The organism is Nisaea sp., from assembly GCF_040217065.1.
In the GTDB taxonomy this organism is placed as follows: Bacteria; Pseudomonadota; Alphaproteobacteria; order Thalassobaculales; family Thalassobaculaceae; genus Nisaea.
The window spans coordinates 55,988-111,285 of the sequence record NZ_JAVJNX010000001.1 but is presented as its reverse complement, the minus strand read 5'-3'; the positions used below and the strand labels follow the sequence as shown (position 1 = coordinate 111,285).

59 protein-coding genes and 1 tRNA gene (2 of these 60 running past the window's edge) are annotated in these 55,298 nt (G+C 62.8%); 28 read left to right on the top strand and 32 right to left on the bottom strand.

The genetic code is table 11. The features are described from left to right. Window positions 1–730: the 3' portion of an SDR family oxidoreductase gene (locus RH950_RS00590; RefSeq protein WP_350052633.1), read on the top strand. Its footprint begins 323 nt before the window's first position; 730 of the gene's 1,053 nt are visible here — the last part of the coding sequence; its start codon lies off the left edge, out of view; the stop codon is at window positions 728–730. Here the strand turns inward: RH950_RS00590 and RH950_RS00585 are convergent. Continuing rightward, window positions 727–1,638, bottom strand: a complete 912-nt coding sequence (locus tag RH950_RS00585) for an NAD(P)-dependent oxidoreductase (RefSeq protein WP_350052631.1) — start codon at window positions 1,636–1,638, stop codon at window positions 727–729. The genes RH950_RS00590 and RH950_RS00585 overlap by 4 nt on opposite strands. A gap of 25 nt (window positions 1,639–1,663) precedes the next feature. Further along, window positions 1,664–2,581, bottom strand: coding sequence for a 2-dehydro-3-deoxygalactonokinase (locus RH950_RS00580; RefSeq protein ID WP_350052629.1), 918 nt, complete (start codon window positions 2,579–2,581; stop codon window positions 1,664–1,666). 117 nt (window positions 2,582–2,698) lie between these two features. On the opposite strand from RH950_RS00580, the gene RH950_RS00575 reads away from it, so the two are divergent. The 5 genes from RH950_RS00575 (at window position 2,699) to RH950_RS00555 (ending at window position 6,539) form a co-directional block, all read left to right on the top strand. After that, the gene (locus RH950_RS00575; protein WP_350052627.1) at window positions 2,699–3,547 is read left to right on the top strand and encodes a fumarylacetoacetate hydrolase family protein; all 849 of its coding nucleotides are present in this window, start codon (window positions 2,699–2,701) and stop codon (window positions 3,545–3,547) included. Between the two features lie 25 nt (window positions 3,548–3,572). Then, a complete protein-coding gene (locus RH950_RS00570) occupies window positions 3,573–4,319 on the top strand; it encodes an SDR family NAD(P)-dependent oxidoreductase (RefSeq protein WP_350052625.1) in 747 nt (248 codons plus the stop codon). A 40-nt stretch (window positions 4,320–4,359) separates the two neighbouring features. Continuing rightward, window positions 4,360–4,773 carry a nuclear transport factor 2 family protein gene (locus RH950_RS00565; protein WP_350052623.1) on the top strand — a complete coding sequence of 138 codons (414 nt, stop codon included), beginning with the start codon at window positions 4,360–4,362 and terminating at the stop codon, window positions 4,771–4,773. Between the two features lie 88 nt (window positions 4,774–4,861). After that, window positions 4,862–5,344 (top strand): DUF302 domain-containing protein, encoded by a 483-nt coding sequence (locus tag RH950_RS00560; RefSeq protein WP_350052621.1) that lies wholly within the window; start codon window positions 4,862–4,864, stop codon window positions 5,342–5,344. 19 nt (window positions 5,345–5,363) lie between these two features. Beyond that, window positions 5,364–6,539 carry a YeeE/YedE family protein gene (locus RH950_RS00555; RefSeq protein ID WP_350052620.1) on the top strand — a complete coding sequence of 392 codons (1,176 nt, stop codon included), beginning with the start codon at window positions 5,364–5,366 and terminating at the stop codon, window positions 6,537–6,539. Here RH950_RS00555 and RH950_RS00550 read toward each other — a convergent pair. Beyond that, window positions 6,536–6,946 (bottom strand): RidA family protein, encoded by a 411-nt coding sequence (locus RH950_RS00550; RefSeq protein ID WP_350052618.1) that lies wholly within the window; start codon window positions 6,944–6,946, stop codon window positions 6,536–6,538. The genes RH950_RS00555 and RH950_RS00550 overlap by 4 nt on opposite strands. Before the next feature lie 259 nt (window positions 6,947–7,205). Here RH950_RS00550 and RH950_RS00545 point away from each other — a divergent pair, with 259 nt between their 5' ends. Then, a complete protein-coding gene (locus RH950_RS00545) occupies window positions 7,206–8,123 on the top strand; it encodes a DMT family transporter (RefSeq protein WP_350052616.1) in 918 nt (305 codons plus the stop codon). 9 nt (window positions 8,124–8,132) lie between these two features. On the opposite strand, the gene RH950_RS00540 is transcribed toward RH950_RS00545, so the two are convergent. The 10 genes from RH950_RS00540 to RH950_RS00495 are packed head-to-tail and all read right to left on the bottom strand — an operon-like array spanning window position 8,133 to window position 18,037. Then, entirely contained in the window at window positions 8,133–8,741 is a 609-nt protein-coding gene (locus RH950_RS00540; protein ID WP_350052614.1) for a uracil-DNA glycosylase family protein, read from the bottom strand. After that, window positions 8,713–9,231, bottom strand: a complete 519-nt coding sequence (locus tag RH950_RS00535; protein WP_350052612.1) for a DUF2937 family protein — start codon at window positions 9,229–9,231, stop codon at window positions 8,713–8,715. The genes RH950_RS00540 and RH950_RS00535 overlap by 29 nt, the downstream gene beginning before the upstream one ends. Beyond that, the gene (locus RH950_RS00530) at window positions 9,228–10,466 is read right to left on the bottom strand and encodes a phosphopentomutase (RefSeq protein WP_350052610.1); all 1,239 of its coding nucleotides are present in this window, start codon (window positions 10,464–10,466) and stop codon (window positions 9,228–9,230) included. Before RH950_RS00530 ends, RH950_RS00535 begins: the two co-directional genes overlap by 4 nt. Beyond that, window positions 10,466–11,779, bottom strand: a complete 1,314-nt coding sequence (gene deoA / locus RH950_RS00525; RefSeq protein WP_350052608.1) for a thymidine phosphorylase — start codon at window positions 11,777–11,779, stop codon at window positions 10,466–10,468. Before deoA ends, RH950_RS00530 begins: the two co-directional genes overlap by 1 nt. Window positions 11,780–11,791: 12 nt before the next feature. Beyond that, a complete protein-coding gene (deoC, locus tag RH950_RS00520) occupies window positions 11,792–12,520 on the bottom strand; it encodes a deoxyribose-phosphate aldolase (protein WP_350052606.1) in 729 nt (242 codons plus the stop codon). Continuing rightward, window positions 12,513–13,337, bottom strand: a complete 825-nt coding sequence (locus RH950_RS00515; protein WP_350052604.1) for a purine-nucleoside phosphorylase — start codon at window positions 13,335–13,337, stop codon at window positions 12,513–12,515. Before RH950_RS00515 ends, deoC begins: the two co-directional genes overlap by 8 nt. Then, window positions 13,334–14,311 carry an ABC transporter permease gene (locus tag RH950_RS00510; protein WP_350052602.1) on the bottom strand — a complete coding sequence of 326 codons (978 nt, stop codon included), beginning with the start codon at window positions 14,309–14,311 and terminating at the stop codon, window positions 13,334–13,336. The genes RH950_RS00515 and RH950_RS00510 overlap by 4 nt, the downstream gene beginning before the upstream one ends. A 9-nt stretch (window positions 14,312–14,320) precedes the next feature. Next, on the bottom strand, window positions 14,321–15,427 hold the full coding sequence (locus RH950_RS00505) for an ABC transporter permease (protein WP_350052600.1): 1,107 nt from the start codon (window positions 15,425–15,427) through the stop codon (window positions 14,321–14,323). Further along, window positions 15,424–17,025: an ABC transporter ATP-binding protein gene (locus tag RH950_RS00500; RefSeq protein ID WP_350052598.1), complete on the bottom strand. Its 1,602-nt coding sequence runs from the start codon at window positions 17,023–17,025 to the stop codon at window positions 15,424–15,426. Before RH950_RS00500 ends, RH950_RS00505 begins: the two co-directional genes overlap by 4 nt. Window positions 17,026–17,044: 19 nt before the next feature. Continuing rightward, window positions 17,045–18,037, bottom strand: coding sequence for a BMP family lipoprotein (locus RH950_RS00495; RefSeq protein ID WP_350052596.1), 993 nt, complete (start codon window positions 18,035–18,037; stop codon window positions 17,045–17,047). A gap of 160 nt (window positions 18,038–18,197) precedes the next feature. On the opposite strand from RH950_RS00495, the gene RH950_RS00490 reads away from it, so the two are divergent. Both RH950_RS00490 and RH950_RS00485 read left to right on the top strand, forming a co-directional pair. Continuing rightward, a complete protein-coding gene (locus RH950_RS00490) occupies window positions 18,198–18,539 on the top strand; it encodes a DUF1491 family protein (RefSeq protein ID WP_350052594.1) in 342 nt (113 codons plus the stop codon). A gap of 122 nt (window positions 18,540–18,661) precedes the next feature. Next, on the top strand, window positions 18,662–19,327 hold the full coding sequence (locus tag RH950_RS00485; RefSeq protein ID WP_350052592.1) for a cupin domain-containing protein: 666 nt from the start codon (window positions 18,662–18,664) through the stop codon (window positions 19,325–19,327). Window positions 19,328–19,348: 21 nt separating this feature from the next. Here the strand turns inward: RH950_RS00485 and RH950_RS00480 are convergent, their stop codons facing one another. Genes RH950_RS00480 through RH950_RS00470 form a run of 3 tightly spaced genes read right to left on the bottom strand, consistent with a single transcriptional unit; the run spans window position 19,349 to window position 21,922 of the window. After that, window positions 19,349–19,813 carry a peptidylprolyl isomerase gene (locus RH950_RS00480; protein ID WP_350052590.1) on the bottom strand — a complete coding sequence of 155 codons (465 nt, stop codon included), beginning with the start codon at window positions 19,811–19,813 and terminating at the stop codon, window positions 19,349–19,351. Between the two features lie 59 nt (window positions 19,814–19,872). Continuing rightward, a complete protein-coding gene (locus tag RH950_RS00475; protein WP_350052588.1) occupies window positions 19,873–20,403 on the bottom strand; it encodes a peptidylprolyl isomerase in 531 nt (176 codons plus the stop codon). Between the two features lie 49 nt (window positions 20,404–20,452). Continuing rightward, window positions 20,453–21,922 carry a cobyric acid synthase gene (locus RH950_RS00470; RefSeq protein WP_350052586.1) on the bottom strand — a complete coding sequence of 490 codons (1,470 nt, stop codon included), beginning with the start codon at window positions 21,920–21,922 and terminating at the stop codon, window positions 20,453–20,455. Between the two features lie 372 nt (window positions 21,923–22,294). Between RH950_RS00470 and RH950_RS00465 the strand changes: the two genes are divergently transcribed. Together RH950_RS00465 and bfr are read left to right on the top strand one after the other, a co-directional pair. Next, complete coding sequence (locus RH950_RS00465) at window positions 22,295–22,489, top strand: (2Fe-2S)-binding protein (RefSeq protein ID WP_350052584.1); 195 nt, start codon at window positions 22,295–22,297, stop codon at window positions 22,487–22,489. A gap of 129 nt (window positions 22,490–22,618) precedes the next feature. Next, window positions 22,619–23,101: a bacterioferritin gene (gene bfr / locus RH950_RS00460; protein ID WP_350052582.1), complete on the top strand. Its 483-nt coding sequence runs from the start codon at window positions 22,619–22,621 to the stop codon at window positions 23,099–23,101. Window positions 23,102–23,179: 78 nt separating this feature from the next. On the opposite strand, the gene RH950_RS00455 is transcribed toward bfr, so the two are convergent. Both RH950_RS00455 and RH950_RS00450 read right to left on the bottom strand, forming a co-directional pair. Next, window positions 23,180–23,656: a hypothetical protein gene (locus RH950_RS00455; RefSeq protein ID WP_350052580.1), complete on the bottom strand. Its 477-nt coding sequence runs from the start codon at window positions 23,654–23,656 to the stop codon at window positions 23,180–23,182. Between the two features lie 85 nt (window positions 23,657–23,741). Continuing rightward, entirely contained in the window at window positions 23,742–24,974 is a 1,233-nt protein-coding gene (locus tag RH950_RS00450) for a glycosyltransferase (protein WP_350052578.1), read from the bottom strand. 80 nt (window positions 24,975–25,054) lie between these two features. On the opposite strand from RH950_RS00450, the gene RH950_RS00445 reads away from it, so the two are divergent. The 3 genes from RH950_RS00445 to RH950_RS00435 are packed head-to-tail and all read left to right on the top strand — an operon-like array spanning window position 25,055 to window position 27,064. After that, window positions 25,055–25,984, top strand: a complete 930-nt coding sequence (locus tag RH950_RS00445) for a VOC family protein (RefSeq protein WP_350052576.1) — start codon at window positions 25,055–25,057, stop codon at window positions 25,982–25,984. A 58-nt stretch (window positions 25,985–26,042) separates the two neighbouring features. Beyond that, on the top strand, window positions 26,043–26,336 hold the full coding sequence (locus RH950_RS00440) for a hypothetical protein (RefSeq protein ID WP_350052575.1): 294 nt from the start codon (window positions 26,043–26,045) through the stop codon (window positions 26,334–26,336). Between the two features lie 38 nt (window positions 26,337–26,374). Beyond that, a complete protein-coding gene (locus tag RH950_RS00435; RefSeq protein ID WP_350052573.1) occupies window positions 26,375–27,064 on the top strand; it encodes a fused DSP-PTPase phosphatase/NAD kinase-like protein in 690 nt (229 codons plus the stop codon). A gap of 6 nt (window positions 27,065–27,070) precedes the next feature. On the opposite strand, the gene denD is transcribed toward RH950_RS00435, so the two are convergent. Together denD and otnI are read right to left on the bottom strand one after the other, a co-directional pair. Then, window positions 27,071–28,063 (bottom strand): D-erythronate dehydrogenase, encoded by a 993-nt coding sequence (gene denD, locus RH950_RS00430; RefSeq protein WP_350052571.1) that lies wholly within the window; start codon window positions 28,061–28,063, stop codon window positions 27,071–27,073. Then, entirely contained in the window at window positions 28,060–28,839 is a 780-nt protein-coding gene (otnI, locus tag RH950_RS00425) for a 2-oxo-tetronate isomerase (RefSeq protein ID WP_350052569.1), read from the bottom strand. Before otnI ends, denD begins: the two co-directional genes overlap by 4 nt. A 131-nt stretch (window positions 28,840–28,970) precedes the next feature. Between otnI and otnK the strand changes: the two genes are divergently transcribed. Beyond that, entirely contained in the window at window positions 28,971–30,239 is a 1,269-nt protein-coding gene (gene otnK, locus RH950_RS00420) for a 3-oxo-tetronate kinase (protein WP_350052567.1), read from the top strand. Window positions 30,240–30,258: 19 nt separating this feature from the next. On the opposite strand, the gene RH950_RS00415 is transcribed toward otnK, so the two are convergent. From RH950_RS00415 to RH950_RS00385, 7 genes are all read right to left on the bottom strand, one after another. Beyond that, window positions 30,259–30,987, bottom strand: a complete 729-nt coding sequence (locus RH950_RS00415; RefSeq protein WP_350052565.1) for a sensor histidine kinase — start codon at window positions 30,985–30,987, stop codon at window positions 30,259–30,261. A 194-nt stretch (window positions 30,988–31,181) separates the two neighbouring features. Continuing rightward, window positions 31,182–32,930, bottom strand: a complete 1,749-nt coding sequence (locus RH950_RS00410; protein ID WP_350052563.1) for an IlvD/Edd family dehydratase — start codon at window positions 32,928–32,930, stop codon at window positions 31,182–31,184. A gap of 122 nt (window positions 32,931–33,052) precedes the next feature. After that, window positions 33,053–34,222 (bottom strand): acetylornithine deacetylase, encoded by a 1,170-nt coding sequence (gene argE / locus RH950_RS00405; RefSeq protein ID WP_350052561.1) that lies wholly within the window; start codon window positions 34,220–34,222, stop codon window positions 33,053–33,055. A gap of 25 nt (window positions 34,223–34,247) precedes the next feature. Next, window positions 34,248–35,699 carry a TrkH family potassium uptake protein gene (locus RH950_RS00400; protein WP_350052559.1) on the bottom strand — a complete coding sequence of 484 codons (1,452 nt, stop codon included), beginning with the start codon at window positions 35,697–35,699 and terminating at the stop codon, window positions 34,248–34,250. Between the two features lie 134 nt (window positions 35,700–35,833). Then, a complete protein-coding gene (gene folE / locus RH950_RS00395) occupies window positions 35,834–36,478 on the bottom strand; it encodes a GTP cyclohydrolase I FolE (protein WP_350052557.1) in 645 nt (214 codons plus the stop codon). Window positions 36,479–36,566: 88 nt separating this feature from the next. Then, entirely contained in the window at window positions 36,567–36,959 is a 393-nt protein-coding gene (gene apaG / locus RH950_RS00390) for a Co2+/Mg2+ efflux facilitator ApaG/CorD (protein ID WP_350052555.1), read from the bottom strand. A gap of 209 nt (window positions 36,960–37,168) precedes the next feature. After that, the gene (locus tag RH950_RS00385; RefSeq protein WP_350052553.1) at window positions 37,169–38,548 is read right to left on the bottom strand and encodes a calcium-binding protein; all 1,380 of its coding nucleotides are present in this window, start codon (window positions 38,546–38,548) and stop codon (window positions 37,169–37,171) included. A 166-nt stretch (window positions 38,549–38,714) separates the two neighbouring features. Here RH950_RS00385 and RH950_RS00380 point away from each other — a divergent pair. The 8 genes from RH950_RS00380 (at window position 38,715) to RH950_RS00345 (ending at window position 44,344) form a co-directional block, all read left to right on the top strand. Then, a tRNA-Gly gene (locus tag RH950_RS00380) sits at window positions 38,715–38,788 on the top strand. Window positions 38,789–39,148: 360 nt separating this feature from the next. Beyond that, window positions 39,149–39,718, top strand: coding sequence for a DJ-1/PfpI family protein (locus RH950_RS00375; protein ID WP_350052551.1), 570 nt, complete (start codon window positions 39,149–39,151; stop codon window positions 39,716–39,718). 111 nt (window positions 39,719–39,829) lie between these two features. Beyond that, window positions 39,830–40,057 (top strand): DUF1289 domain-containing protein, encoded by a 228-nt coding sequence (locus RH950_RS00370; RefSeq protein WP_350052549.1) that lies wholly within the window; start codon window positions 39,830–39,832, stop codon window positions 40,055–40,057. A gap of 12 nt (window positions 40,058–40,069) precedes the next feature. After that, window positions 40,070–40,468 carry a RidA family protein gene (locus RH950_RS00365; protein ID WP_350052547.1) on the top strand — a complete coding sequence of 133 codons (399 nt, stop codon included), beginning with the start codon at window positions 40,070–40,072 and terminating at the stop codon, window positions 40,466–40,468. 284 nt (window positions 40,469–40,752) lie between these two features. Then, window positions 40,753–41,262, top strand: a complete 510-nt coding sequence (speD, locus tag RH950_RS00360) for an adenosylmethionine decarboxylase (RefSeq protein WP_350052545.1) — start codon at window positions 40,753–40,755, stop codon at window positions 41,260–41,262. Further along, a complete protein-coding gene (speE, locus tag RH950_RS00355) occupies window positions 41,259–42,113 on the top strand; it encodes a polyamine aminopropyltransferase (RefSeq protein WP_350052543.1) in 855 nt (284 codons plus the stop codon). The genes speD and speE overlap by 4 nt, the downstream gene beginning before the upstream one ends. A 271-nt stretch (window positions 42,114–42,384) precedes the next feature. Continuing rightward, a complete protein-coding gene (locus RH950_RS00350; RefSeq protein WP_350052541.1) occupies window positions 42,385–43,434 on the top strand; it encodes a glycosyltransferase family 2 protein in 1,050 nt (349 codons plus the stop codon). Continuing rightward, complete coding sequence (locus RH950_RS00345; RefSeq protein WP_350052539.1) at window positions 43,421–44,344, top strand: glycosyltransferase family 2 protein; 924 nt, start codon at window positions 43,421–43,423, stop codon at window positions 44,342–44,344. The genes RH950_RS00350 and RH950_RS00345 overlap by 14 nt, the downstream gene beginning before the upstream one ends. A 15-nt stretch (window positions 44,345–44,359) precedes the next feature. Here the strand turns inward: RH950_RS00345 and RH950_RS00340 are convergent, their stop codons facing one another. From RH950_RS00340 to RH950_RS00325, 4 genes are all read right to left on the bottom strand, one after another. Next, a complete protein-coding gene (locus tag RH950_RS00340; protein ID WP_350052537.1) occupies window positions 44,360–46,219 on the bottom strand; it encodes a calcium-binding protein in 1,860 nt (619 codons plus the stop codon). A gap of 74 nt (window positions 46,220–46,293) precedes the next feature. Continuing rightward, window positions 46,294–46,842 (bottom strand): DUF4347 domain-containing protein, encoded by a 549-nt coding sequence (locus RH950_RS00335; protein ID WP_350052536.1) that lies wholly within the window; start codon window positions 46,840–46,842, stop codon window positions 46,294–46,296. A 140-nt stretch (window positions 46,843–46,982) separates the two neighbouring features. Continuing rightward, window positions 46,983–47,411, bottom strand: coding sequence for a YqaA family protein (locus RH950_RS00330; RefSeq protein ID WP_350052535.1), 429 nt, complete (start codon window positions 47,409–47,411; stop codon window positions 46,983–46,985). Beyond that, a complete protein-coding gene (locus RH950_RS00325) occupies window positions 47,411–48,286 on the bottom strand; it encodes a glycosyltransferase family 2 protein (protein WP_350052534.1) in 876 nt (291 codons plus the stop codon). The genes RH950_RS00330 and RH950_RS00325 overlap by 1 nt, the downstream gene beginning before the upstream one ends. Before the next feature lie 143 nt (window positions 48,287–48,429). On the opposite strand from RH950_RS00325, the gene rfbC reads away from it, so the two are divergent. Genes rfbC through RH950_RS00300 form a run of 5 tightly spaced genes read left to right on the top strand, consistent with a single transcriptional unit; the run spans window position 48,430 to window position 52,996 of the window. Then, entirely contained in the window at window positions 48,430–48,990 is a 561-nt protein-coding gene (rfbC, locus tag RH950_RS00320) for a dTDP-4-dehydrorhamnose 3,5-epimerase (RefSeq protein ID WP_350052533.1), read from the top strand. A gap of 22 nt (window positions 48,991–49,012) precedes the next feature. Next, on the top strand, window positions 49,013–50,077 hold the full coding sequence (gene rfbB / locus RH950_RS00315) for a dTDP-glucose 4,6-dehydratase (protein ID WP_350052732.1): 1,065 nt from the start codon (window positions 49,013–49,015) through the stop codon (window positions 50,075–50,077). A gap of 5 nt (window positions 50,078–50,082) precedes the next feature. Next, the gene (gene rfbD / locus RH950_RS00310) at window positions 50,083–50,964 is read left to right on the top strand and encodes a dTDP-4-dehydrorhamnose reductase (RefSeq protein ID WP_350052532.1); all 882 of its coding nucleotides are present in this window, start codon (window positions 50,083–50,085) and stop codon (window positions 50,962–50,964) included. 19 nt (window positions 50,965–50,983) lie between these two features. Continuing rightward, window positions 50,984–51,850, top strand: coding sequence for a glucose-1-phosphate thymidylyltransferase RfbA (gene rfbA / locus RH950_RS00305; protein ID WP_350052530.1), 867 nt, complete (start codon window positions 50,984–50,986; stop codon window positions 51,848–51,850). A gap of 24 nt (window positions 51,851–51,874) precedes the next feature. Continuing rightward, entirely contained in the window at window positions 51,875–52,996 is a 1,122-nt protein-coding gene (locus RH950_RS00300; RefSeq protein ID WP_350052528.1) for a M23 family metallopeptidase, read from the top strand. Here RH950_RS00300 and RH950_RS00295 read toward each other — a convergent pair. Next, a protein-coding gene (locus RH950_RS00295) for a glycosyltransferase (protein ID WP_350052526.1) crosses the window boundary here: on the bottom strand, window positions 52,993–55,298 show its 3' portion. 364 nt of this gene lie beyond the right edge of the window; only the last 2,306 of its 2,670 coding nucleotides appear in the window; its start codon lies off the right edge, out of view; its stop codon occupies window positions 52,993–52,995. The two genes, RH950_RS00300 and RH950_RS00295, sit on opposite strands and share 4 nt — an antisense overlap.

The following is a 55,298-nucleotide window of genomic DNA, read 5'->3' as shown; positions in this document are numbered from 1 at the left end:
ACATGTCCAGCTCATGGAAGGCAACAAGATCTATGGCAGCCATCTTGGGCCGTTCAAGACGCCGGCGCGGGAAGATGATCCGCCGCACATGCTGCCGAATTTCTATCACACGCAGGAAAGCTGGTTGCGTCAGGCCCAGGACGGGCAGCGCTGGACCTGGTCCGCGCTTCGTCCGCAGACTGTCTGCGGGTTTGCCGTCGGTAATCCGATGAACATCACCACCTGCATCGCGGTCTACGCGACGATCTCGAAGGAGCTCGGCCTGCCGCTCCGCTTCCCCGGCAAGCCCGGTGCGTACGAGGCTGTCTATCAGGTGACGGACTCGGCCCTGCTGGCGCGCTCGATGGTCTGGGCAGCGACGGCCGGCAGCGCCCAGAACGAGGTGTTCAACATCACCAACGGGGATTTTTTCCGCTGGAAGAATGTCTGGCCGCGTTTCGCCGAATATTTCGAGATGGCGTTGGGGGATGTGCAGACCATTCCGCTCACCGAATTCATGGCGGACAAGGCGCCGCTCTGGGGGCGGATCGTGGAGCGCGAGGGCCTGATGCATACGCCCTATGCCGACATCGCCGCCTGGCCTTTTGCGGATTATGTCTTCGGCACGGACTGGGACGTGATGACCGACACGCTGAAGATCCGCATGGCGGGGTTCCACGATTATGTGCGTTCCGAGGAGATGTTCGTCGAGCTTTTCGACGAGTTTCGGGCGCGCAAGGCTATTCCCTAGTTCTCCGGTCCGGAATCCGGGTTGTCGCCAACCCGGTGCGGCTCGTTGCGGTGCTCCATTTCAAGCAGCAAAGATGCCTGGTCATAGCCACCAAGCCCGCGTCCTGTGAGAGAGCTGTAAAGGTCGCGGGCAATCGTCAGGAAGGGCAGGTCGAGGCCGCATTCCCTGGCCGTGCGCAGGACCGTGTCGAGATCCTTCAGCATGTTCTGGACCTGTGCGCCCGGCCCCCAGTTGCGCTGGATCATCCGGCTGCCGTGTTCCTGCAGCACGCGGCTTTCGGCGAAACCGCCGCGCAGGGCATCGCGCACCGCTGCGGGATCGGCGCCGCCGGCTTCGGCCAGCAGCATGGCTTCGGAAAGCCCGGCAATCGAAATTGCCACGATCACCTGGTTACAGAGTTTGGTGAGCTGTCCGGAACCGCAGGGACCCACCCGGAACGGGCGTCCCATGGCGGCAAGCACCGGGGTCGCCTCGACGAACGTGTCTTTCTCGCCACCGACCATGATCGCCAGGCTGCCAAGTTCGGCGCCCTGGGTGCCGCCGGAGACCGGCGCATCGAGATGGCGAATACCGCGCTTGGTGAGCTCGGTGTCGAACTCCTGCTCGGCCTGGGGAGCGATGGAGCTCATGTCGCAGAAAATTGTGCCCGGCCGCATCGCGTCGGCGACGCCGCGCTCGAACAGGATCTCCCGGACCGCATTCGCGTCAGTGACACTGGTGCAGACGATATCGGCGGTGGCGACCGCTTCCGGCGCACTCTCGGCAATGCTGGCATGGAGGCTGGCGAGCGGCTCTGTCTTGCCCGGCGTGCGGTTCCAGACAGTCAGCGGAAATCCGGCGCGGGCGATGTTGGTGGCCATGCCAAGGCCCATCCGTCCGATGCCGAGAAAGGTGACATTCGGAGTCATTCCCATCCCTTCATGCTGCGCACCGCTAACGTCTCGTCCGCAGCCCTTCGGCAAGTCGGAAAAGGCCGTGCGCGCCTGTGTACTCTCCCAGTTGGCGACAGCGTATACCATGCTGCGTCACCGCCCGGGTGCAGAGATCGGTGAGGTCAGGGTTGCCGATTATGCAAACCTCTGATCCGGGCGCGAGATCGCGGACCGCTGATGCCACCTCGCTGCCGATCAGCAGGCCGGAGAGAAAACTGCCGGTTTCGTCGACGGGCAGAGTTTCCAGCAATGCGCCGGCACGCACGGTAAAGAGGTGGGCCAGCAGCCCGGCATCCGACCGGACGGCGGCCAGCCCCTTTTCGAATCCGGCGTCGGACCAGACGGCATGTTCGATGGTGGCGCCGAGGATCGAGTGCCGTCGCAACACATCGAATAGCTCGCCCGTCATGTAGGTACGGAAATCCTTGATGATCCCGTCTTCGAGCCAGGCCCACTTGCTGTGGGTTCCGGGCAGGCAAAGCAGATGGCGTCCCGGCCCGAGCTGCGCGAGCGCCCCGAAGATCTGCAGCTCCTCGCCCCGCATCACATCGGCACGCCCGTCCTGCGAGAGAGAGAGGCCGGGCGCGATCCAGAGAGCGTGGCCGGATTCCGTTCGGGCGGCGATGGCGTGATCGGCAAGACTTTCCGGATCGGCCGGGCAGGGTATGTAGGGCGCCTCGAACCAGCCCTGCCGGCTGCCGATCATGCCGCCGAGGATGATCAGGGGCGCGTCTGCGCCGGCGGGCGGAAGCCAGTCGCCGATGATTGTGTGAAAGGCATCCTCGAAGTCCCCATCGTCGATTGCCCGGATTCCTGCGGGGGCATCGCGCCGTTCGAGGACGCTACCGTCTTCCGCCATGCGGAATGCCCGCAACCGGGTGGTCCCCCAATCCAGAGCCAGCACTGCAGTCTCACTCATCATCATGTTCCTCCTGATCTGGACCGGAGCTTGACTCGCCGTTATCCGGTTGCAAACCTCGCTGCCGTCCTTAATAGGTTGCAAATCAGAAAAACGCTAAGGGAAGGAATAACCCTCATGAAGCTGTTGCGGTATGGCGCACCGGGTGCCGAAAAGCCGGGGATTCTGGATGCCGACGGGAAGATCCGCGATCTCTCCGGCATTGTCGGCGATATCGACGGTGCGGCGCTCAGCCCCGAGGGTCTGGCGAAAATCAAGGCGGCGGACACCGCGTCCCTGCCGGTGGTCGATGGTGACCCGCGTCTCGGCGCCTGCGTCGGCAAGGTCGGCAAGATGATCTGCGTCGGCCTGAACTACAGCGATCACGCCGCCGAATCCGGCATGGACGTGCCGCCGGAGCCGATCATCTTCATGAAGGCGACCTCCGCGATCTGCGGCCCGAACGACGATACAGTCGTGCCGCGCGGCTCCAAGAAGCTGGATTACGAAGTCGAACTCGGCATCGTCATCGGCAAGAAGGCGAAATATGTCTCCGAAGCCGACGCGCTGGATTATGTCGCCGGCTTCTGCGTGGTGAACGACGTCTCCGAGCGTGAATTCCAGGCGGAGCGCTCCGGCCAGTGGACCAAGGGCAAGAGCTGCGACACGTTCGGCCCGACCGGCCCCTGGATGGTGACAAAGGACGAGATCCCGAACGCGCAGGCGCTGGGCATCTGGGCCAAGGTCAATGGCGAGACCCGGCAGGACGGCAACACCAACACCATGGTCTATGGTCCGGCCTTCCTGGTGCATTATCTCAGCCAGTTCTTCACCCTGGAGCCGGGCGACGTGATCCCGACCGGAACCCCGCCGGGTGTCGGCATGGGCTTCAAGCCGGAGCCGAAATACCTGAAGGCCGGCGATGTGGTCGAACTCGGCATCGACGGTCTCGGCGTGCAGCGCCAGACCTGCGTCGCCGACAGCTAGGCCAGTCAAAATAGGGAAGATGACCATGGTGAGTTACGATTTCACAAAACGTGCCGCCGTGGTCACCGGCGGCGCACGCGGTATCGGCAAGGCGGTTGCAGCCCGTCTTGCCGCCTCCGGCGCCTCCGTCAGCCTGTGGGATACGGACGGTGACAAGCTGGCGGAGACCGCCGCCGAACTGGGCGGCAACATCCATACGTCCGTGGTCGACATCACGAACGATTCCGCCGTCGACCGGTCGGCGGCGGAGGTCGAGCGGGAGTTCGGGCGCCTCGATATCATGGTCAACAGTGCCGGCATCACCGGCCCGAACGTGCCGACCTGGCAATATGGCGTCGCCGACTGGCGCCGGGTGATCGATATCGACCTGAACGGCACCTTCCTGTGCTGCCGGGCGGCGGTGCCCTACATGCTGCGCAACAATTACGGCCGCATCGTCAATATCGCCTCGGTGGCCGGCAAGGAAGGCAACCCCAATGCGCCCGCCTACAGCGCGGCCAAGGCCGGCGTGATCGGCCTGACCAAGTCGCTCGGCAAGGAGCTGGCGGAATCCGGCGTCACCGTCAATTGCGTGACCCCGGCGGCAGTGAAAACCGATATCTTCGATCAGATGACCGAGGAGCATATCAATTTCATGCTTTCGAAAATCCCGATGAAGCGGTTCGGCCAGGTCGATGAAATCGCCAATCTCGTAGCCTGGCTGAGCTCCGAGGATTGCAGCTTCAGTACCGGTGGCGTATTCGATTGCTCAGGAGGACGCGCGACCTACTGAAGATCTTCTTCAGGGCGCGACAGGAGCAAGGATAGCTGCCATGCGAGCCCGGCAGACAGACATACTGATCCGGAACGAGGCTTTCTATACGGCCTTCACCACCCGTGACCTGACGGCAATGGCAAGCCTGTGGGCCTCGGAGATGCATGTCAGCTGCATTCACCCGGGCGGCACGCCGCTGTTCGGCAGGGATGCCGTGATTGCGAGCTGGGCACGGATCCTGTCCAGCCCGGTCAGGTCCTCGCTGCAGTGCCTCGAGCCGAAAATCCATTTGTTGAGTGAAGACCTGGCCATCGTCGTCTGTTTCGAGCAGTCCGGCGGCGAGATGCTGAGTGCGACAAATATTTTCGCGCTGGAGAATGGACGCTGGGTTCTGGTCCATCACCAGGCCGGACCGGTGGCGGGGGAAACCGGTTCGGCGGCGGACATGCCGGCGCCGCGGCTCCTGCAGTAGTTTTTCCGCGCGTCACGGCATGTTTATTTCCCGAGAGGGCGGATTCATGGCACTCCGGTCGTAAATTCAACGGTCAGGGAGGAACATCATGGTCCGGCTGCGTCCCGTTCTGCTTGCTGTCATTCTGGTTCTGGTTCTGGCCGCCGGCACGACCAGAGCGGAAGTGGCGAAGCCCTATTCCGGAATGGTGATCGTCGCGACGGGCAAGCCGTTCGGCGGCTTCGTGAAGGCGCTCTCCTCTGCGATCAAGAGCCGGGGTTTCAACATTGTCGGTGTCGCCTGCGCCACCTGCGCGGCGAAATCCCAGGGCGTCACGATCCCCGGCAACAGGGTGTTCTTCTTCTTCAAGCCGGCTTACGCGGTGCGCATGCTCGCCGCTTCGGAAGCGGCGGGGATCGAGGCGCCGATCCGGATCTATGTCACCGAGGCCCCTGACGGATCGGCTGTCGCGACCTATCGGTTGCCATCCCACGTTTTCGGCGCCTACAAGGTGCCGGCGCTTGACACGCTCGGGGGCGAACTCGATGTTGACGTCGAGGCGATCCTGGCTGCGGCCACAGCTGGAAACTGAGCTTAGAATCGTAGGTACAATGAGTCTCGCAATCCCCTCTGTTTCCGCACCGCAGCGGTCGCTTTTCCTGGCTCTTGCGGTCGCGACTCTTGCGATTGCCGCCCTGCATTTGCAATATGCGGACTGGCGCCGTGTGGCGATGCTGGCGATCGGCTGCGGGCTTGGTGTCTCGCTGTATCACGCCGCGTTCGGTTTTACCGGCGCCTATCGCAAATTGCTGGTGGAGCGCGATCTGAGCGGCATCGTCGCCCAGGCAGTCATGCTGGCAATTGCCATGATCCTGTTCGCGCCAGTGCTGAGCGCGGGTGGCGCCTTCGGGCTGAAAGCGGGACCGGCGATCGCGCCGCTCAATGTCTCCCTCGTTGCCGGCGCCTTCATCTTCGGTCTTGGCATGCAGCTCGCGGGCGGTTGTGCCTCGGGCACGCTCTTTACCGCCGGTGGCGGCAATGTCCGGATGATCGTGGTGCTGGTGTTCTTCTGTGCCGGCTCTTTTTGGGGAACGCTCGACCTGCCCTTCTGGCGCGCGCTGCCCAGTCTGGGTGCGGTCTCTCTCGGCCGGGAGTTTGGCTATACGGGCGGCGTCGCGTTGCAGCTCGCCATGCTTGGCGCCATTCTCGGCGCTCTCTGGCTCTGGGGTGCGCGGATCAGGCAGCCGCTCTGGGGCGGCGCGACGGCGCTGAACTGGCGCACACTCGTTCATGGTCCCTGGCCGTTGCTGCTCGGCGCGATCATGCTGGCGTTGCTCGGCTTTGCCACCTTGCTGGCAAAAGGTTTCCCCTGGGGAGTGACATGGGGCTTCACGCTGTGGGGTGCCAAGGTCGCAATGGCACTCGGCTGGGATCCGGCAAGCAGTACCTTCTGGCAACCGGCCTGGCGGCAGGGCGCACTGCGGGCGGATTTGCTGATGGAAGCAACGTCGCTGATGAACATCGCGATCATTCTCGGCGCCGGGATGGCGGCATCCCTCGCGGGCAAGGTGGCGCCGAACCTGCGCATGGGCTGGCGGCCTTTCCTCGCGGCCGTCATTGGCGGGCTGATGCTTGGCTACGGCGCCCGGCTGGCCTACGGCTGCAATATCGGGGCGTTCTTCGCCGGTATATCCTCGACCAGCCTGCACGGCTGGGTCTGGATTTTCGTCGCCATGGCCGGGAATGTCATCGGGGTCCGGCTGCGGCCGCTGTTCCGGCTCGGCTAGACAGCGGCGATTGTCTGCACTTCGACGAGAAACTCTTCCTGCACCAGCCGGTCGACCACCAGCAGGGTATTCGGCGGATAGGCGCCGTCCGGGAACATCTTCGGAAAGGCGCGCTTGCGGAATGCCTTCAGCTTCGGAATGTCCTGGCTGTGCACGAGGTAGGTGGTGAACTGCACCACGTTGCCCCAGCCGGCCCCCTCCGCTGCGAGCGCCTTTTCGATATTGCCGAAAACCTGTTCGCACTGGGCGTCGAAACCATCAACCCCGACCGAGGCACCGTTCTCATCGGCCGCCAGCGATCCGGCGATGAAGAGAAACTCCGAAGCCTTCACGCGCGTGATGTGACAATACTGGCCGAGCGGTGCCCCAAGGGTCGGCGGATTGTAGATCTTGATATTGGCGGTCATGCGGAACTCCTTCCTCTTGGTGATCGAGAAGCTGTTCGGCATCAAGGCTCGCATATGGTGGTCTGCGGGGTAAAGCGTTCCGGCAAAGCTGCCCGGAAATAGCCAGAATGCGACTGAGGTATTCTGGGCGCGACAAATTTTCATTGTTTATTAAGGCGCTACCAAATCCTTAGCCGTCTGGCTCCCGGTATTTGCATGCCTCAATCGGCGGTTGCTGGCGTACCGTGAACACTTCGTCGCCGTGCCGGGAAGCCATCCGATGCCAACCGCTCTTCCAGTCGTTGCCGCTCCCGCCGGATATGGCCGCGGTATCGCCTGCCAGCTCACCGCCGTCTTCCTGTTCTCGATCATGGGTATTCTGGTCAAGGGGCTCGGGGATTCCTATCCGACGTCTCAGATCATCTTCTTCCGGAGCCTCCCGGCACTGCTGCCGCTGTTCCTGTACCTGCCGGTCCAGGGCGGCTGGCGTGCGCTGCTGACCCGCCGGCCGGACCTGCAGTTTGTCCGGGCGGCCGTCGGCGTCGCCTCCATGTTCGCGGGCTTCTACGCACTCTCCCAGATGGATTTCGCGACCTACGTCACGATCAGCTTCTCGGCGCCTTTGTTCGGCACCCTGCTGGCCATCCCGTTCCTGGGGGAAAAGGTCGGCATCAAGCGTCTTTCCGCCGTGCTGACCGGCTTTGCCGGGGTGGCTCTGGCCGCTGCGCCGGATGGTAGCGGGATCAGTCTTTATGCCCTGCTCGCCCTCGGCGCGGCCTTTGCCTATGGCGCCATCATGGTGGTCATGCGCAAGCTCGGCAGCATCGACCGGAGCGCGGCGACGGTGTTCTATTTCACCCTCGCGGGCGTGATCGCCGGCGGCATGGTGATGCCGTTCGAATGGGTCACGCCGACCTCCGTCGATCTCGCCCTGCTGGTCGGTGTCGGCGTCATCGGCGGCGTCGCGCAGATTCTGATGACGGAAGCCTTCCGTCAGGCGCCGACCTCTGTCATTGCCCCGTTCGACTATACTGCCATGCTCTGGGCTGCAACCCTCGGCTATCTGGTGTTCGGCAATATTCCGTCGAACCAGGTGATGGCGGGTGCCGGCATCATCTGCTGCGCCGGGCTGTTCATCCTCTATCGCGAGACAAAGCTGGGCCTTAAGAAGCCGAAACTGAAACGCTCCAGCCTCTAGGCTTCCCGGTCAGCCGATCAGGCGGGCGACCTCGGCCCGGAGATAGGGCAGGATTTCGCCCTCGATCCAGGGGTTCTTCTTCAGCAGATTGCCGCTGCGCCAGCTCGGATGCGGTAGCGGCAGATTGCGCGGAAGATATTCCCGCCAGCTCCGGACGGTTTCCGTCAGGGTCTTCTTCCGGGCCTTCCCGAGATATTCCTTCTGGGCATACATACCGGCCAGGATGGTCAGCTCGATTTCCGGCATATGGCCGAGCAGTTCCGCGTGCCATTGCGGCGCGCATTCCGGGCGCGGCGGGGCATCGCCCCCATTCGGCAGCACCCCCGGATAGCAGAACCCCATCGGCATGATGGCGATCCGTTCCGACAGGTAGAATGTCTCCCGGTCCAGTCCCATCCAGTCCCGCAGCCGGTCGCCGGAGCGATCGTTCCAGGGAATGCCGCTTTCATGCACTTTCGTTCCGGGCGCCTGCCCGACGATCAGGATGCGGGCGCCCGGACACGGTACGACAACGGGGCGCGGGCCAAGCGGCAGGTGTTCCGCGCAGGTCCGGCAGGCGGAGATCCGCGCGACCAGACTGCCGAGCGGCTCAGGCACGGTCAAAGCGGCGACGGTCATGGCGTTGCCGGACGAACAGCAGGCGCCAGAGCAGTGCGAGAAAAGCGTGCAGGATCCAGGCAACCACGACACCGGCGACCGCGAAGCGCGGGTCAATGGTAAGGGTCGGCCGGTAGGCCTGCCATGTCGCCTGCCCGACCGCCTGATCCAGATGTTTGAAAGCGATCCAGGGACGCAGCATGTAGGGCGCCTCCGTCAACCTGGAGAGAGCCTCGTCCAAGCCCAGCGCCCGCTCCCGGCGATGCAGCATATTGTCTGCACCGGACCGGATGGCGGCATCGTCCGACGCCCGGTAACGATCTGCGAAATCATCAAGGGACAGGCCGAAGGCACCGGCATCCTCCACGTCCTTCCTGTGCGCGGCCATCACCTCGTCCCGGGCGCCGCCGAGGCGTTGCTCATATTCCTGCACAAGCTGCGGCAGCTGGGAGCCGCCGATGCCGCCGGCAGAAATCATGGCGATCAGAATCAGGTCGCGGAACATTTTCATCGAGGGGCCCCCCGCGCCGCTTGGCCAAATGACTGGCCGTGCGGCATGTCGGCAATCCCCAGATGCCGGGCCAGGGTCTGGCCGACATCGGCGAAGCTGCTGAGATGCCCGATCGACCCACGGGGGCGGGCGCCGCCGAGGGTAAGCACCGGGACATTCTCGCGGGTATGGTCACTGCCGCGCCAGGTCGGGTCGCAGCCGTGATCGGCGGTGATGACGGCGAGATCGTCCGGGCCAAGCAAGGTCTCGAATTCCGGCAACCGCCGGTCGAAGGCCTCGAGTGCGGCGGCATAACCCGCCGGATTGCGCCGGTGGCCGAAATGCACGTCGAAATCGACGAAATTCACGACGATGAGACTGTCCGGCCCGGCCTTGCGGGTTTCCGTCAGCATCAGGTCGAACATCGCCTCATTGTCTGGCGCCTTGACCTCCCGGCCGGTGCCGTCATGGGCGAAGATATCGCCGATCTTGCCGATGGAGATGACGGCTCCGCCACGATCCGAATGGCGTTTCGGCAATGTTGGCGCGGGGGGCAGTACGGAATAGTCCCGCCGGTTCGCGGTACGCCGGAAGCTGGCCGGGTCTTCTCCCACAAAAGGCCGGGCGATCACCCGGCCGATATTCAGCGGATCGACGAGCGTGCGTGCCGCCTCGCAGAGAGAGAGCAGCCGGTCGAGCCCGAAATGCTCCTCGTGCGCGGCGATCTGCATCACGCTGTCGGCGGAGGTATAGATGATCGGCTTGCCGGTGCGGATATGTTCCGCGCCCAGTTCCTCGATGATGACCGTCCCGCTGGCATGCTTGTCACCGAGCCAGCCGGGCAGGTCGGCGGCCGCCATCAGACGTTCCATCAGGTCGGCTGGAAAGCAGGGTTCCGTTTCGGGAAAGTATCCCCAGTCGAAAGTAACCGGGACGCCGGTCAGCTCCCAGTGTCCGCTCGGTGTGTCCTTGCCGTTGCTTATCTCGGATGCATATCCCCAGCCGGCGTCGATTGGGGCCTCTGTCAGGCCGGGCGCGGGCCTTCCCGTGCTGGCTTCGACTGCACTTCCAAGACCGATACGGCAGAGATTTGGCAGGGAGAGAGGGCCGGAGCGCTGTTCATTGTCTCCGCGTCCGGCGGCGCAGGCGTCCGCGATATGGCCGACCGTGTTCGAGCCCGTATCGCCGAACGCCTCGGCATCGGGGGCGCCGCCGATACCGACGGAATCGAGGACGATAAGGAAGGCCCGGGCCATCAGCTGACAATCTCCACAATCGGGGAGGTTTCCGGTGGAGCGGTATCAGAAATTGTAAAGGCAGCTTTCAGGGCCGCGCCGGCGCGGGCTGCGTCCGCTTCGGTCCGGGCATGGACGATGGCGAGCGGATGGTCGCCGTCAACCCTGTCTCCGAGCCCGGCGATATCGCTCAGCCCGACGGAATGGTCGATCCGGTCTTCGGCCCGGCGCCGTCCGCCGCCAAGCTCGACGACGGCGAGCCCGACCTGGCGGGTGTCGATCGCCGTTACCGTCCCGACACGGTCGGCATGGGCCGCGGCCGTATGCGGGGCCTTGGCGAGCGCATCTGTGTCCCGGAGCAGATGGGTCGGCCCGCCGAGACAGGAGACCATGCGTTCGAACCGTTCGGCCGCCGCGCCGGAGGCGAGGGTCCGCAGCAACCTGTCCCTCGCATCGTCACGGTCAGGGGCGAGGCCGCCGGTAACAAGCATTTCCGCGCCGAGCGCGATCACCACCGCATGCAGCCGTTCCTCCCGGCGCTCGCCGGTGAGATAGTCGATGGTCTCGCGCAGCTCGACCGCATTGCCGGCGCTGTGGCCGAGCACCTGGTTCATGTCGGTGATGATCGCCGTGGTCGGAAGGCCGGCGCCGTTCGCCACATCGACGATGGAGCGGGCGAGGGCACGGGAGCCATCCAGCTTTTCCATGAAGGCGCCGGAGCCGGTCTTCACGTCCATGGCAAGGCCCTGCAGCCCGGCGGCGAGTTTCTTGGAGAGGATCGAGGCGGTGATCAGCGGAATGGATTCGACCGTCGCCGTGACGTCCCGCACGGCGTAGAAGCGCCGGTCCGCCGGAGCGAGATCCTCCGTCTGTCCGATGATGGCACACCCGGCCTGCGCGACCACCTTGCGAAAGCGGGAGAGTGATGGCGCGGTATCGTAGCCCCGGACTGAATCCAGCTTGTCCAGGGTGCCGCCGGTATGGCCGAGGCCGCGGCCTGAGATCATCGGCACGAAACCGCCGGCCGCCGCGACCATCGGTGCCAGCATCAGGCTGACCTTGTCGCCGACGCCACCGGTCGAATGCTTGTCCAGCACCGGGCCTTCGAGGGCACCCGCGTCCCAGTCGATCACGGTGCCGCTGTCCCGCATGGCAAGCGTCAGGGCGACGGTCTCTTCGGTATTCATGCCATTCAGGAAGACGGCCATGCCGAAGGCGGCGATCTGCGCCGGGCTCGCTTCATCCTTGGCGATGCGCTCGACGAAAGTCGCGATCTCGTTGTCCGAGAGGGCTGCGCGGTCACGCTTCTTGCGGATGATTTCCTGGGTCAGCATGGCGGCAGTCTCTCATCCTTTGTGCCCGAGTGTCTTGAGCAGCGCGTCAAGCAGGCTGCTGGCGCCGAACCGGAAGGTCTCCGGCGTGGCCCAGCCCGGCCCCATGATGTTGTCCGCCAGCCGCAGATAGGCAAGGGCCTGTTCCGTCGTGCGGATGCCGCCGGAGGGCTTCAGGCCGACCGGCTTGCCGCTTTCCCTGATCGCGTCCAGCATGATGTGGGCAGCTTCCAGAGTGGCGGAGACGGGCGTCTTGCCGGTGGAAGTCTTGATGAAATCCGCACCGGCGGCAATCGCATCCCGGCTGGAACCTGCTATGGCAGTCGCGGTTTGCAGGCGGCCGGTTTCCAGAATGACCTTCAGGTGCGCGGTGCTGCCGCAAGCATCCTTGCAGGCGGCAACCAGATCCCCGGCGATGGCGCTGTTACCATTCAGCCAGCTGTCATAGGGCCAGACCACATCCACCTCGTCCGCGCCATCACCGACGGCCTGTTTCGTGGTGGCGACGGCGCCGGCCACATCCGGGCGGCCCTGCGGGAAGTTCGAGACGGTGGCGACGCGGACAGTCGTTCCGGCAAGTGCGCTCTTCGCCTGTGCAACGAATGCAGGCCAGACGCAAACGGCGGCGACTGGTCCGGCGGGTGTCACGGCGCGCTTCAGCATGGCACCGACCGATGCCGGAGTGTCATCGTCTCCAAGGCTCGTCAGATCGAGCATGGACAACGCGCGACCAGCATCAGTCATGAATTGAGTCCTTCAAAAATTCCAGCAGCAGGCGGGTCATGGACTCCGCGATCGTCGCGCCCTGGGTCAGCGTGTGTTCGTGGTCGAGAATTTCGTTCGCCACCATGCCCGCGCCGAAATTGGTTATACCGGAAACTGCGGCAACCCTGAGGCCGGCATGCCGGGCGGCCAGCACTTCCGGCACCGTCGACATGCCGACGGCATCGGCGCCGAGGATGCGGAAAGCGCGGATCTCCGCCGGAGTCTCGAAGTTCGGGCCGAGCGCCCAGAGATAGATGCCTTCATGCAGAGCCACGTCACTGGCTTCGGCGCCGCGCCGGAGCGCGGCCCGCAGGGCGACGTCATAAGCCTGGGTCATGTCGAAGAAGCGCGGGCCGAGAGCCGCGTCATTCGGGCCGATCAGCGGATTGGCGCCGGACCAGTTGATATGATCCGTCAGCATCATCAGGCTGCCGGGTACCATCTCGTCCTGCAGGCTGCCGGCGGCGTTGGTCAGCACCAGGCTGGCGATGCCGAGCGCGGCAAGGGTGCGGACCGGCAGCACGATGTCGGCCAGCGGATGGCCTTCATAGGCATGGGCCCTGCCCTGCAGCACGAAGACTTCCCGGCCGGAGAGCGTGCCGTGGATCAGCGTTCCGTGATGGCCTTCGACACGCGGTTTTGGAAAGCCGGGTATATCGGCGAAAGAGACCGAGGCCGGGTTCTCGACCGCGTCCGCGACGGAGCCGAGCCCGCTGCCAAGCACCAGCGCGACCCGGGCGCTGCGTCCCGGCAATGCTTTGCGAATGGCGTCAGCCGCCGCTTCGTATGCGGTCACGTCCGCTCCTTCACATAGGGAGTGCCGCTGGCCTTCGGGGCGATGGCCTTGCCGATGAAGCCGGCCAGCAGGACCACGGTCAGGATGTAGGGCAGGGCCTGCAGGAGCTGAACCGGGAAGATGCCGATCACCGGCAGCTCGACGCCCTGCAGACGGACGGCCATGGCGTCGAGAAAGCCGAACAGCAGGCAGGCGAACAGGGTCGGCACCGGCTTCCACTTGCCGAAGATCATTGCCGCCAGCGCCATGTATCCCTTGCCCGCCGTCATGTCGCGCACGAAGGCGGCGGAATGGGCGGTGGAAAGATAGGCCCCGGCGATGCCGCAGAGAATGCCGGCGATCAGCATCGCGCTGTAGCGCAGGCCGGCGACGCTGATCCCGGCCGTATCGACCGCCGCCGGGTTTTCGCCAACCGCCCGCAGCCGCAGCCCGAACCGGGTGCGGTAGATCACCCACCAGGTCAGGGGTACGATGGCGAGGGCGAGATAGACGAGGATGTTGTGCCCGCTGATCACCTCCGCATAGAGCGTCCCGATCACCGGAATGCCGCGTGCGGCATCGGCGAAGGGCAGGGCGTGCTCGGTGAAGCGCGCTGAGGCATCGAGGGTCGGTGTGCGGCCGCCCTGGTGGAACCAGGCGATGCCGAGCACGATTGTCAGCCCGGCGGCGACGACATTGATGGCGACGCCGCTGATCACCTGATCGCCCCTATGGGTGATGCAGGCGAAACCGTGCAGCAGAGCCAGCCCGATCGAGACGGTAATCCCGGCGCCGAGTCCGGCCCAGGCCGAGCCGGTGACGGCTGCGGTCGCGGCGGCGGCAAAGGCAGCTGCCAGCATCTTGCCCTCGAGCCCGATATCGATCACCCCGGAGCGTTCCGAAAACAAACCGGCCATGGCCGCCAGGATAAGCGGCGTGGCAACGCGCAGGGTGGCGTCGAGGGTGAGCAGGATCAGGAGATAGGTATCCGCCATGATCGCCTCCTAGCCCCGCACCGGCATGAGCCGGCCGATCAGCCGCGCCATCAGCGGATTGAACATGTAGGCGAGCGCGCCGGAGAACAGGATGATGAAGCCCTGAATGACGATCACCATGTCGCGGGTGATCTGCTCGAACTCGAAATCCAACTCCGCACCGCCCTGATAGAGCGTGCCGAACAACAGGCTGGCCAGCACGATGCCGATCGGATGATTGCGTCCCATCAGGGCGACGGCGATGCCGGTGAAGCCGTATCCGGCGGTGAAATTCAGCAGCAGCTTGTGCTGCACGCCCATGATCTCGTTGATGCCGACCATGCCGGCCAGCATCCCGGACAGCGCCATGGTCCAGAAGATCGTCTTCTTCGGATCGATTCCGGCATAGACCGCTGCCGTCTCGTTCCGGCCGACCGTGCGGATGGCATAGCCCCAGCGGGTGCGCCAGATGAAAATGGCAACCAGAACCGAGGCGATCAGGGCAAGGACAAAGGAGAGGTTCAGCGGCGAGCGGGAGACGTCAATCCCGATGACGGCGAACATCTGATGCGCCATCGGCAGCCAGGCGCTTTCGGCGAATTCCCGGCTTTCGGGGGACATCTGCCCCGGTTTGATCATCACATTGACCAGCAGATAGACCATTAACGCCGAGGCGATGAAGTTGAACATGATGGTGGTGATGACGATGTGGCTGCCGCGATAGGCCTGCAGCCAGCCGGGCACCGCCGCCCATACGCCGCCGAACAAGGCGGCTCCGAGCATGGCCAGCGGCAGCAGAGCGTACCATGGCAGCAGACCGTCCAGCGCAAGGATGACGAGCCCGACGCCCAGGCCGCCGATATAGGCCTGCCCCTCGCCGCCGATATTAAACAGCCCGGCATGGAAGGCGACCGCGACGGCAAGGCCGGTGAAGATGAAATTGGTCGTGTAATAGAGTGTGTAGCCGATCGCCTCGTCATAGCCGAAAGCGCCGTACAGCATCACTTCGAGGGCCTCGAGCGGATTTTCGCCGAGGATCAGGATGACGAGCGCCGAGACCGCGAGCGCGGCCAGGATGTTCAGGGCCGGGATGACCCCGACATCAACCCATTTCGGGAGCTTGATCGGCTGGCTCATGCGGCTTCATTACCCTGGGCGTCGTCTTCTGAAATATTCGCCATCATCAGGCCGATCCGCTGCGGGTCCGCGTCGGCCGCGCTCATCTCGCCGACGATGCGGCCGTCCGACATGACCAGAATGCGGTCGGAGAGGGAGATGATCTCGTCCAGCTCGACGGAGACCAGCAGCACCGCCGCTCCCCGGTCGCGCATGGCGACGAGCGTGTTGTGGATGAACTCGATGGCGCCGATATCGACGCCGCGGGTCGGCTGGCCGACCAGCAGCAGCTTCGGCTGCGTCTCCAGTTCCCGGGCCAGCACGATCTTCTGCTGGTTGCCGCCGGAGAACATGGCGGCGGCCAGATGCGGGTTCGGCGGGCGCACGTCGTAGCGCTCCATCTCCGATGTGCAGTCGGCGATGGCCGCCTCCCGGTCGAGCAGCAGGCCATCGTTGAACCGCTCCCAGTCATGATGACCGAGGATGTGGTTCTCATGCGCGGGGAAGGCGGTGACCAGTCCCATATGGTGCCGGTCCTCCGGCACGTGGGCGATGCCGAGGCCGCGCGCCTCATGCGGATTGTAGGGCGTCGCGGCGGACACCGTGCGGGTGCCGTTGATCGAGAAGGAGCCGCCGGAGAGCGGGCGGATACCGGCAAGCACCTGGAGCAATTCGCTCTGCCCGTTTCCGGCGACCCCGGCAATACCCACGATCTCGCCCGCGCGGACTGAGAAGCCGACGGCTTTCACACGGTCCACGCCCTGTGCATCCACGACGGAGAGAGCATCGACGTGCAGGATGGTCTCGCCGATCTTCGGTTCCGGCTTGTTCACGCGCAAGAGGACCTTGCGGCCGACCATCAGCTCGGCGAGTTCCTCGGCGCTGGTTTCCGATGTTTTCCGGTGCGCCACCATCTCGCCGAGGCGCATGACCGAAACGCTGTCGGTGGCGGCCAGGATTTCGCGCAGCTTGTGGGTGATCAGGATGATGGTGACGCCGCGCTCCCGCAGCGCGTCCAGAATCTCGAACAACCGGTCCGCTTCCTGCGGTGTCAGCACGCCCGTCGGCTCGTCCAGCACCAGGATGCGGCAGCCGCGAATGAGCGCCTTGAGAATCTCGACCCGCTGCTGCTGGCCGACCGAAAGATCGCCGACAAGGGCGTCCGGGTCGACCGTCAGCCCGTAATCCTTCGACAGCCGGGCCAGTTCGGTCCGTGCCGCCCGCTCGCCCTTGTCGAGCAGGGCGCCGCCTTCAGAGCCGAGCATGACATTGTCGAGCACGCTCATGGTGTCGACCAGCATGAAATGCTGATGCACCATGCCGATACCGAGATCGATGGCGGCACGGCTCGAGGCGATGGTGACCGCTGTGCCGTCGACCAGGATCTCCCCCGCATCGGCATGATAGAAGCCGTACAGGATCGACATCAGGGTCGATTTACCCGCGCCGTTCTCGCCGACGATGCCATGAATGGTCCCGGGCATGACGCGCAGATCCACATTCCGGTTCGCCTGAACCGGCCCGAAATTCTTGCAGATGCCCTTCAACGCGATGGCGGGCGGCTTGCTGCCGCCCGCCCCGTCGACACCCGTCATGGGCTGTTGGTGATCGGAAGTCATGGTGTCTGATACGCGGCCGTCAGTACGGACAGGTATTGTCGGCCATGTAGTCATGCACCTTGATTTCGCCGGACTTGATGCCCGCCTCGGCCTGCGCGACCGCCGCTTTCATCTCGTCGGTGATCATCGCCTTGTTGTGCTCGTCCAGCGCCCAGCCGACCCCGTTTTCGCCGAGACCGAGGACATTGATGCCCGGCTTCAGGTCGCCCGCCTGGGCGGCTTTGAAGACGTTGTAGGCCGCGATATCCACGCGTTTCAGCATTGAGGTCAGCATGGTGCCCGGATGCAGGTAGTTCTGGTTGCTGTCCACGCCGATGGCTTTCTTGCCCGCATCTTCCGCAGCCTGCAGCACACCGAGGCCGGTGGAGCCGGCGGCCGCGAAAACAACATCCGCGCCGCGGTCGAACTGGCTGCGGGCGAGTTCTGCACCCTTGGTCGGGTCGTTCCAGGCGGCGGGGGTGCTGCCGGTCATGTTCTGCAGAACCTCGATGTCGTTGTTCGCCCACTGGGCGCCCCCGACATAGCCGCAGGCAAAGCGGCGGATCAGCGGGATGTCCATGCCGCCGACAAAGCCGAGCTTGCCGGTCCCGGAGGCTTTCGCCGCCAGCACGCCGACCAGGAACGAGCCTTCATGTTCGTTGAACACGATGGACTGGACATTCGGCACGTCGACCACGCTGTCGATGATGGCGAAGCTGGTGTCCGGATATTCCTTGGCGATCTTCTCGATGGCCGGGCCCTGGGCGAAGCCGACACCGAGGATCGGGTTGGCCCCCCTGCGCGCCATGCGGCGGATCGCCTGCTCGCGCTGGGTTTCGTTCGTCACCTCGAACTCGAGATACTTGACCCCGGATTCCTTGGCGAAACGCTCGGCCCCCTCGTAGACGCCTTCATTGAAGCTCTTGTCGAATTTGCCGCCCATGTCGAACACGACGGCCGGCTTGAACTCGGCGGCATCGGCAGCGGCGCCGATCCCGAGCGCGGCGATCGCCGCGAATACCCACTGTTTCATTATGTGCCACCCCTGTTTATTAAGGCCGCTCAGGGCCTGTTCGCGGATTGCCATCCGTTCCGGTAGTCTAAAAAAGAAACCGGTCGGAGTCCTGCTGCTTTTACCGATCAGTAAAATCGCGGAAAACCCGCAGATTTCAATGACCGCCGGGGATTAACCGATGAGTACGCCGCGTCTCAAGTCGAAAATGCTGGTTCAGGCCGGATTGCGTCAGTGCATGGCGCTCGGTCTGATGGCGACCGTGGTGCGTTCGGGCGATGACGATGCGGGCACGGTCTATCTCAAGATCAACCGTCTGGGACCCGGCTTTACGATCCTGGCGCTGGCCCGCGAGCTGGATGGCAGCCTGAGATGGCGGTCACGAACCGGCGCTGTGCCGGTGCCGGAAGCGGATGCCGACGCGGTACTGGAGAAGGAGCGCCGGATTGACCCGGACATCTGGGTGCTGGAAATCGAGGATCGCGAAGGCCGCAACCCGCTGGAAGACGCCCTGTTCTTCTGATCCCCCACGGGAAGTCCTGCCGGCCGCACGGAACCTGTGCCGGTGCGGAACGGCCCGGCCCATTGCATCCCTCCGCCGCCTCCATATCTGAATAGACGATTCGACGGACAGGAGAGCGACGGATGGAGATCAACGCGGATTTCTCGGCACTTGTGCGGACCGACAGCAACCGGCTGCCCTGGGTCGCCTCGCCGATGGCGGGCGTCGATCGCCGCATGCTGGACCGGGTCGGAGACGAGGTCGCCCGGGCGACGACGATCGTGCGCTATGCGGCGGCCAGCAGCTTCTCCGCCCATACCCATGGCGGCGGCGAGGAGTTTCTGGTGCTTGAGGGCACCTTTTCGGATGAGCATGGCGATTACGGACCGGGCATGTATGTGCGCAATCCGCCGGGTTCAAGCCATTCCCCCTTCACCCGCGGCGGCTGCACGATCTTCGTCAAACTGCGTCAGATGCGGGACGAGGATCAGGCGTTCGTGCGCATCGATACACGGGCCGAAGATGCTGCCTGGGAAGAGGGGGCGGCCGCCGGAGTGGCGGTGCTGCCGCTGTTCGACGCGGTCGATGAGCATGTCTATGTGACGCGCTACGATGCGGAGGCGGTTCAGCCGGCCTTCGAGATGCCCGGTGGTGGCGAGTTTCTCGTGCTCGACGGTGCTCTGCTGCACAATGAGGACGCGTACGGTCCCGGCAGCTGGCTGCGCTTTCCGGCCGGAGCGCGGGCGGCCTTCAGTGCACCGGAAGGTGCCCTGGTCTGGACAAAGACCGGCCATCTGGCCGGTCTTTGATCCGAAAAATGTCTGGCCCGGTTACTCGGCGTCGGCCGCGACCTGGACCTTGACCATCTTGTCTGGGTCGACCGGCGGTTCGCCCTTCTTGATCTTGTCGACGAATTCCATGCCTTCGGTGACTTCGCCCCAGACGGTGTACTGACCGTCAAGGAAGCGGGCGTCCTTGAAGCAGATGAAGAACTGGCTGTCCGCGCTGTTCGGGCTCTGGGAGCGTGCCGCGCCGACCGTGCCGCGCTGGAACGGCGCGTCGGAGAATTCGGCGTCCAGCTTCTTGCCGGATCCGCTCATGCCGGTGCCGGTCGGATCACCGGTCTGCGCCATGAAGCCGTCGATCACCCGGTGAAAGACGATGCCGTCATAAAAGCCCTCGCGGGCCAGTTCCTTGACCCGTGCCACGTGCTTCGGGGCCAGGTCCGGCTTGAGTTCGATGACCACGCGGCCGTGGTCGAGATCGATGAAGAGAGTGTTTTCCTGATCGCTCAAGGTTTCGATCCTTTTCTGAGTGTCTGGGAATGCGTTTCAGGGAACAGGTGACCCCGGACTTACTGAGCGTCCGCGGCGACCTGCAGTTTCACGATGTGATCCGGGCTGCTCGGCGGCTCGCCGCGCTTTATCATGTCGACATATTCCATGCCCTTCGAGACCACGCCCCAGACGGTATATTTGCCGTTCAGGAACTGGCAGTCCGTGAAGCAGATGAACCACTGGCTGTCGGCGCTGTTCGGGCTCTGGGAACGGGCCGCACCCACGGTGCCGCGCACGAAGGGTGCGTTGCTGAATTCCGCCTTCAGCTTCTGGCCGCTGCCGCCCATGCCGGTGCCGGTCGGATCGCCGGTCTGTGCCATGAAGCCGTCGATCACCCGGTGAAAGATGATGCCGTCATAGAAATTCTGCCGGGCCAGTTCCTTGATGCGCGCCACGTGATTGGGGGCCACGTCAGGGCGCAGCTCGATTTCGACGCGTCCATATTCCAGGTCGAGATAGAGCGTGTTTTCAAGATCCGCGGCGCGCGCCGGGCCGGTCAGCAGGACTGCCGACAGCAGGACCAGCAGGGCGTAAAGGCGATGGGCCATGTATGCCTCCGAGAGTGAGCGTTTCCGGCGGCACCATAAACGACCGCGCTCAGCGGGCAAGACCGAACAGGCTTTGCGTGTCCAGATGGGCTTCCAGATGGTCCGCCAGCCGGTCCAGGACGCGGTCGATTTCCGCGTTGAAGCCGATGTCCGAAAAATGTGTGGCACCGAGACCGGCAAGGAAATTTCGGCGGAAGCTGTCGTCGGAAAACATCCCGTGCAGGTAACTGCCGGAGATTTGTCCTGAAGCCGAGGTGGCGCCGTCCTGGTGCGGGCCGGAACCATCGTCGATGGTGGCGAAGGGTCGTATCCGGTCCGGCCCGTCCGTGCGGCCGATATGGATCTCGTAGCCGGAGACCGGATGGCCAGACGCCGCTGTGCCGGTGACGCGGGTCAAGGCCTTCTCCGGCGTCAGCACGGTCTCCACATCCAGCAGGGCAAGCCCGTCCGCCGATCCCGCCGGCCCCTCCAGGCCGTCCGGGTCGTGCACCTGTCGGCCCAACATCTGGTAGCCGCCGCAGATTCCCATCACGCGGCCGCCGCGCCGGACATGTGCGGCAATATCCACGTCCCAGCCCTGGGTCCGCAGGTCGGCGAGATCGCCGATGGTGGATTTCGAGCCGGGGATCAGGATCAGCGCGGCGTCGCCGGGCAGGGCCCGGCCCGGCTCCACGATATCGACCGTGACCGCCGGCTCGAGCCGCAACGGATCGAGATCATCGAAATTGGCGATGCGGGACAGGCGCGGTACCGCAATTTTCAGCGGTCCGCCGGTTTCCCGGGCGGCGCCCTCGAGCGCGACGGCGTCCTCGGCGGGGAGTTTGCCCGCCTCCGCGAAATACGGCACCACGCCGAGCGCCGGCCAGCCGGTCCGCTCTGTGATGATACGCAATCCGTCGTCGAACAGGGAGGCGTCACCGCGAAACTTGTTGATCAGGAAGGCGACGATGCGGGTGCGGTCCGCATCCGGGATAACCACATGGGTGCCGACCAGCGAGGCGATGACACCGCCGCGGTCGATATCGCCGATCAGAATCACAGGGCAGTCCACGGTTTCGGCAAATCCCATATTGGCGATATCACCTGCCCGCAGATTGACTTCCGCCGGACTTCCCGCGCCCTCGACCAGAATCAGATCCGCCCCCTCTTTCAGCCGGGTGAAGCTTTCGCAGACCGCCCCCAGAAGATCCGGTTTCATGGCCTGGTAGGCGCGGGCCTTGGCGTGGCCGCGGGCTCTGCCCTGGACCACGACCTGGGCGCCGAGATCGGTCTCGGGTTTCAGCAGCACCGGGTTCATGTCCGTGTGCGGCTCGATCCCGCAGGCACGGGCCTGCAATGCCTGGGCCCGGCCGATCTCGCCGCCATCGACGGTCACCGCGGCATTGTTGGACATGTTCTGCGGCTTGAACGGGCGGACCCTGAGGCCGTTCCGGGCCGCCAGCCGGCACAGGCCTGCGACCAGAACGGATTTCCCGACATCCGAGCCGGTTCCCTGAAACATCAGTGCTTTTGCCGTCATTTCCCGCCACGCATCCCGTCAGTTCCAGTGCAGGCTAATACCGCAGGCGATTTTGTTTGTCCTGTTTACGAAATCTTCAGGTTTTGCGCGTAAAAAATGTATCAGGCGGGTGATTTCTTCGGATGCAGCCTGCAGCAGAACACTCGAGCCTTTCGACTTCGCTCCCTCCCTCTCGGCTCGAGCTAGGGCGGTCCCTCGGGACCGCCCGCCTTATTTGATCCCATCTTATTTTGTTTAAGGCCAGACACGCAGGGATCCCGCGCGTTTCGCGGCAAATTCCAATACAGATCAATTTTGGTCCTGTTTATCGTATTGACAATCAGTCGCAACAAGCATCATATGCGAATGACTCTTAATTGCGGGTATCGCGCGATGTATGTGTGTCTGTGCAATGGATTTACCAATCGCTGTGTCGACAAGGCCATCGAGGCCGGTGCGCGGACGGTTGGTCAGGTTTACCAGAATGTTGGCTGCCGTCCGCAGTGCGGGACCTGCATGAACACTATTCGCGAGCAGCTTGCAGTGCGTACCAGCGAGATCGAGATATCCTCGACGGATGCTGCGTAGGTTCGAGAGTAATTCCTAACTCTTTGTTATATTGAGTGTAATTCGCAATATTGATGTCGCGAACTTCCTTGGAATTATTCTAATCAGTGCTATCTTCGGCTCCGGGACATTCAATCTGGAGCAAGGCCTATGAAGGGCGATAGCAAGGTTCTCGAGTTTCTGAACAACGGTCTGAAGGGCGAACTGACCGCCATCAGCCAGTATTTTCTGCACGCCAAGATGTTGCAGGACTGGGGTTTTTCAAAGCTCGGCAAACATGAATACGACGAGTCGATCGACGAGATGAAGCATGCGGAAAAGCTGATGGCGCGCATTCTTTTTCTCGAAGGTCTGCCGAACCTGCAGTATCTCGACAAGCTGCTGATCGGCGAGGACGTCAAGGAAATCTTCGAAGGCGACATGAAGCTGGAGCTGGACGGCATTGCCAACTACAAGGCCGGAATCAAGCATTGCGAGTCGGTCGGCGACTATGTGACCCGTGATCTTTTTGCCGAGATCCTCGAGGACGAGGAAGGTCATGTGGACTACATCGAAACCCAGCTCAGCATGATCGAGAAGATGGGCATGCCCAACTATCTGCTGCTGCAGTCCGAAGCGAACGTAATGGATTGACGCAGATCCGCTTTCTGGATCTGTACAGAGAAGCAGGACATCCCGCCGGAGCGGCGGGGTGTCCCTTTTCGTTTTGAATTAGGCCTCCGGCGCCGGTCGTCCTGCCGGCGCGAAGGCGGCGTGGGCGAGGAGCATTACGGCGTGCGCCGTTGCCTGGATGCTGATCTGCTCCATCCACAGTCCGAGACGGGACTTGACCAGACCGGTCTGATGCTGCCGGGCTGCATTGATCATGCGCAGCAACACCTGCTCGTCGATACTCAGCGGGGCTGTCGGTGTGGTGGCGATGGCAAGCCGCCGGCGGCTGCCCAGAACCAGCAGGATCATCATCCGGTTGAGTGGGGCGAGGGCCGAGGCCAGCCCCAAAAACTCGAACGCGTCCAGAACCGAGCCGGTCGCGCAGCGTCGCTCTTTGTGGGCACGCATCCATTGCCGCATGCCCCAGAGAATAAGCGCTTCGAATTCGTCCAATGGCGGGGTGACAAAAGCCTTCGGGAGCGGCCCGCTGCCGGCTCGCGCCTGGATGCCGGTTTGTTCTGCCAGCAAATGCTGCACGTCTGATCCCTCCCATTAAATGACAAGGGACAAAATAATGATTTTGAGAATGAGTTGCAATTAAAAATAATTCATCCTTGGGCGATTATGCCGGACTTTTTCCTACCAGCTCGAAACAGGCATCGACGATAACCTTGAGGCCGGCCTCCGGGCTCCCGAGTTCCACCGATTTGGCCGCGCCGATGGCCGTCTCCAGAAGCGCCTCGTCGCGGGCCGCGCGGATGAAAAACTGTGTCAGTGCCTTGCCGGGAAGTTCTTTCGCCGGATTGTTCAGCACCCGCGCCGCACCGAGGGTTTCGATGCGCTTGGCGGTCACGAGATGTTCCAGGTTCCAGGGCAGGATTGCTTGCGGGGTGCCGGCCATGGTGCCGGCAACGGCCGTGGAGAGCCCGCCATGATGCACCAGCAGTCGCGCCTTCGGCATGACCTCGTTGAAGGGCAGAGGCGTCGGGCTGATCCGGAACCGGGCGGTGGAATTCTTGTGGGCGGCATCGGAACTGATGCCGCTGATATAGGCCAGCACCGGCAGGCCGCTTTGCTTCAGGGAATCGACCGCCAGCTTCAGCAGCGGGTGGGAATGCGGCATGTAGAAAAACACGCCGTCCGCCGGTCTCTGTTCATTCGGCAGCGGCGTGATATCCGTCGGCATGTTGAAGGGCGGGACTGTCCTTTCCTCGCGATGGGCTGCGTAGGGATCGACGATGGAGAGGGTCAGCGGAAATGAACGGTCGCCGTGAAAGGCGTCGCTCAGATAGGGGAGCTGTCCCTCGCCGCGCAGCCGCAGAACCTTGTTGATGATGCCGAGCAGGTGCGTTTCATGCTCTTTCGAGAAATCCTCCAGCGCATCCTGCCACGGCCGGATCGGCGGCATGGGCCGGCCGCCGGGCGGCATTGTGTAGCCGTTGCCGATGGTCAGGGACGGGATCCTGCCGCGCGCCGCGATGTTCATGGTCGGGCTGAAATCGCCGATCACCAGATCCGGCCGGACGGCGGCGAAAAGGCCGCTCCAGGCTTCCAGCCGGGCCGCGAAACCGCCTTCGTTGCCATAGCCGATGAGCTGCATGACGTCCGCGAAGGAATGGGTTGGAACGGTCCGCGCCTTCGGGTCGGAGGGCATGTTCCAGCGCGGGATCGGCAGCAGATGATAGCCGTCCGGCAGCTTGCCCGTCGCAGGATCCCAGAAGGCATCCGCGCGTTCCGTTTCCTGCAGGGCGAGGAAGATATCCGCGCCCCGTTCCCGGAGCGCGCGGGCGATCGGTTTGATCCTGTTGATATGGCCGAGTCCGGCACCGAACTCCCACCCGAATAAAATACGCATGAACCGTGACTTTTCAGTAGCTTGATTTCTTCGCATAGTGACGCCGCAGATTCGGAAAGCAAGCTGGGAAAGAACGGAATATGGAACAGCCGCAGCAATTGCCTGTCGGAGAGAAGATCTTCCTCGATCATGTGGCGCATTTCGTGCCGGACATGGCGGAGGCGCATCGCGAGCTGAACCGGCTCGGTTTCGTGCAGACTCCCTATACCGAGCACCGCCATCTTGTCGAAGACGTGGCGGAGCCGGTTCCGTCAGGAACGGCGAACCGCTGCATCATGCTGCCGGAAGGCTATATCGAGGTGATCACGGTCTCGGATGCCACCACGCCCCTTGGCCAGCGCACGGTGGGGCAGATGGAGCGGTATGTCGGCCTGCATCTGATTGCTTTCGGCTGCGCCGACCCGGAAAGTGTGCAGGGCCGGCTGACCCTGACCGGCTTTCACCCGGAGCCATTGGTGCATCTGAAACGTTTTGTCGGCCTGGCCGATGGGGGCGAGGACGAAGCCTCCTTTACCGTTTGCCGGGTGCGGCCGGAGGACATGCCCGAGGGCCGGGTGCAATATGTTGCGCATCATACCGAGGAGATCGTCTGGCAGGATCGCTGGTTGCACCACGGCAATGGCATCGTCGCGCTGCGGGATGTGGTGGTCGGCGTCGATAGTCTCGATAAGGTGGCCGCGCGCTACTGCTGGTTCCTGAACCGAGGCGGCCCGAAGCCGCTGAGCGAGCATGTCTGGCGCATTCCGCTCGACCGGGGCGGTGTGGTGATCGTCGATGAAGACGGTCTCGCTGATCTCGTGCCTGAGGCCGAGCTGCCGGAAGACGGCCCCCTGATCGTCGGCTACGGGTTGCTCTCCGAAGATCTGGCGAAGACCGAATCTTTCCTGAAGAAACGCGGATTCGCACCGGAAGCGCTGGATGGTTATCTGCGGCTTTCGCTGCCGGACAGCATCGGCGGGACGCTGTTTATTGCGGAGAATGAGGCGGATTTACCCTGGATTCAGGGATAGAGTCATAAAATCGCCAGCAAATGCGTGTAGAAGAGGGTCCGACAAAGGGAGATCTATTATGTCCAGGACACTGATCGCGACAATGATGAGCGCGACGCGTCACACGCAGGAAGACTATACTTTCACCGTCGATGATGACGCAATCTGGTCGAAGACACCGATCAAGATCATTCGTGCCTTTGCGGAATTCGTCGACGAGAAGGTGTTTCCCGACGAGATGGTAGATTTCGAGATCAACGCCTCCTTCAAGAATGAAGACCATAAATGCGTCACCGCGATGGGGCAGATGGTGTTCGAGCGCGGCCGGATTCCCTTCACTCTGATGATCGGCGAGCGCGGAACGTCGAAATAGGCCATGATTCCGTCCGTGACAGCCGCGAGTGCGAATTGATGACCGATGCGTCCCTGCCGGAGAGCCAGGCTCTTCCGCGCCTTGAAGGCCCGGAGCGATGGCGCGCCTGGTGGCACCTGATGGCGCAGGATCATGGATTCATCCGCTCAATCTATCTGAACAAGCATCTGGTGCGAGATGACCTCTGGCGCGCGGCACAGCCTTCGCCGTGGCATCTGGAACGGCTGGCCAAGGCCGGTTTCCGTACCGTTCTCAATTTGCGCGGGTCGGAGCGGGATAATTACCGTTACCGGTTGGAACGGGAAACCTGCGAGCGGCTTGGGCTGAAGCTGATCAGCCTGCCGATCCGGTCCCGCCGCCCGCTGAAGCGGGAGGTCATGATCGACGCGATCAATGTCTGGGACCAGATTGAAGGCCCAACCCTGATGCACTGCAAGTCCGGTGCTGATCGTACCGGGTTGATGAGCACGCTCTATCTGCATGTGAAACACGGTGTGCCGATGCGGGAGGCGATGGGCGAGCTATCCCTGCGCTACGGCCATCTGCGGCAGGGCAAGACCGGCATCGTCGACTACGTCTTCGAGACGTTCGCCGACCGGCACGATGAAACCGGGATCACATTCCGCGACTGGGTCGAGACGGAATATGATCCCGATTCCCTGAAGGCGTCCTTCCGCGATCAGTGGTTCGCTTCACTGATCGTCGACAAGGTGCTGCGCCGGGAGTAAGCCGGTTTACGCGGCGATCTTGCCGTTCAGTTCATCCTCGATGAAGGCCCGGATGACGGCTTCCATGCCTTCATCCTGGGTAAAGCCGAGCGCTGCCGCTTTCTTGGTGTTGAAGGCGGGGGGCCAGCCCCGCACAATCTTCTCGATGAAAGGGTCTGGCTCCCAGTCGATGCGGGAGGCGACAGCCGGACCGGCGACATGTTCCAGCGCTTTTGCCATCTCCGCGACGGTGAGGGAGAAGCCCGGGAGCGAGACCGTGCGGGATGCGCCCCAGGCACTGGCGGCCAGATTGTGGGCGTGCAGCGTATTCTCGACGATGCTGCGCGGGGAGGCGAGCCACATCTTGGCGTCTCCGGATACCGGACAGACGGCGCGTTGCCCCTGAAGCGGCTCCCGGAAGATCGAGCTGGCGAAGGTGGAAGCGGCCTTGTTCGGCTTGCCCGGACGGACCACGACGGTCGGGAAACGAAGAGAGCGGCCATCCACGAAGCCGCGCCGGCTGTAGTCCGAGACCAGCAACTCGCCGATGGCCTTCTGGGTGCCGTAGGAAGTCGTCGGCGTGGTTGCCGTCATGTCCTCGACGATATTGGGAATGTCCCCGCCGAACGCGGCGCAGGAACTGGCGAAGATCATCTTCGGCGCGCCGTCGGCCTGCCGCAGGATTTCCAGAATGTTCCGCGTGGCATCCAGATTGACAGCCATGCCGAGCTCAAAATCCTCCTCGGCCCCGGCGCTGACGATGGCGGCGAGATGGAAGACGCTGTCGGTGTCGCCCGGGATCGCCTCGGCCAGAAGAGCGCTGTCGGTGATATCGCCCGAGAGGCTGCGGACGCGGCTATCGTCCGTCAAGGCGGCAGGGGCAGGGACAGTGTCCAGCAGGGTCAGCCCGGTGATGCTCTGTCGGCTGCCGTCGGCGGCGACCAGCGCGTTGGAATCGAGCAGACGGCGGGCCAGTTTCTGACCGATGAAACCCGTGGCCCCGGTGATGGTGACCTTCATAGGGACCACTCCTTCTTCCATCCGAGCCCGTCGAGGGTCCCGGCCTTTGGCTTGTATTCACAGCCGACCCAGCCGTCATAGCCAAGCTGGTCCATCAGATCGAACAGGTAACGATAGTTGATCTCGCCGATATCGGGCTCGTGCCGGCCCGGGACGCCCGCGATCTGGATATGCTCGATCAGGTCGAGATAGTCCTGCAGGTGGACCGCGAGATTCCCTTCCATGATCTGGCAATGATAGAGGTCGAATTGCAGCCGGACATTATCCGCGCCGACGGCCTCAAGGATCGACCGGGCCTGGGCCTGATAGTTCAGGAAGTATCCGGGAATATCAATGCTGTTGATCGGCTCGATGATCAGGGTCTTGCCGCGTGCGGCGGCGATCGGCGCCGCCTGGCGCAGATTGGCCACCAGGGTTTCCGTACAGGCCTCGCGGGAGACGCCGTCGGGGACAAGACCGCTCATCACGTGCAGGCGCGGGCAGTCGAGCGTGACCGCATAGTCGAGTGCCTTTTCCAGTGCCGCACCGAAGGTATCTTCGCGTCCGGGAATTGCCGCGAAGCCGCGCTCTCCCGCTTCCCAGTCGCCGGGTGGCAGATTGAAGAGAGTCTGTTCGAGTCCGGCTTCCTTGAGACGCGCCTTGATCGTTTCGGCCGGGAAGTCATACGGAAACAGGAACTCGACGCCCTTGAACCCGGCATCGGCCGCTGCCCGGAAACGGTCGAGGAACGCGTGCTCCTGAAACATCATGGAAAGATTGGCTGCCAGTCTTGGCATGAACACCCCCTTGTTTGCCGGTCCTTGAAATTGCCGGTTGAAGCGCGGCGCCGCGCTTGATTGGAAGGGCAGCCTACAGCAGACTGCTGCCTTCAATCCAGAAACTGATTCTATAAGGGAGGCATGCGGTTATGGCGCCTATTCTCGGCTGTATCGCGGACGATTTCACCGGAGCCACCGACCTCGCGAACATGCTTGTGCGCGGCGGCATGCGGACGGTGCAGCTGATTGGTGTCCCCGATGAAAATGCACCGGTGCCAGATGCCGACGCCATCGTCGTCGCCCTGAAATCGCGCACCAATCCGGTCGCAGAGGCGGTCACCCAGTCACGCGCCGCGCTGCAATGGCTGCGAGATGCAGGCTGCCGGCAGTTCTTCTTCAAATACTGCTCCACATTCGATTCGACCGACGAGGGCAATATCGGCCCGGTGACGGATGCGTTGATGGCGGATCTGGGCACGGACTTCACGGTTGCCTGTCCGGCCTTCCCCGAGACGGGGCGGACGATCTTCAAGGGGCATCTGTTCGTCGGCGATCAGCTTCTGTCCGACAGTCCGATGCGGAATCACCCCCTGACTCCGATGACCGACAGCAATCTTGTGTCGGTTCTGCAACGACAAACTAAAAAACCAGTTAAATTGATTCAATTCGCTACCATCGAGGATGGACCAGAGGCAATTTCGGCTGAAATTCAGGCGCTGAAAGCTTCCGGCGGTGGTATTGCCGTCATCGACGCGGTGCTCAATAAGCACCTTTTTTCAATAGATTACGCTTTGTCTGATCTGACGCTGATCACCGGTGGCTCCGGTATTGCCATCGGGCTTGCCGAGAACTACCGGCGGCAGGGCCTGTTGGGCGAGATGGGCGGCGCCGATGCGATTCCGGCGATTTCGGGTCATGCAGCGGTCCTGGCCGGAAGCTGTTCCGTCGCGACTCTCGGCCAGATCGAGCGGTTCAAGGCAGAGCATCCGTCGATCGGCATCGATCCGCTGCGCCTCGCTGACGGTGAAGATGTGGTTGGCGAGGTGCTGGACTGGGCGCGCAGCCGTATCGCGGCAGGGCCGATACTGGTCTATGCCAGCCAGCCGGCCGATACAGTCCGGGAAATCCAGGACAGGCTGGGCCGCGCTGAGGCGGGGGCATTGATCGAGGAGGCGTTGGCGGCAATTGCAAAGGGATTGGTCGCGGCGGGAACACGGCGTCTTGTGATCGCCGGCGGTGAAACCTCGGGCGCCGTCGTCTCCGCGCTGGGTGTCTCCGGACTGAGGATCGGGGCGCAGATCGATCCCGGGGTGCCGGCGACGGTGACGATTGGCAATGAGCCCATTGCCCTGGCGCTCAAATCCGGCAATTTCGGCGGGCTGGACTTTTTCGCCAAAGCGCTGGCAGCCATGCCGTAAGGAGGCGGGCGTTCGCGTCCTACTGTTTCTCGAAGACGAGGGAGACGGATGTTCCGAAATTCGGATTGCTCCTGATTTCGATGACCACATTGTAGGGAGCAAGCTGCTTCTTGATAATTGAAAGACCGCGGCCGGTGCCCAGCTCGCCCTCTGAGCCTTCTGTCGGCTTCACCGGCAGGAACTGGAGGACTTCCGACAGCTTGTCCGCCTGCATCCCTGTTCCAGTATCACGGATAATCATGATGACGGCGCCGGATCTCGGGTCGCATTTTCCGATCACGGCGACGGTTCCACCGGATGGTGTGAACTTGATTGCATTGGTGATCAGATTGCCGAGAACATCTTCAAGAATGTCCTGCGGAATCGGTAGTTTCGGGAAACCGCGCTCGAACTGCACGTAAAGCGAGATGTTTTTCTGCTCTGCCAGCGCCGAGTATCGCTCGACGGCAATCTTGGACACGGCGTGAGGGTCTGTTAGCGGAGTGACGGGGGCGGACTCGCCGCCGTCCAGCAGGCGGTCGCAGATTCGCACCAGAGCGTCGGCGGCATCGTGGGCAATCGAGGAATAGCGCTGATACTGCGGATGGCTGTGTGGTCCGTGTTTCTCGGTCTTCAGCAGGTGTGTATAGGCGCGAAGAGCGCTCAATGCGTTTCGCATGTCGTGTGCAACGTCGACGACCATTTCAGGGTCGCCGACATGCACTCGCTTGGCCGCTGCACTTTCTGAAGTGCCAGATCCGTCTGTCATATGCGTCTTTCGCATGCCCATAACGCGCCGTTTTTTATCAACTTCTGGTAACGAGACCACGAAGCGAGCGTTGGTCTCGCTTTCGGTTTATGTGCACTGCACGGTGGTGCGTTACAATTTGCTGCTGGCAGATCCTTGCACATTCTTGTGCTGAAACGGATTGCTAATTTTCGCGCGAAAATCAAAAGATTCCGTTAATGGGACTCGCGCAAGACCGGTGTGCCGCTGCGACCAACCAGGAAGTCCAGGTCCGCGCCTTTGTCGGCTTGCTCCACATGCTCAACGTAAAGTTTGGAATAGCCCCTGTCATAAGGAGATTCGAACCCGGGCCAGGCAGCGCGTCGACGCTCCATTTCCTCGTCCGAGACGTCCAGATGCATGCGCCGGGCATCGACGTCCACCTCGATCATGTCGCCATTCTGCACGAAGGCGAGCGGTCCCCCGGCGGCGGCCTCCGGCGCCGAATGCAGGATCACCGTACCGTAGGCCGTCCCGCTCATCCGGGCATCGGAAATCCGGATCATGTCCTTGATGCCCTTCTTGAGGACTTTCGGCGGCAGGCCCATATTCCCGACCTCGGCCATGCCCGGATATCCCTTGGGGCCGCAGTTTTTCAGGACCATGATGCAGGTCTCGTCGATATCAAGCTCCGAATCGTCGATCTTCTCCTTGTAGTCCTCGATGGTCTCGAACACCACGGCCCGGCCGCGATGCTTCATCAGTTCCGGTGATGCGGCGGATGGCTTGATGATGGCCCCGTCGGGAGCGAGGTTGCCGCGCAGGACGGCGATGCCGCCATTCGGCTTGAACGGCTTGTCCAGGGGGAAGATGACCTCCCGGTTCCAGCATTCCGCATCCTTGTTGTTCTCCCAGAGCGTCCGGCCGTTCACCGTCATCGCATCCTTGTGGATGAAGCCCTCAAGCTCCCGGATGATGGCGGGCAGGCCGCCGGCATAGAAGAAATCCTCCATCAGGAATTCGCCGGATGGCATCAGGTTGAGCAGGCAGGGCACATCCCGTCCCAGCCGGTCCCAGTCGTCCAGCGTGATGTCGATGCCCATCCGCCCCGCGATGGCCAGAAGATGGACCACGGCATTGGTCGAGCCGCCGATGGCGCCATTGACCATGATCGCGTTCTCGAAATTCTCCTTCTTCAGCACGTCCGAAAGCCGGATGTTCTGACGCACCATGTCGACGATGCGCCGTCCGGCCATCTGTGACAGTACGTTGCGCCTGGAATCCACGGCCGGAATAGCGGCGTTGTGGGGCAGACCGGCGCCGAGGGATTCCACCATGGAGGCCATGGTCGAGGCGGTGCCCATGGTCATGCAGTGACCGGCGGAACGGGCATTGTCCTGCTCCGCATCCATGAAATCCTGCAGGGTCATCTCGCCCGCACGAACCATTTCGGAGAATTTCCAGACATGGGTGCCGCTGCCGACCAGCTCGCCGCGGTAATGACCGTTCAGCATCGGGCCGCCGGAGACGGTGATGGTCGGCAGATCGCAGCTGGCCGCGCCCATCATCAGCGACGGCGTGGTCTTGTCGCAGCCGACCAGCAGCACGACGCCGTCCATGGGCAGGCCGCGGATCGCTTCCTCGACATCCATCGAAGCGAGGTTGCGGTACAGCATGGCCGTTGGCCGGAGCTGGCTTTCGGACGTGGAAAAGACAGGGAACTCTACCGGCATGCCGCCGGCTTCATAGACACCCCGTTTCACCCGCTCCGCGATATCGCGGAAATGGGCGTTGCAGGGATTGAATTCGGACCAGGTGTTGCAGATGCCGATCACCGGGCGTCCGTCGAACATGTCGCCTGGAATACCCCGGTTCTTCATCCAGGACCGGTGCGCCCAGCCGTCCTTGTCGGCTTTTCCGTACCAGTCGGACGAGCGCCGTTTGCCTTTGTCCGGGTCGTTCTTGTTCGAATTGTCTGCGGCCATTGCGCCGGTCTCCCCCTTGACCATCGCCCGGTTTCAGCGCCGGACGTTCTTTTCATCTGTTGCGAACCGTCTCACCGGTTCGCAACAGGGTCAAGGTGGTGCCTGCTTGGCGCTGCTCGGGTTCAGCCGTTTTTAGCGGCCCAGTCCGTCAGCTTGGTCATGAATTCAACGCATTCCTCGACCTGGGATATCTCGATGAACTCGTCCGGCTGGTGCGCCTGCTGGATATAACCGGGGCCGAAGATCACGCCCGGGACGCCGGCCTGCTGGAAGAAACCCGCCTCGGTGCCGAACGAGACCGCGCCGGACTGGTTGAGGCCGGTCAGGTGGCGAATCAGGTCTTCGGCGGCGGATTCCGTGTCCGGCACGAGCGGCGGCACGTCATTGACCAGTTCCATGGTCACGCCGGCTTCCGGAGAGACGGCCTTCAGGGCCGGGTTCAGCTCGCTCTCGATATAGTCGCGGACACGCTGCTCGATAACTTCGCCGTCGTCACCCGGGTGCAGCCGCATGCCCCAGCGGAATCTGGTGAATTCCGGGATGATGTTGTGTGCTGTGCCACCTTCGATGACTCCGAGATCAATAGTGGTGTAGGGCGGATCGAACGGGCTGTCCTCATGCGCATTTTCCCGCAATTCTGTCTGGATCTGCTCCAGCAGGTTGATGATCCGGGCGGCGAACATGATGGAGTTGGCACCGCGATGCGGCTCGCTGGAATGGCCGGGCACGCCGCGGACAACGACAGAGAGGCTGCGGCTGCCCTTGTTGCCGCCGATGATCTTCATGCCGGTCGGCTCGCCGACCACAACGGCGATTGGCAGCGGCAGGTTCTCGGCCATGTCCTTGATCAGGCCACGCACGCCAATGCAGCCGATTTCTTCATCATAGGAAAGGGCGATATGGATCGGCGTTTTGAGGCCACGCTTCTTCATCTCCGGCGCCATGGCAAGGGCGATGGCACAGAAGCCCTTCATGTCCGCGGTGCCGCGGCCGAACAGCTTCTTCTCGGCTTGCCACATCTGGAATGGTTCGTTGCTCCAGTCCTGGCCGTCGACGGGAACCACGTCGACATGGCCGGAGAGGATGACACCGCCCTTGTCTTCCGGGCCGATGGTCGCCCAGAGATTGGCCTTGGTCTTGTCCTCGTTGAAGGTCGTCCGCGTCGGAATGCCGTGGCCTTCCAGATAATCCCGCGCGAAGTCGATCAGCGCGAGGTTGGAGATGCGGGACGTGGTGTCGAATGCGACCAGGCGGTCGAGCATGGAAATGGATTGGGCGAGCATCTCGCTCATGTCGCGATACCTTTCCGGGTAGCGCTCATCGGCGCCAGAAAGAGGGAGAGAGCATCACCAGGACGGTGAACAGCTCCAACCTGCCGAGCAGCATGCCGAATGACAAGAGCCATTTTGCGCTGGCCGGCAGGGAATCGAAGTTTCCGGCGGGGCCGATGATCGGCCCCAGGCCGGGGCCGACATTGCTGATCGCGGTGGCCGCGCCGGAGACCGCGGTCATGAAATCGAGGCCGATAAAGGCCAGCAGCGCTGCGAGTACCGCGAAACAAAGCATGTAGAGGAAGAAGAACCCCATCACCGCTTCCGAAACGGATTCCGGGATCGGTTTGCGATTGTAGTAGGGGATGAAGACACCGTGCGGACGGAGCAGGCGCTCGATCTGCACCTGGGCGGTCGCATAGAGTACCTGCACCCGGAAAATCTTGATGCCGCAGGTCGTCGAGCCGGCGCAGCCGCCGACGAACATCAGACAGATGACGATGGTTACCGGGAAACCGCCCCAGTTTCCGTAATCGGTGGTGACGAAACCAGTCCCCGTCATCACCGAGACCATGTTGAAGGCTGCGTAGCGCAGGGCCTCCATCGGCGCGAACTCGAGCACCCGCCAGTTCCACAATGTGGTCACGGTGACCACAATGGCGACGATCGAGAAGAACCACTTGACCTGACTATCCTGAAACAGGGGCTTCAGCGAGCCGCGCATCATCTTGAGATAATAGACGAAGGGCAGGCTGCCGGCGATCATGCCGACAAAGACGATCCAGTCGACGAGCGCGCTGTCGTAATGGCCGATGGAATCGTCACGGGTGGAGTATCCGCCCGTTGCAATGGTCGCCATTGCGTGGGTGATGGCGTCGAAACCGGGCAGGCCGGCCGACCAGAGCGCGGTGGCGCAGAGCGCGGTGAAAGCGAGATAGATGCCGCTGATCCCGCCCGCCAGCTGGGCTGCACGCGGCACCACCTTGTCGGGTGTGTCGAATGCTTCGGTCTGGAAGAGCTGCATACCGCCGACGCTCAGCATCGGCAGCACGGCAAGCGCCATGACAATGATACCGATCCCGCCGAGCCATTGCAGCAGAGCCCGCCAGAGGAGGATCCCCGGCGGTGCGTGATCGAGTCCGACAATGACGGTAGAGCCGGTGGTGGTCACCCCGGACATGCTCTCGAAGAAGGCGTCGGCTATGGTCATGTCCAGCTGCGAGAAGGCGAAGGGCAGGGCTGCCACGGTGGCAATTGTCAGCCAGCTGAGCGTGGTCAGCAGGAAGGCCTGACGCAGGCTCAGGTTGGTCGCCGACGGGCTTTGCGTGCTCAGCATCAACGAGACGCCGATAAAGAGGGACAGTGCGGACGCGCCGGTGAAAACTTCCCAGTCGGAGTTGCCAACGATGAGGTCCACGCCGGCGGGCAACAGCATGGCCACGGCCATGATCGACATGAGGAGGCCGACAATGTGAAGAACTGGACCGATGGCGATCAAGTCCGCACTCCAATTCCATTTCGCACAGAGCGGGGATCATTGGACTGGCAAAGGCCCGATGTCCAGTACGGAAACGGAAAGGGGCGCGGCCTCGCAGCGGCGCCCCCGGTGCCTGTAGTATGCCGACGCGTCGGTCAGCCTGCTTTCGCCACCAGATCGAAGAACTCCTTGCGAAGCTCGGCATCTTCCTTGAAGCAGCCGGTCATGGTCTTGGTCACCATGCTGGCTCCGGCCTTGCACACACCGCGGGTGGTCATGCATTGATGCTCGGCCTCGATCATGACGGCAACCCCCTTGGGTTGCAGCACGTCCTGGATCGAGTTGGCTATCTGGGCCGTCATTTTCTCCTGGATCTGCAGGCGCTTGGAGAAGGTTTCGACGACCCGGGCCAGCTTGCTGACGCCGACCACGCGGTTGTTCGGCATGTAGGCGATGGAAACCCGGCCGATGACCGGCAGCATGTGATGTTCGCAGTGGGATTCCATGCGGATATTCTTCAGCAGGACCATCTCGTGATAATCCTCGGTCTCCTCAAAAATGCGCTCCAGATAGACCCGGGGATCGCTGTGGTAGCCTTTGAAAAGCTCTTCATAGGAGCGCACGACGCGTGCGGGCGTTTCAAGCAGCCCTTCACGGTCCGGATCGTCTCCGGCCCATTCGATCAGGGTGCGAACAGCCGCTTCCGCAGCTTCGCGCGAGGGGCGCGACCCGACGATCTTGACGTCGACATCGTGGCTTGCGGCAGCCTCTGCGCGCAGTGCGTTGTCGTAAGGCGACATTCTGAATTCCTTCCCGGTCAAGGGCGCATGAATTGTGATGGGGTTACGCCCTCAGTGTTCCCAATGGATGCCCGGTTTGTGCACCCGCTCAGTTTGGCCGTACGGCCGCTTCCGGCAGATCCAGCGAGAAACTGGGTACCGAAACAGTGAAAATCTGCCCGTCCGGGCCGGTCATGTCGTAATGGCCGCACATGAAGCCTGACGGCGTCCCGAGCGGCGTTCCGCTGGTATATTCGAAACTTTCGCCCGGCCGGATCACCGGTTGTTCGCCAACAACGCCCGGCCCGTCGACTTTTTGCTGACGTCCGAGGGCATCGGTGATTTCCCAGTGCCGGGCCCGCAGTCGCACTTCCTCGTCGCCATGATTCTCGATCTTGACCTTGTAAGCCCAGACAAAGCGATGATCTTCCGGATCCGAATGGTCCGGAAGATAGTGGGGTTCAACAAGAACCCTGATCGCGCCTGTTGTCTCACTGTACAATCGCTCTGCTCCTCAATCGCGCCGTCATCGTCCTTCATTGGCGGGATTCCCCGGTCCACCGCTATATGTGGAGCGAAATGCCGAAGAGTCTATATCGGACGCACCCTGCGATACCGTCGATCGTCGGACAAGGTTCCGCGCCCGCACAATCTCTCACCATGTCGTGACCATATGGGACTGTAAAGAACGCGCGGCCGTCACCGGCGATGTTAGCCGAAGAGAAAGAGCCCGTCCGAGACTGACGAGGTCGAGACGCCGACCAGGGTGACGGTGCCGCCGTCGTTCAAGGTCAGGATCGTGTTGGACCCAGACGCCGCACTGGTATAGGTGGCGCCGGTTGCAAGCAGGATCCGGTCTTCGGAGGTGTTGAAATCAAGGATCATGTCGGCCCCGGTTCCGTTGCCGATCATTGAGATGGTATCGGCACCGCCACCGCCTGAAATCGTATCGTTTCCGGCGTTCCCGGCCAGGATGTCGGCTCCTAGTCCGCCATCGAACAAATCGGCGCCGGCCCCGCCATACAGGGTGTCGGCGTCCGCACCGCCATATAACGTGTCATTGCCTTGGTTTCCGTAAATGATATCCGTCCCGGCATTGCCGTAGATCAGATCGGCACCGTTATTCCCGGCAAGCCGGTCAGCATCGTCGCCGCCGGCCAGCAGGTCGTTCCCCGCGCCGCCATGCATGGTATCTGTGCCCGTATCCCCGGACAGCGTATCGTTGCCCTGATTACCATAGATCAGGTCGTTGCCGTCCACACCGGAAACCATGTCGTTGCCCTGACCGCCGAGCACGGTGTCGTTGCCGGAATCGGCGGTTATCGTGTCGTCGCCCTGGCCACCTGCGAGCATATCGTTGCCGAGGCCGCCGGCCAGAATGTCCGCTCCGGTATTGCCGTAGATGAAGTCGTCCCCGTTTCCGCCGAACAGCGAATCAGTGCCGGAATTGCCAAACAGCGAATCCACACCTTCATCGCCCGAAAGAGCGTCATTTCCGACCCCGCCGAGGATGCTGTCATTACCGGTGCCGCCAACCAGCGTATCGTTGCCTTGACCTCCCAACAGGGTGTCATTGTCGGCGCCGCCGAAAAGTGCATCGTTGCCCTGACCTCCGAACAGTGAATCCGTTCCGGAATCTCCGTACAGGCTGTCGTCGCCGGTATTGCCGTAGACAACGTCATCCGATGCTCCGCCATAGAGAAGGTCCTGGCCGAGACCGGTGCCACCATACAGAATATCAAGTCCGCCACCGCCGGAAACGGTATCGTTGTCGGGGCCGCCGGTGAAGGTATCCGCCGCTTCCGTAAGTGCCGCGCTGATCTTGGTCTGGGTGCCCAGCAGATTGACGCCGGAGACGGTCACGCCGAGCGTGCTGCTGAACGTGATCGAGATCGTGCCGCTCGATGAAAACAGATAGTTCTGCGGAAAGGAGACCACGTGAGCAGCATTGCTGTTGACGATGACGGTCGCGTAACCCTTCGCGGAATCCAGACTGGTTGCAACCAGTGTCCCCGATGTGATGGTCAGCGTTCCGGTATCGGATGAAAGCGCCGTGATCGCGCTGATGCCGTCAACGGTTGAGGAGACCATTTCTTACCTCCGCGGCGGTCAACTTCTTCGACCGTGCCAAATTGCCTGGCACATTTTGGCCAAGACAGTGTTAATTTTCGACTTATGCAAATCGACTTAAAGAAAAATACTTAACAAACGATTTCGCTTGTAAGCAAGATGCTCATTGCGCATCTTCGGCGGCGTTGCGGGTGTAGTTCAATGGTAGAACATCAGCTTCCCAAGCTGAATACGAGGGTTCGATTCCCTTCACCCGCTCCACCTGAATGTCTGCAAATTTTGAGCTCAATCAGACGAGCCTCGAATTGGCATAATGAGCCGGATCCGAGCCTGGCCGATGCCGGAACTGTTGGCGCAACGCTGCCATGCGCATCTCTTGGCTTGAATTTCTTCTCGACATTCGCTATCTCCCACCCTGCGAGCTAACGCTCGTCGGTTCCAGTTTTTTTTGATCCCGCTCCCGGCATCGTCCGGGCGTTGAGGGATCCAGCCCACATTCGGCGTTTTGAAGAGGCCTAGATCTTTTGGGATCCGATTTGTTCGGCATTCCCCGGGAACCTCTTCTCCAGGATCGTTTTGGTCCCGCCGCACCACCGACGAGACGCAAAAAAGGAGAACTACATGCAGGACAAGCCGCTCATCGGAAAAAATATTGCAATTATGGTCGCTAACGGTTTCGACGAAATTGAGTTCGTCGAACCGCAGAAGCAGCTGCTTGCCGCCGGCGCGACGGTCAAGGCCGTTTCCCGCGCCACCGGCCTCGTCAATGGCTGGTACGACGGCTCCTGGGGCCATTTCTTCCCGGTTGACGCGGACTTGGCCGACACGCTGGCTGTCGATTACGCCGCCCTGATTGTCCCGGGCGGTGTCCGCGGCGTCGAAAAGCTGGCTGAAGATCCCCATGCCCAGCGCGTTCTGAAAGCATTCATGCGCGCCGGCATGCCGGTCGCCCTGATCGGCGATGCCACGTCCCTGATGATCACAATCGAGGACGCCAAGGGCCGGACTGTTACATCTTCTGCCGATGCCCGTGAGGCTCTCGAAGCCGCCGGCGCGAGCTGGGAAGACGTCGCATCCGTGACCGAAGGCAATCTGGTTACCGCCAACGGTGTCGGAGGCATTGCTGAAATGGTGCAGAGCCTTTCCGCACTGATCACCGCTTTCGAAAGCGCCGCGACCGAAGCCGCATAACGCCGCTTCCGAAGCAAAAACTGACGCAGACGGCGTGGATTTCTTGTCCACGCCGTTTTCTTATCTGCAATGATTGTTCTGCTCTGAAATTGCGTCCGGCTGAGGTTCGTCATGTCTGAAATTCCCTCTCCCTGTGTCGCCGTCTGCCAGATCGACCGCACAAGCGGTTATTGTCTCGGCTGCTGGCGCACCATCGAGGAGATTTCCGGCTGGTCCCGGTATGATCGGGAGCGCAGGCTTCAGATCGTTTCCGAACTGCACGACCGCCGGGGGACCGCTGCTCCCAGACCGCGGCGCAGAAACAGGCGACGCAGGGGTGCGGAAACCGGTACCGCGTGATTGGGGGCAGCTATGGCAGGACCAGTATTTCATTTGTTCAATCAGGCGCCGGCGCCGGTGGCGCCGTACAGTCATGCCGTTGAAATCGACGGCTGGTGCCTGATCACGGGCCAGCTGGCGACCGATCCAGAAGATGACGCCCGGCCTTTGCCGGATGGCGTGGAGGCGCAGACCCGCCGGACCATGGAGAATTTGCGCCTGGTCCTGCAGGGGCTCGGGCTCGATTTCAGCCATGTGGTTTCGGCCCGGGTGTTCCTGACGGAGTTCGAGCGCGATTACGACGTGATGAACGCGGTTTATGCCGGCTATTTCGGGGCTGAGACGCGGCCGGCGCGGACCTGCATCGGGGTCACCGGTCTGGCCCGGAAGGCACTCGTCGAAATCGATTGCATCGCCCTGCGGCCGCGCTGAGGAAACGTCTGATATTTTACTTGACAAAGGCGCACATATTGCGCATTTTGAGTTGAGAAAGACACGACCGGTTGGGCGCTGCGATGATGTGGAACCCTGCCGGTCGAACTTTTTCGCGCGGCGGTTAAGAAATAACTTGCTACCGGGGCCGAAAAGCCTCAGAACCCCGCGCTTACATCCGCATTGTGCGGAGCGAAAGGAACGCCAGACCATTCCGCCCAACGGTGTTGCGGCAAGCGGGATGCGACGGGGTAACTGGGACATCTACTGGATAGGAGGGGTTGATGGATAGAAACGTCGCCTTCGCTGATTTGGGGATGGACTCGGATACTCAACCGAGCAGAACCAATTCCGACACCACCGGCACGGCCAATAACGATGGTACGGTCGTTCAATGGGCACCGACGCATTCGGATGCCTCTCTCGACCATTTCGTGAAAAAGGACGGACTGGTCTTTGCCGGCACGCACCTGATCATCGATCTGGTTGGCGCCTCGCGGCTGGATGAACTCGCACATGTCGAGGAAACCCTGCGCGAAGCTGTCGAGGTTTCCGGGGCAACCCTGCTGCATATCCATCTGCATCACTTCACGCCGAACGGTGGCGTGTCCGGTGTTGCGGTGCTTGCAGAGTCACATATCAGCATCCACACTTGGCCGGAGCGGGGCTATGCCGCGCTCGATGTGTTCATGTGCGGGGATGCCGAACCGCACAAGGCGATCGCGGTGCTGCGCCGGGCTTTTCGCCCTGACTCAATTCAGCTCAATGACCTGAAACGGGGCCTGACCGTATGAGCGAGTGGTTTTGCGAAACCCTCCACAGCGGCTACGGACAACGTTTGGTGATCGACAAGGTGCTCTTCCGGGAACGTACGGAGCACCAGGACCTGATCATCTTCGAAAACCGGGCCTTTGGCCGGGTGATGGCGCTCGACGGCATCGTCCAGACCACCGAGGGCGATGAGTTCGTCTATCACGAGATGCTGACGCACGTGCCGATCCTGGCCCATGGCCGGGCGAGGCGCGTGCTCATCATCGGTGGCGGCGATGGCGGCATGGCGCGGGAAGCACTGCGCCACAAATCGGTCGAGCAGGTGACCATGGTCGAGCTTGACCGCAGTGTGGTCGACATGTGCATCGAGCATTTGCCGTCCCTCAGCAATGGCGCATTCGACGATCCCAGACTGGACCTGCAATTCGCGGACGGGGCGAAGTTCGTCGAGGAGACCGATGGCCGCTGGGATGTGATCATCGTTGATTCGACCGATCCTATCGGGCCGGGCGAGGTGCTGTTCCGGGAAAGCTTCTACAAGGCCTGCAAGCGGTGCCTGACCGACGGTGGCATTCTCGTCACCCAGAACGGCGTGCCGTTCGTGCAGGGTGGCGAGGTGACGAACAGCTTCCACCGGTTGAGTCCGCATTTTGCCGATGTCTGGTTCTATACGGCGGCAGTGCCGACCTATCAGGGCGGACTGATGGCGTTCGGCTGGGCCAGTGACGACGCCTCCCTGCGTCAGCTTCCGGTTCCGGTAATTGCCGAACGGTTTGAGGCGACGGAAATTGCCTGCCGCTATTACACGCCGGAAGCCCATGCCGGTGCGTTCGGCCTGCCTCAATTCATTCGAAAGCTGCTGGTTTCGGCCTGAATCTGTTTTCTTGGGTGCCGCTTAAGGCTTTCTTTACTGCTGGCCGCCACGTTGGGTTTTACGGAAGCGCCGTTTTCCCCCAGCGGCAGAAGTCACGGTCAGGAGCGATAAGTCGCGTCCCCCTAACCTGGCCAAATGACCCTTCCTTGATACTCCCTCAGGGGCTCGTCCGAGACGGGCCCCTTTTGTTTTCACGAAAACTGTCTCCGTCCTCGAAAGCGACGACAGGGCCATGCTATGGTCGTGAAAAATCAGCCACTTGCAGACCCGCATGGTAGCCAGAGCGCCTCTGATCTCCGTCCTTGTCGTCGCCTATAAATCGGGCGCGTACCTGCCCCGTTGCCTGGCGGCGCTGGCGGCGCAGACATTCCGCGACTTCGAGGTCCTCGTGCTCGACAACGCGTCCCCGGATGGAGCCGAGACCGGCCTGGACGATCTCGGCATTGCCGCGGAGCTGGTCCGCAGCCCGGAAAATATAGGCTTCGCCGCCGGCAACAACCTGCTGGCCCGGCAGGCGCGCGGGACGTGGCTTGCCCTGCTGAACCCGGATGCCTTCGCCGAGCCTGACTGGCTGCAGGCCTTTGCCGATGCGGTCGCCCGGTATAACGGGATCTCCGTGTTCGGCTCGACCCAGCTGCTCGAGAGCGATCCCGCGCTGCTCGACGGTGCCGGAGACCATTACAGTCCGCTCGGCCTTGCCTGGCGGGGAGATCGGCTGCACCCTGCCGCGGGCATGACCGAGGATGCCGAAGTCATGGGTCCCTGCGCGGCTGCCGCATTCTATCGCCGGGATGTGTTTCAGCGTGTCGGCGGTTTTTCCGAGCCGTTCTTCTGTTATTACGAGGATGTCGATCTCGGGCTGCGCCTGCGCTTGGCCGGTGAGCGCTGCATCCAGCTTTCCGGTGCCCGGGTCCGGCATGTCGCCTCCGCGATTTCCGGACAGAACTCGGATTTCTCCCGCTATCACATCACGCGGAACCGGATCTGGACCTTCCTGCGCACCATGCCCGGGCCGGCCTTTCATCTGTTCCTGCCTGTGCTGCTCGCGCAACTCGGTTTGATTGTCCTGCTTGGCCCGATACGGGGAGACGGGGCGGTTCGGGTGCGGGCGATCCGGGACGCCTTCGCGGCTTTTCCCGCGGTGATGCGGCAGCGACGGGTGATCCAGACCGGCCGGCGGACGGGAGTTGTTGCGTTTCTCGCCGCGTTGAGTTGGAATCCGCTGAAGCTGTTCGGAAGCAGGGGCGACAGGCGTCCGATCCGGCGCGAGAACAGAGCGGGACCGATCCCGCCAACCGGGGTGGAACATGCAACAGACTAGCGTTGCGGCGGTCATTGTCTCCTACCGGTCCGACGACCGGCTGTTCCTTGGACTGGACGCCCTGGCGCCACAGGTCGGGCGTATTATCGTCGTCGATAATGATTCCGGCGCGGTGGTGACTGGCAAGCTGAAGGATGCGGCTACGGCGGACGGGAGCAAGATCCGCCTGCTTCTGAACGAGGGCAATGCCGGTCTCGCCGCCGCCCAGAATCAGGGCATCCGGCTGGCACTGGAAGAGGGTGCGGACTGGGTTCTGTTGCTCGACGATGACAGCGTTCCGGATGCGGGCATGGTCGACGCCTTGCTGGCTGCCTATGCAGATCATCCGATGCCGGAACGGATCGGCCTTGTCGCGCCGCGTCTGCATGATGCGGAATGCACGCTTAAATCCCGGGCCTATGTCTCGAAACATGCCTTTGATTTCCGCCGGGTCCGGTTCGGGCCGGGCGATGTGGTGGATGATGTCGCCTTTGTCATGGCGTCAGGCAGCCTGATCAAGGCGGAGGTGTTCCGTGCGGTCGGCCTGATGCGGGAGGATTTCTTCGTCGACTATATCGATTTCGAATTCGCCTTCCGGATGCGGCGGTTCGGCTGGGGCCTGGTCGCCGTCGGGAATGCCGGGCTGGAACACCGGCTCGGCGAGTTCGAGCACAAACGGCTGCTTGGACGGGACTTCCGTTTCAACAGCCATTCCGGGTTCCGCCGGTATCACATCTACCGCAACCGCATGCGGGTCTGGCGGGCGCATGGCCTGCGCATGCCTGCCTTCTTCGCTTTTGAGGCCGCTTCCATCGCCATCGACCTCGCCAAGCTCATCCTGCTGGAGGACAGCAAGCTGGAGAAGCTCGGCGCCATCGGCCGCGGCGTGGTGCATGCGGTCCTCGGCAGAGACACGAAACCGGCCGCGTAACAGGCAGGATCCGGTCTATGCCAGATCCCACCCGGCCGTCGCGGCGCTGCCAAGCTGGGCCTTCGAGATGCCGATCAGCGTGACGGTGCCGCCGTCCGAAAGCGCGAGCACCGTGTTGCCGCCGGTCTCCGTCGCCGTGTAGGTCAGTCCGTCCTCGAACAGCAGGCTGTCGGAGCCGGACTGGTAGTCCTCGACCCGGTCGCTACCGCCACCGAATGCGAAGACGAAACTGTCCGCCCCGTCGCCGCCGACCAGCGTGTCGTTGCCGCTTCCACCCGCGATCAGGTCGTTGCCGTCCCCGCCCAGGAGACTGTCGTCACCGAGGTTGCCGTCGAGGCTGTCATTGCCGGAATTGCCGTAGACGACATCGTCATCCTGACCACCGAACAACACGTCGTCATTCTCGCCGCCGGAGAGGGTGTCGTTGCCCTTGTTGCCATAGACGACGTCATTGTCGTTGCCGCCGAAGGCCGTGTCATCACCCTGACCGCCATAGAGCGTGTCCATGCCGCCGCCGCCGAACACATAGTCATTTCCCTGGTTACCATAGACGATATCCTCGCCCCAGGCTGAGCCGACCGTGTCGTTGCCGCCGCCGCCGGCCAGGGTGTCGTCCTCGGCGCCGAGGGAGATGAACTGCACCGCGTCGTCGCCGACCACGTAATTCTGGCCGCCGCCGCCATTCACCGTCGCACTGCCGACGATGGCGGCGAACTCGATGTTGTCGAGTTGCACAGTGGAGCCTGCCGGCAGGCCGGACGTGTCGATGACGAAGGCTTCCGAGCCAGAGCCGGTGCTCGAGCCACCGGTGATCTGGACTGTCTGTGCCGTCGCGTCTCCGCCGGAGAAAGTGATCGAGCGGATATCGAGAGTCACACCGCTGGAATTTGTGATGAAGGTCTGTCCGTGCCCGTCGAGGAAGCTTTGCGTGCTTGCGGTGGGCGCTGTCGACTGGATCTCGCCGGTCAGGGTGGTGCTGGCCGTACTGGTCGGCTGTGCGGTGGAGGTGCCGGAAGTTGTCAGCGATATGCCGGTTGGCAGCGTCGCCGTTACTATGTTGCCGTTGCCGGTATTCTGCACGAGTGCGCCGGTCGCGGTGCTGCCGCTGGTGTTCGCCAAGGTGCGCCCGGTGGCGGTGCCTGCAGTGTCCGCCTCGGTCTGGTTGGTCACGGTCAGGCCACTGCTGGAGGTATTGCCTTCGGATGAACTTGTCGCAGGGACAGTTGCCACGGTGAGAGTGGTGTTGCCGCCGGAGAAGACAGCCTCGTACTTCACGCTGCCGGATGTGCCGGTGAGGTTCAGCGTATTGCCGCTGCCGAGATCAATGGTGCTGCCGGCGGTGCTGCCATTCAGGCTGGAAAGGTCGGTGCCGGTGATGACGATCTTGTCGCCGGCCTCGAGCCCGGAAATCGTGTCGCCATTCATCTCGCTGGCGCTGCCGGTATAGGTATCGTTTCCCGCGCCGCCGATCAGCGTGTCGGCACCGGCTCCGCCGCTCAGCACGTCGGCTCCGGTGCCACCGTCAAGGCGGTCGAGGTTGCCGGCGCCAATCAGCGTATCAGCTCCTCCTCCGCCGCTGAGCGTGTCGTTCCCCGCGCCGCCCTGAAGACTGTCGCCGAGCGCGCCGCCGGTGGCTGTCAGGGTTATCGCGTTGAACGCGCCGCCATGATTGACGACAAGCGCGTCGGTATTGATGTTGGTTGCGACTGAGCCGCCGCCGGGTGCGCCCTCGGCGGTTGTTCCGTTGTAGCGCCAGGATGTGCCGCTGACGTCGATGGTAATGCTGGTGATGCTCAGGTCGTTGTCGTCGATGCGGTTGCCGCCTGCATACAGGTCGGTCGTGGTGCCGTTATTCGGCTTGTATCGAAAAGACATGTGAAAGCTTCCGAGAAAAATTCTGCTGATGTGTGCGGGGGCGTTTCCCTGGCGCGGGGGCTGCCGTGCGGCCTTTACTCCAGCCGCATCGGCGCAGGCGATCTGGTGGCGCCCAGGACGGATTCGTCGACCGGCACGGCCGTTGTCGCCGGTGGGTCGCGGTCTGCTGATCCGCCGATGTTCGTCTCCGCCGCCTTGACCGTTGCGCCGGTCGCGATGCCCAGTGTTCTCAGGAAGGCATGACCGGCCGCTCCTGCGCCTGTGGCGCAGGCCATCAGAACAATTTCGGCTTTCGGCGTGAGTGTGGCCCTGATCCGGCCGAGAGACCCGTCCGCATTTCTGAGTGCGGCGCTGTCAATATCCCGGCCGGATAATCTGAGGGTGCCGGGAGCGCCGCGGGACAGGATGACAATGCGGTCGATCTGGACGGTCTGTATCTCTGCCAATGACGCTATCGCGTCCAGCGCGTCGCCGGCCCTGGGAAGGCGCTTGACGATTGTTCCCGGGGTGAGGTCGGCCAGCACCATTCCCGAATCTTCGACGGCGTGGTCGACAAAGAAAAGTGTCTTCAATGGGTGTTTCGCGGTCGTAACCGGGCGCGGCGTCAGGCGGATTTGGGTCATGATCCGGAACGTTCCTTTCTGAAAGCGTGAACCGGGAGACATGCCTTTGTGGCAATTAACACAAAATTTACTTAAAATTATTTATAAATCAATGCGCACGCTTTCCGGTTTTCGAAAACCGGTCGGTGATGCCCCGGGAATCAGACAGTGAGGGCTGCGACGACGATGTAACGGCCGGTCTTGGCGATGGCGACGAGCAGCAGGAACCGACCGAACGGCTCGCGCAGGACGCCGGCGGCGAGTGTCAGCGGATCGCCGATGAAAGGCGCCCAGCTCAGCAGCAGGCTCCATTGCCCGTATTTCCGGTACCAGCCGCAGGCCCTGTTCATCTGCGCCGGCGATACGGGAAACCACTTTCGGTCGCTGAACCGGTCGACAGACCGGCCGAGCAGCCAGTTCACAACCGATCCGAGCGTGTTCCCGACCGACGCGACTGTGACGAGCAGAAGAAGTGAATAATCCTGCGCCAGAATCAGCCCGACGAGGCCGAATTCGGACTGGGCGGGAAGGAATGTCGCAGCCAGGAAAGACAGGAGGAAGAGCCCGCCATAGACGCCGAGTTCTTCCATCAGCCTTTCCGGCCAAGCCGCAGGGCGATCAAGCCGAAGCGGGCCCAGAGTGCCAGATTGACGAAGGCGACGAGCGGGTTGGCCCAGCCGCCGAAATGCTTGGCGAAATAGAGCGCTCCGCCTTTTGTTTTCTGCCGTTCGATATAGAGCTTTGTCGTCTCGCTGGTGCCCTGCACATGGGTGGCGGAAAAGGCCGGATCAAACCAGATGGAACCGCCCGCTTTCCGGACGCGGAAGCAGGTATCGACATCTTCCATATGCAGGAAATAATCCTCGTCCATGCCGCCGATCTGCTCGAAGCCGGGACGGGGGAACAGCATGAAGGAGCCGGAAATGCACTCGACCTCCGTCAGTTTTGTCGGCGGTGGCGTATGGTTGAGGTTGATCCGCTTGAAGCCGAACCTATGCAGGCCGAAGGCCTCGACCAGGCAGGTCCAGGGGGTCATCAGGTTACGCCGGCAGCCGCGCTGCTCGCTGCCGTCCGGGTTCTCGATCCGGATCGTGTAGAGCGCGATGTCTGGGCGCATGGCGAGCTGGGACATGGCGCCGTCGAGGCTGCCGGGCTGAAGCACGCTGTCCGGGTTCAGCAGCAGGAGATAGGGGCTCGTCGTCGCCCGTGCGCCGAGATTGCAGGCTCTGCCGAAGCCGACATTGCCGTGTCCGGTCAGCAGGGTCAGGCGCGGCTCGGACGCTGCCATGCCCTCCAGCGCCGACAGAACCTCTGGCGGGTTACCATTGTCGACAACCACGATCTCGTGCGCTGTCGCCTCGCCAAGCGCCGCCCGGATGCAGTCCATCAGGCAGGGGCCGGTATGGTAGCTGACGATGATGACGGCGCAGCCGGGGCCCGGCGCTGCATGAGGCTGTGTTTCCATCAGTCAGATGTGCCATTTTTTCTATCATTGGCACAAGCTCCGGCACGGCTTTCCGGGGGCGCGCGGCTTGCCGCCCTCGCGCCCCCCATGCTATAGCCCCGCAGGCCCTTCAAGGCCGCGTGAATCCAAGGGGAGACAGGGCCTTGCAGGTCGAGCCAACCGAGATCTCTGACGTCAAGATCATCACGCCGAAAAAGTTCGGCGATCATCGTGGGTTTTTCTCCGAGACCTACAATCAGGGCGCATTCGAAGCTGCCGGTCTCGACCTCGCCTTCGTGCAGGACAATCACTCCTTCTCGGCGCCGAAAGGCACCCTGCGCGGGCTGCATTTCCAGACCCCGCCGCATGGCCAGGACAAGCTGCTCCGGGTGATCCGCGGTGCGATTTTCGATGTCGCCGTCGATATCCGCAAAGGCTCCCCGACCTACGGCAAATGGGTTGCGCGCATGATCAGCGCCGAGGCCTGGAACCAGATCCTGGTACCGGTCGGCTTTGCCCATGGGTTCTGCACCATCGAGGAAAATACCGAGGTGCTGTACAAGGTGACCGGTAAATACGCACCGGAATGCGAGGGCGGCCTGACCTGGAACGATCCGGATATCGGGATCGACTGGCCGCTCGACGGCGCGCCGATCCTGTCCGCCAAGGATGAGGCCTATACGCCCTTTGCCGACTTCGACAGCCCCTTCACCTACGAAGACTGAGGAAACCCCGAGCGTGAGCGACATCAAGACCGTCATCGTAACCGGGGGCGCCGGCTTCATCGGCTCCGCCGTCATCCGTCACCTGATCGCCGACACGGACGTCACGGTGATCAATCTCGACAAGCTGACCTACGCGGCGAACCTTGCCTCGCTCAATGAGGTGAGTGGTTCCGATCGGTATCACTTCGAGCAGGCGGATATCTGCGACGCTCCGGCGCTGGCGCGGATTTTTGCCAAACACGAACCGGATGCGGTGATGCATCTGGCGGCGGAAAGCCATGTCGATCGGTCCATCGACGGCCCGGCGGCCTTCATCGAGACCAACATTGTCGGCACCTACACCATGCTGGAGGCGGCCCGGAACTACTGGACTGCTGCATCCGACGACGTGAAGAAGCGTTTCCGCTTCCATCATATCTCCACGGACGAGGTGTTCGGCTCGCTCGGCGACGAGGGGCTGTTCACCGAGGAAACCGCCTACGATCCGCGCTCGCCTTATTCAGCGAGCAAGGCCTCGTCCGATCATCTGGTCCGGGCCTGGATGGAGACCTACGGTCTGCCGACGGTGCTCTCCAACTGCTCGAACAATTACGGCCCGTATCACTTCCCGGAAAAGCTGATCCCGCTGATGATCATCAAAGGGCTCGCGGGAGAGCCGCTGCCGGTCTACGGCAAGGGCGAGAATGTGCGCGACTGGCTGTTCGTTGACGATCACGCCCGCGCCCTCTGGACCGTCTGCTCGAAGGGCGTGCCGGGCGAGAGTTACAATATCGGCGGCAACGAGGAGCGCCGGAACATCGACGTGGTGACCGGCATCTGTGATTTGCTGGACGAGCTGGTGCCGCAGCAGGGTGGCAAGAAATATGCGGAACAGATCACCCATGTGACTGACCGTCCGGGCCATGATTTCCGCTATGCCATCGACGCCTCTAAGATCAAGGCGGAGCTTGGCTGGGAGCCGTCCGAAAGCTTCGAGAGCGGGATGCGCAAGACCGTGGAATGGTATCTCGACCGCAAGGACTGGTGGCAGCCGATCCTCGACGGAAAATATGCCGGCGAGCGTCTCGGCACCGGCTCCAAGGAGTAGTGGCGATGATCCTCGTCACCGGCGCCGGCGGGCAGGTCGGCACGGAACTGCTGGCGCGTGCGGCACAGCACGGCCACGACGTGACAGGTCTGGTCCGGGCGGATCTGGATATTTCCGATGCGGCCGCCGTTCAAGCGGCCGTGGCCAAGATCAAACCGTCCCTGATCGTCAATGCGGCGGCTTATACGGCGGTGGACAAGGCGGAAGAGGACCGGGACGCGGCCTATGCCATCAACCGCGACGGTCCGGCCAATCTCGCCGCCGCCGCGAAAGGTGCTGGCATTCCGCTGATCCATATCTCGACCGACTATGTCTTCGACGGCAGCAAGGACGGCGCCTATCTGGAAAGCGATCCGGTGGCGCCGCTCGGTGTCTATGGCGCCTCCAAGGAAGCGGGCGAGCAGGCGGTGCGCGCCGCGCTGGATGAGTATGTCATCATGCGCACCTCCTGGGTTTACGCGGCGCATGGCGCCAATTTCGTGAAGACCATGCTGCGGGTCGGCAAGGACCGTGACCAGCTTCGCGTTGTCGCCGACCAGTTCGGCGCGCCGACATCTGCAGCAGACATTGCGGATGCCATCCTGACCATTGCGACCCGGATTGCCGACGGTAACCGGAGCTCCTGGGACACCTATCATTACACGGCCGAAGGTCAGACCAGCTGGCATGGTTTTGCCGAGGCGGTCTTCGCCCGGGCCGAGCCGGTCTGGGGCCGCCGCCCCGAGATCGAGGCCATTCCGTCGAGCGACTATCCGACACCGGCGAAACGGCCAACCAATTCCGTGCTCGATGCGGGTAAGATCCTCGCGGCCTTCACTGTGCCGCGCCGGCCCTGGCAGGATGGCCTCGACGAAGTGCTCGAGGTTCTGCTGGCCGAGGCTGAATAAACGATAGAAAGGGAGAGGGATGAAAGGGATCATCCTCGCCGGCGGGTCCGGCACACGGCTCTACCCGCTGACCGTCAGCGTCAGCAAGCAGATCCTGCCTGTGTACGACAAGCCGATGATCTATTACCCGCTCAGCACGCTGATGCTGGCGGGGATCAAGGACATCCTGATCATCACCACGCCTGAGGACCAGGAAGGCTTCCGGCGCCTGCTCGGCGACGGCAGCCAGTGGGGCATCTCCCTGGAATACCGGGTGCAGCCTTCGCCGGACGGCCTGGCGCAGGCCTTCATCATCGGCGAGAGCTTCATCGGCAACGACACGTCGGCCCTGATCCTTGGCGACAACATCTATTACGGCCACGGCCTGACCGAGATGCTGCAACGCTCCGCCGACCGCGAGAGCGGCGCCACGGTGTTCGGCTATTACGTCCGGGACCCGGAACGGTACGGCGTTGTCTCCTTCGACGACGCCGGCAAGGCGAACGAGATCGTCGAGAAGCCGGAAAACCCGAACTCCAACTGGGCGGTAACCGGGCTGTATTTCTACGACCGGGACGTGATCGATATCGCCAAGGCGATCAAGCCGTCGCCGCGCGGCGAGCTCGAGATCACCGACGTGAACAAGGTCTATCTGGAACGGGGCGACCTGCATGTGGAACGGATGGGCCGCGGTTATGCCTGGCTCGATACCGGCACCCACGACTCGCTGCTGCAGGCCTCCGAATTCGTTCGCACGGTGGAAGAACGCCAGGGTTTGAAAATTGCATGCGTCGAGGAAATCGCCCACCATATGGGCTATATCGACGACGAGCAGCTGCTGAAGCTGGCGGAGCCGCTGGCGAAAAGTGGCTACGGGATCTATATGCGGTCGTTGGTGAAGGGCTAGGCACACCGGAAAACGGAGCTGGGTTTGGGACGACTGATTGCAATTTACGTCGCCGTCGTCATCATCGTTGGCGGCACTTTCGTCTGGTTCATGACGGCCCTTCTGGCTCCGGGAGATGCCCGGCGCCCAACCGAAGCCATGGCTTCCGAGACCGTGGTCGCGCATGCATCCGAACAGGCGCCGCTGGACCTGAGTTCCCTCGAGCCGTCTCCATTGCCGCTCTCCATGCCGCTGGCCTGCGATCCCGGTGTGGATTGCTGGCCGCTGAAATATGTCGATCTCGATCCCGGCAAGGGCCGCCGCGACTACCAGTGCGGCGCCATGACCGTCGACGGGCACAAGGGGGTCGATTTCGCCATCTCCGACCCGCGCCGTCTGAACTGGGACGAGGTGCCCGTGCTCGCGGCGGCGACCGGCAAGGTCGTCGGTGTGCGGGACGAGATGCCGGATGTGAATATCCGGATCGCCGGGCGGGAATCCCTGAAGGGCCGGGATTGCGGCAACGGCGTGCGGATCGATCACGGCGGCGGCTGGACCAGCCAGTATTGCCATTTGAAGCGCGGCAGCGTGGCGGTGAAGGCGGGCGATACCGTCGTCAACGGTGACCGGCTCGGCCTTGTCGGACTGTCCGGCTCAACCGAATTCCTGCATCTTCATATCCAGTTCGAGAAAGACGGCAAGATCGTCGATCCCTTTGTCGGTCTCGGCCGCGATGATGCATCCTGCGGTCTCGGCGCGGCACCGCTCTGGGAAAAGGCGGTGCTGCGTAAATTTCGCTATTCGGCGCCCCTGATACAGGCAAGCGGTATCGCTGCCAGCACGCCGGATCCGCTTGGTGTGGCCGAAGGCAAATTCACCGACCCGCAGATCGCCGCCGACGCACCGCTGCTCGTGCTCTGGACGGATCTCTATGGATTGCGGTCCGGTGACCGGGTGTCGATGCGGTTCACCGCGCCGGACGGTGCGGTTCTGGCGGAAACGACCTGGGTCCAGGAACAATCGAAACTCCGGACCTTCAAATATATCGGCAAGAAGGCGCGCTCTGCGTGGCCCAAAGGGGCCTATCGCGGCGTCGTCCAGGTCGAGCGGCCGTCCGGACCCGGCAAGAACCACACCGTTCAGACGGTCGATCTCAGGATCGACTAGAGCGGCCGGACACCGAACCGGACCGGGCTGATCACCGGGCGCGGCTCCTCCGGCAGGGCAAAGGCCGGTCGCTCCGGCGTGATGCAGAGGTTCGGGTTGTAGGCCGGGTCGTCGTCCAGAACGGCGCCCCAGCGATTCACCATGAAGGCACGTTCGGTATCATACCGGGCCGACTTTTCCGGCGTGACCACGGTGCCGCGCGAGGCGGACTCGTGATGGATCAGCAGGGCGTGTGGCGTCCAGAGCACCCGGTACCCCGCTTTCTGCACCCGCAGGCAAAGATCAATATCGCCGAAATCGACCGCGAGCGCTTCATCGAAGCCGCTGACCTTTTCGAAAATTTCCCGCCGCGTGACCATGCAGGCACCGGTCACGGCGGACAGGAACTGGGCCTGCATCGCCCGCCCCCAGTAGCCGCCGTCATTCTCGGTGATCCCGAGGTTGGTATGCCGGGCGACATGGGCGCCGGAGAGTGCAATGCCGGCATGCTGGACGGTCCGGTCCGGATAGAGCAGTTTGGCGCCTACAAGCCCGATCTCCGGGCGTGCTGCTTCCGCGACCAGTTCCGCCAGCCAGTCCGGATTCGCCGGCTCGACATCATTGTTCAGGAAGCAGAGATAGTCGCCGCTCGCGTCCCGCGCTCCGAGATTGCAGAGCCGGGAGAAATTGAAGGTGCCGCTGTCCCCGAGGACCGAGATATTTGGGCGCCGGGAGAGCTGGTCGAGATAGCGCAGCGTGGCGGCATCGTCGCTGCCATTGTCGACGATCCGGATATCGAGTCCCGGGTAGTCGGTCTGGCTCAGCAACCCGTCGATGCAGGTTCTCAGCAGGCTCAGCCGGTTCCGTGTCGGGATGATGACGGAGACGGAACAGGCGTCGGGCATGGGCCGCCGCAGGCGCCAGCGGCCCCGGTGCTGTTCGGCACGGGCAGGCGTTCCGCGGCGCGCGAGCGTGTCGCGAATGACCCGGCCGGTGGCGGCGATGGCGTAGGGTTTGGTCTCGACCGACGCGGCGGTGGAATCGCCGGCAGCCCGCCAGTGATAGAGGATGTGCGGGACATGGCCGATCCGCTCCGGCGCGCTCTTCTCGGCAACCCGCTGCACCAGATCGTGGTCCTGGCTACCCTCGAAACCGACGCGAAAACCGCCGGCATCCACGACCAGCGCCCGGCGGATCACCGTGAAATGGCAGATATAGTTGGAAACCAGAGACAGATCCGGATCCCAGGCCGGTTTGAAATGCGGCGCGAACCGGTTGCCGTCCGCGTCGATCTTGTCCTCATCGGAATAGAGCAGATCCAGATCCGGATGAGCGTCCAGCGCCCGTGCCATCACCGCGAGGGCTTCCGGCGCCAGCCGGTCGTCGTGATCCAATAGCCCGATATAGGTCCCTGTCGCCAGGTCCAGCGCGGAATTGGAGGCGGCCGAGATATGGCCGTTCTCGGGCCGGATCACCAGTTTGATGCGCGGGTCCGCTGCGGTAGCGTTGCGCAGGATTTTCGGGATTTCCGGGTCGGTGGAGGCATCGTCGGCGATGCAGAGTTCCCAGTTTCCGCAGGTCTGGTCCTGGACGGACCGGATGGCCTCGCGGAGATGGCCGGGATCGGGATTGTAGACCGGCAGCAGTATGGAGAAGGTGCCGGTGGAGCGTGCCTGCTCTGGTGCCTGCCGGGTTTCCAGCCAGTGCTGATAGTGGGTTTTCGGCAGAACCAGATCCGCTCTTCCGGCCTGTCTCTGTGCCGCGGCGGCAAGCAGCAGAAGCTCGTCCGGCGGGGTGTCGCCTTGTCTGATTTCCGCGAGGACCGCAAGGGCCTGGTCCGCACGGCCTGCCGTAAGCAATGCCCGCATATGCAGCATGCCGGGTTCCAGATCATGCGGGCTGATGCACCACCAGCGTGCGGCGGCGGAACCGTCGCCGGTCCGGGCCGGCGTGACCAGGGCCCTAACCGTGGCCGGTTCGAGAAGGATGGATCTGCGTGTGCTTGTGTCCGCTCCCGGTTTTCCGAGCCGGCGCCTTAGCTGCGCCTGCCGGGCCTGCGCCGGGGCATCGAGCGGGCGGATTGTCAGGCTCCGGGCGATGGCTGAAAGGCCCTGTTCCCTGTCCCCGAGCGCGGGCTCGATGACCGAGAGGTTGAACCAGGCTTCCTGGGCGGCCGGTGCGAGGATGGTCTCGCGCCGGAAAGCCCGGAGAGCTTCCGTGAGCCGGTTGGCGCCATGCAGCGCTGTCGCGTGACGGGCATGGGCGGCGGGATTGCCGGCATCGAGCCGCGTGGCCTCGGCATGGCGGCGCAGGCTGCGGCCGG

Coding starts and splice junctions, on each gene's coding strand:
- RH950_RS00585 (WP_350052631.1), bottom strand. CDS start 1,638: ATGACTCCGAATGTCACCTTTCTCGGCATCGGACGGATGGGCCTTGGC.
- RH950_RS00580 (WP_350052629.1), bottom strand. CDS start 2,581: ATGAGTGAGACTGCAGTGCTGGCTCTGGATTGGGGGACCACCCGGTTG.
- RH950_RS00575 (WP_350052627.1), top strand. CDS start 2,699: ATGAAGCTGTTGCGGTATGGCGCACCGGGTGCCGAAAAGCCGGGGATT.
- RH950_RS00570 (WP_350052625.1), top strand. CDS start 3,573: ATGGTGAGTTACGATTTCACAAAACGTGCCGCCGTGGTCACCGGCGGC.
- RH950_RS00565 (WP_350052623.1), top strand. CDS start 4,360: ATGCGAGCCCGGCAGACAGACATACTGATCCGGAACGAGGCTTTCTAT.
- RH950_RS00560 (WP_350052621.1), top strand. CDS start 4,862: ATGGTCCGGCTGCGTCCCGTTCTGCTTGCTGTCATTCTGGTTCTGGTT.
- RH950_RS00555 (WP_350052620.1), top strand. CDS start 5,364: ATGAGTCTCGCAATCCCCTCTGTTTCCGCACCGCAGCGGTCGCTTTTC.
- RH950_RS00550 (WP_350052618.1), bottom strand. CDS start 6,946: ATGACCGCCAATATCAAGATCTACAATCCGCCGACCCTTGGGGCACCG.
- RH950_RS00545 (WP_350052616.1), top strand. CDS start 7,206: ATGCCAACCGCTCTTCCAGTCGTTGCCGCTCCCGCCGGATATGGCCGC.
- RH950_RS00540 (WP_350052614.1), bottom strand. CDS start 8,741: ATGACCGTCGCCGCTTTGACCGTGCCTGAGCCGCTCGGCAGTCTGGTC.
- RH950_RS00535 (WP_350052612.1), bottom strand. CDS start 9,231: ATGAAAATGTTCCGCGACCTGATTCTGATCGCCATGATTTCTGCCGGC.
- RH950_RS00530 (WP_350052610.1), bottom strand. CDS start 10,466: ATGGCCCGGGCCTTCCTTATCGTCCTCGATTCCGTCGGTATCGGCGGC.
- deoA (WP_350052608.1), bottom strand. CDS start 11,779: ATGCTGACCCAGGAAATCATCCGCAAGAAGCGTGACCGCGCAGCCCTC.
- deoC (WP_350052606.1), bottom strand. CDS start 12,520: ATGACTGATGCTGGTCGCGCGTTGTCCATGCTCGATCTGACGAGCCTT.
- RH950_RS00510 (WP_350052602.1), bottom strand. CDS start 14,311: ATGGCGGATACCTATCTCCTGATCCTGCTCACCCTCGACGCCACCCTG.
- RH950_RS00505 (WP_350052600.1), bottom strand. CDS start 15,427: ATGAGCCAGCCGATCAAGCTCCCGAAATGGGTTGATGTCGGGGTCATC.
- RH950_RS00500 (WP_350052598.1), bottom strand. CDS start 17,025: ATGACTTCCGATCACCAACAGCCCATGACGGGTGTCGACGGGGCGGGC.
- RH950_RS00495 (WP_350052596.1), bottom strand. CDS start 18,037: ATGAAACAGTGGGTATTCGCGGCGATCGCCGCGCTCGGGATCGGCGCC.
- RH950_RS00490 (WP_350052594.1), top strand. CDS start 18,198: ATGAGTACGCCGCGTCTCAAGTCGAAAATGCTGGTTCAGGCCGGATTG.
- RH950_RS00485 (WP_350052592.1), top strand. CDS start 18,662: ATGGAGATCAACGCGGATTTCTCGGCACTTGTGCGGACCGACAGCAAC.
- RH950_RS00475 (WP_350052588.1), bottom strand. CDS start 20,403: ATGGCCCATCGCCTTTACGCCCTGCTGGTCCTGCTGTCGGCAGTCCTG.
- RH950_RS00470 (WP_350052586.1), bottom strand. CDS start 21,922: ATGACGGCAAAAGCACTGATGTTTCAGGGAACCGGCTCGGATGTCGGG.
- RH950_RS00465 (WP_350052584.1), top strand. CDS start 22,295: ATGTATGTGTGTCTGTGCAATGGATTTACCAATCGCTGTGTCGACAAG.
- bfr (WP_350052582.1), top strand. CDS start 22,619: ATGAAGGGCGATAGCAAGGTTCTCGAGTTTCTGAACAACGGTCTGAAG.
- RH950_RS00450 (WP_350052578.1), bottom strand. CDS start 24,974: ATGCGTATTTTATTCGGGTGGGAGTTCGGTGCCGGACTCGGCCATATC.
- RH950_RS00445 (WP_350052576.1), top strand. CDS start 25,055: ATGGAACAGCCGCAGCAATTGCCTGTCGGAGAGAAGATCTTCCTCGAT.
- RH950_RS00440 (WP_350052575.1), top strand. CDS start 26,043: ATGTCCAGGACACTGATCGCGACAATGATGAGCGCGACGCGTCACACG.
- RH950_RS00435 (WP_350052573.1), top strand. CDS start 26,375: ATGACCGATGCGTCCCTGCCGGAGAGCCAGGCTCTTCCGCGCCTTGAA.
- denD (WP_350052571.1), bottom strand. CDS start 28,063: ATGAAGGTCACCATCACCGGGGCCACGGGTTTCATCGGTCAGAAACTG.
- otnI (WP_350052569.1), bottom strand. CDS start 28,839: ATGCCAAGACTGGCAGCCAATCTTTCCATGATGTTTCAGGAGCACGCG.
- otnK (WP_350052567.1), top strand. CDS start 28,971: ATGGCGCCTATTCTCGGCTGTATCGCGGACGATTTCACCGGAGCCACC.
- RH950_RS00415 (WP_350052565.1), bottom strand. CDS start 30,987: ATGACAGACGGATCTGGCACTTCAGAAAGTGCAGCGGCCAAGCGAGTG.
- RH950_RS00410 (WP_350052563.1), bottom strand. CDS start 32,930: ATGGCCGCAGACAATTCGAACAAGAACGACCCGGACAAAGGCAAACGG.
- argE (WP_350052561.1), bottom strand. CDS start 34,222: ATGAGCGAGATGCTCGCCCAATCCATTTCCATGCTCGACCGCCTGGTC.
- folE (WP_350052557.1), bottom strand. CDS start 36,478: ATGTCGCCTTACGACAACGCACTGCGCGCAGAGGCTGCCGCAAGCCAC.
- RH950_RS00385 (WP_350052553.1), bottom strand. CDS start 38,548: ATGGTCTCCTCAACCGTTGACGGCATCAGCGCGATCACGGCGCTTTCA.
- RH950_RS00375 (WP_350052551.1), top strand. CDS start 39,149: ATGCAGGACAAGCCGCTCATCGGAAAAAATATTGCAATTATGGTCGCT.
- RH950_RS00370 (WP_350052549.1), top strand. CDS start 39,830: ATGTCTGAAATTCCCTCTCCCTGTGTCGCCGTCTGCCAGATCGACCGC.
- RH950_RS00365 (WP_350052547.1), top strand. CDS start 40,070: ATGGCAGGACCAGTATTTCATTTGTTCAATCAGGCGCCGGCGCCGGTG.
- speD (WP_350052545.1), top strand. CDS start 40,753: ATGGATAGAAACGTCGCCTTCGCTGATTTGGGGATGGACTCGGATACT.
- speE (WP_350052543.1), top strand. CDS start 41,259: ATGAGCGAGTGGTTTTGCGAAACCCTCCACAGCGGCTACGGACAACGT.
- RH950_RS00350 (WP_350052541.1), top strand. CDS start 42,385: ATGGTAGCCAGAGCGCCTCTGATCTCCGTCCTTGTCGTCGCCTATAAA.
- RH950_RS00345 (WP_350052539.1), top strand. CDS start 43,421: ATGCAACAGACTAGCGTTGCGGCGGTCATTGTCTCCTACCGGTCCGAC.
- RH950_RS00340 (WP_350052537.1), bottom strand. CDS start 46,219: ATGTCTTTTCGATACAAGCCGAATAACGGCACCACGACCGACCTGTAT.
- RH950_RS00335 (WP_350052536.1), bottom strand. CDS start 46,842: ATGACCCAAATCCGCCTGACGCCGCGCCCGGTTACGACCGCGAAACAC.
- RH950_RS00330 (WP_350052535.1), bottom strand. CDS start 47,411: ATGGAAGAACTCGGCGTCTATGGCGGGCTCTTCCTCCTGTCTTTCCTG.
- RH950_RS00325 (WP_350052534.1), bottom strand. CDS start 48,286: ATGGAAACACAGCCTCATGCAGCGCCGGGCCCCGGCTGCGCCGTCATC.
- rfbD (WP_350052532.1), top strand. CDS start 50,083: ATGATCCTCGTCACCGGCGCCGGCGGGCAGGTCGGCACGGAACTGCTG.
- rfbA (WP_350052530.1), top strand. CDS start 50,984: ATGAAAGGGATCATCCTCGCCGGCGGGTCCGGCACACGGCTCTACCCG.